Origin of the sequence: Pedobacter jamesrossensis, from assembly GCF_042650905.1 — a bacterium.
GTDB classification, from domain to species: domain Bacteria; phylum Bacteroidota; class Bacteroidia; order Sphingobacteriales; family Sphingobacteriaceae; genus Pedobacter; species Pedobacter jamesrossensis.
Map to the genome: position 1 here is coordinate 1 of NZ_JBHSBY010000142.1, position 57671 is coordinate 57671.

The window sequence follows — 57671 nt, forward strand, 5'->3', positions numbered from 1 at the left end:
CGATTGCTGAAACCGAAATAGCCAAGGGACAAAGACGTAAAATACAAAGCAAAAAAAAAGGGGGCCGTATCATAAAATTAAATTATGATACGGCCCCTTTTTTTTATCTATGCTTTGCATTTTGTAATGTTGAATAATTTTCCATGCTTTTTCTGCATATAAAAACTCTTTCTTCTGATGCAGTTTTTCCTCTAAAGGTTCTAAAATCCATTTACACAATTCTTCGATACCATCATTCTTATCGGCAATAGTTTTTAATATTGGAATTATTTTAGAGCCTTGATGAATAATTTTTTTCAGGTTATTGGCGAATGTTGCAGCGCCATCTCTATCTGCTTTATTTACCACGAAGCAATCCGCAATTTCCATCAATCCCGATTTAATATTCTGAATTTCATCACCAGATTCTGGAACCAAAACAACTATCGTTTTATCTGCCAAGCCAGCTATTTCAACTTCCGACTGCCCAACTCCAACTGTTTCCACTAAAATTAGATCAAAATTCGAAGCCTTTAAAACATCAACCATTTCTATTGTTTTGGCAGAAATACCTCCTAATGCGCCACGAGTAGCAAGCGAACGAATAAATACATTCGGATTATTAAATTGAGAGGCCATTCTTATTCTATCACCGAGCAAAGAGCCAAAGTTGAAAGGCGAAGTTGGATCTATCGCCAAGATAGCAATGCGTTTACCTTTAGCAGTAAAATGATTGGTTATTGCATTTACCAAAGTGCTTTTCCCCGCTCCGGGCGGGCCGGTTATACCTAAAACCGGCACTTCACTTTTACTATCCAAGTCTCTTAAAATTAAACCCGCAGGATTAATATCGTTTTCAACCAAAGTTAAAACTCTGGCCAAAATCTTGTAATTACCTTGTTTAATTTCGCTTAAAAGAGATAGATGGGTATTCATCAATAAAACTATATTTGTACAAATTAACAGAATTATTTTTAATCGCCATTGCAGAGCTTGGTATTGAGTGAGCTAAAACGCCCATCAATAATAAAACGAATGAGTTTAATGAAAGTTACCGGATTTACCTTTATCAGAAATGCCATTGCAAACGATTATCCGGTACGCGAGGCCATTCTTTCAATTTTACCGCTTTGCGATGATTTTGTTGTTGCCTTAGGTAACTCTGCGGATGAAACTGCCGAACTAATCAAAAGCATCGACCCAAATAAAATTAAAGTAATCGATACCGTTTGGAATGAAAGTTTAAAAGAAGGCGGGCATGTTTTCGCTGATGAAACGAATAAAGCTTTAGCTGCAATTTCAAAAGATACCGACTGGATGATTTACATTCAGGGAGATGAAGCCATTCACGAAGATTATCTGCCATTAATAAAGTTAGAAATGGAAGCTGAGCTTAAAAATGATAATGTTGAAGCACTACTTTTAAAATACAAACATTTTTATGCCTCTTATGATTATCTTGCAGAATCACGGCGCTGGTACAGAAGAGAGGTAAGAATTTTAAAAAATTTGCCTGGCATACATTCTTACAGGGATGCCCAGGGATTTCGAATTAACAACAGGAAGCTTAAAGTTAAACTTATCGATGCTTACATTTATCATTACGGTTGGGTAAAAGCACCAAAAGGCTTACAAGGCAAAGTGCGAAATTTTAATCAGTATTATCAAACTGAAGAATGGATAGAACAGAATTATCCAGTTCAAAATACGTTTGATATGCATAATGCAGATAGATTGGTTCATTTTAAAGGCGCCCATCCTAAGGTTTTAAAACCAAGAATTGAATCTGCAAACTGGAAATTTGAGCAAGATTTAACAAAACAAACGCCTAAAATGAATTTTCGTAGAAGGCTGCTTCAAAAAATTGAAGATTTAACAGGATTACGTCTTTTTGAATACCGTAATTACAAAATTGTAAAGTAAATGCAAAAAAGCGTTTCTATCGTTATACCTAATTATAATGGCAAACATTTGTTGGAGCAATATCTGCCTTCGGTATTTTTTGCTGCACAAAATGCAAATACAGAATTTGAAGTTATCGTAATTGACGATGGCTCTAAAGATGATAGCATCACTTTCATTAAGGAACATTACCAAAATATTAAACTTTTAATCAACGATAAAAACAGGGGTTTTTCTTACACCTGCAACCATGGCATTCGCGAAGCAAAATATGAACTGATTTTGCTTTTAAATTCTGATGTAAAACTTACCCCTGATTATTTTGAGCATCAATGGAAGTATTTCAGTAAAACAGATACATTTGGTGTTATGGCAAGAATTATGAGCTTCGACGAAACTAAAATTGAAGACGCAGCTCGCCTAGTTTATTATAGTGGTTGCAGAATTAAGGCCAATAAATTTTATTACAGCGAAAATCCACAGGATGAAAATGTTTATACCGCATATCTTTCTGGTGCTAACGCATTAGTTGACGCAAAAAAATTAAAAGAACTTGGTGGCTTTGATGAAATTTTCTCTCCCTTCTCATCAGAAGATTTCGATTTAAGTTTACGGGCATGGCAATTGGGCTGGAAATGTTATTACGAGCACCGATCTTTCTGCTTTCACCACATCAGCGGCAGTACAAAAACGCAAATCAAATCAGATTTTATTAAGAAGATATATTATAGAAACAGATTCTTTTTACAACGCATTCAGCTACAAGGATTGCGCTTAAAATTATTGCCAGTCCATTTATTGTTCGCCGAAATTATACCTAAACTTTTAACAGGCAAATTATGGATTTGGGGCGCTTATAAACAATATTTAGCATCATTTACAGCAGTTAATAGCAGTCGGCAAAAACTCGCTGCCTTAAAGAAAAAGTATAATTCTTCAATAAATGTTTCTGAGATTATGGAAATTATAAACAAATCGGTTTCAGAGAAAAACATAAAACGATTGTAATTTTATAGAGCTCCAAGCTTCAAAATATAAAGGTCTGTTTGAAAACCGTACATTTGCCAAGTTTTAATTAGATTTTTTTTGGAGGTGTTTTTAATGCATCATCCATCGTACATATTCCATTTTATATAAAATGAAGACTTATTTTCGTTTATTATCATTTGCCAAACCCATAGAAAAATTTGCAATACCCTATGTAATTGCAACATTGTTCGCAATTACATTCAACACCTTTCTATTTACATTACTTGGCCCACTGATGAGTGCCCTTTTTTTACGCAATGATGGACCTAAATCGATAACAGCTGTAGATAAAGGTTCTTTAATTGATCCTCGAGAAATTTTTCAAGCCTATATAGATAAGATAAGCTTGCTACACGGCGATGTTTATGCGTTGAAAATTATCTGTATTGTAATTGTTATTACGGTATTTCTTGCAAATTTCTTTCGTTATTTTTCACAACGATACATGGAAGATTTAAGAGTACATACCTTATTAAATCTGCGAAAAACCGTATTTGATAACGTAATGAACTTACATGTTGGGTACTTTAACAACGAAAGAAAGGGCGATATAATTTCTAAAGTAGCATCAGATGTTCAGGTTGTACAATTCACCGTAACAAATACTTTGCAAGTTGTATTTAAGGAACCTTTACAGTTAATCTTTTTCATTGGTGTGTTATTATCCATTTCTGTTAAATTAACTCTATTCTCTTTATTAGTTATTCCAATTTCTGGATTTATCATAAGTAAAATTGTTAAGAGATTAAAGCAGCAGGCTACTCAATCGCACGAATCTTTTGCAAAAATGATTGGCTTTTTAGATGAATCATTAAGCGGAATAAAAATCATTAAAGCTTTTAATGCTTCTGAGCGTATTAAAAATAAATTTGGAGAAGAGAATAAATTTTATTCTTTCTTAAACCGTAAAATGGCTAGAAGGCAACAGCTTGCGTCGCCTGTTTCTCAAACATTAGGTGTATTAGTTGTAGTTTTTATCCTTTTATATGGTGGTACCATGATTTTAACTGGTCAGGGAGATTTGAAGGGTGGAGATTTTGTAATTTATTTAGCAACATTTAGTCAGGTAATGCAACCTATAAAAGCATTAACTGATTCTTTTAGTGGCATCCATTCTGGTATTTCTGCTGGCGAGCGTGTTTTGGCTTTAATTGATACAAAGCCTGAACTTGTAAATAAAGAAAATGCAGAACGTTTAAATGAATTTAGCAATGCCCTGGTTTTTGAAAATGTTGCTTTTAGTTATGGCGAAAAAGAAGTATTAAAAAACATAAACCTGAATATTCAAAAAGGGCAAACCGTTGCTTTGGTTGGACCTTCTGGCGGCGGAAAAAGTACATTAATGGATTTAATTCCTCGCTTTCACGATCCAAAATCGGGTACAATTAAAATTGATGGGCACGATTATAAAGACTTAACTGTAGAAAGTCTCAGAAGTCAGATGGGAACCGTAAACCAAGAATCTTTCCTGTTTAACGATACCATTTTCAACAATATTGCCTTTGCTAAACCTGAGGCAACGGAGGCAGAGGTTATTGCGGCAGCAAAAATTGCCAATGCACACGAATTTATTCAGAATACAGAAGATGGCTATCAAACATTTGTTGGCGATAGAGGGAACAGGCTTTCTGGCGGGCAGAGACAACGTGTTTGTATCGCAAGAGCAGTTTTAGCCAACCCACCAATTATGCTATTAGATGAGGCAACTTCTGCTTTAGATACTGAATCTGAAAAACTGGTTCAGGATGCTTTAAACAATTTGATGAAAAACAGAACGTCTATCGTTATTGCGCATCGTTTAAGCACCATTCAACACGCAGATAAAATTATTGTAATTGATAAAGGCGAGGTTTTAGAAACTGGTAGTCACCAGGAGTTAATGTTGCAAAATGGCTTATACAAACGTTTAATAAATATGCAAGCCTTTAACGATTAGTATGAATAGTATTTTAGATATCGCGAACCCTATTAAAACTTCAGAATATCTTTTCGAGTTTTCGATATGTACACTTGTAACCCGAAAGCATGAATACAATGAAATGCTGCAGTCTTTTATCGATAAGGGTTTTTCTGATATAAATAGTGAATATCTTTTTGCCGACAACTCTACACAAAATCAATTTGACGCCTTTAGTGCAATAAATATCTTCCTAAAAGAGGCAAAAGGAAAATATATTATCATCTGCCATCAAGATGTTGTAGTTAATCACGATGGTTTTAATGAGTTAAAAAACTGCATTGATAAATTAGATAATTTAGACCCAAATTGGGGCGTATGCGGTAACGCAGGAGCAGCCGGCCCAAATCACATCGTTTATCATATTTCTTATCCCGACGGAACTTTTATGAATAAAGGCAAATTTCCTTTGAAAGTAACCGGGCTAGATGAGAATTTCTTACTAGTTAAAAACAGTGCAAACCTTAAAGTTTCGAATAATCTTAATGGCTTCCATTTATACGGCACCGATTTGGTTTTACAAGCAGAATTAAATGGCTATTCATCTTACGTTATTCCTTTCAATTTAACACATAAGAGCCGTGGAAACCGCGATGCCGATTTCTTTAAGATAAGAAAAGAATTGATTGAGAAATATAACAACTTTTTCAGAACAAGATGGATTCAAACCAACTCAACCGTATTTCATTTATCAGGTAGTTTTTTAGGCAAACTATCCGGAAACGGGCTTTTCTTATTTTTCGTAAGGATGTTTAACGGCTTAAAAAAGAGAAGAAAATAATGATGATGGATAAACCACTTGTTTCTATAGCCTTATGTACTTTCAATGGAGAAAAGTACATTTCAGAACAATTGGAATCTATATTAAATCAAGATTATCCAAACTTAGAAATTATTGTAGTTGATGACAATTCTACTGATAAAACTATAGATATTCTTAAATCATTCGCAGAAAAAAATCAGAATATCTCACTTATTTTAAATGAAACAAATATTGGTTTCAACAATAATTTCAACAAAGCATTAATGCTTTGCTCTGCTGAATATATTGCAATTGCAGATCAGGATGATATCTGGCTACCTAAAAAGATTAGTTGCTTAGTAAACAACATTAATGATAATCTTCTTATTTACCATGATTCTGAATATATAGATGATAGAGGTTTTTCATTAAACCTAAAGACGAGTACTCATCATCGTTTTGTATCAGGTAACTGTACCAAACAGTTACTTTATTATAACTGCATATCTGGCCACGCCTGTTTAATGCGAAAAGAGTTATTAGATCTAACGCCTGAGTTCAATAAAAATTTATATTACGATTGGTGGCTTGCTTATACAGCATCTTGTACCGGTAGATTGGATTTTATAAAAGACAAACTCGTTAAACACAGAAAACACATCGAAAGCTCTACCGGGAATGACAAAACTGATGCAAAATTATTAAGGGTTACCCATTTAAACCTTTTTTTAAACCATCCATTAACACCAAAGCCAATAGCACAACTTATTTCAAAGCTTTTATCTGGTTATAGCGAGCTAACCAATAAGAGTTTCTCAAAAAAACTATTTTCATTACTGATTAGCAATAGAATTGATTTACTTTTCATCAGGAAGAAGTCTTTCTACTCTCAGATTAAATTCCTGATTAAAGAAAGTTCAAAATAATTGAAGCGTTTTTTAAAGGATTAATATTATATTTTTGCCTATTCTTATTAAAAGTGAAACCTATATGTTGAACAAAATAAAGTCATGGTTTAGTGCAGTACAGAATGAAACTGCTACAACTTTTGATTTTTTAGATCCATCAAAAAAAACAATTCTTATTATTGATGATGATTTGCCTCAGCACGATAAATCTTCTGGTTCGAAAAGGCTTTTTGAGTTGCTTAAGCTATTTAAAAAGCTAAATCTGAACATTATTTTCTTGCCAAATAATGGCTTAAAATTAGAACCATACTATACGGAGTTAAAACAGTATGGTGTAGAAGTTTTACTAAACAATCCTGATAGAAAAGGATTGTTAAACACCTTAAATCAATTATTAAACAAGATTGATTATGCTTGGATTTCGCGACCGATGTTAAACATTGAGTTTCAAAAGCTAATTAAGAAAAACAAAAACACCAAGATAATTTTCGATACTGTTGATTTACATTTCGTACGTATGTTAAGGCAGGCAGAGAATGAAAATAGCGAAAAATTAAAGCGCAAGGCTATAAAATTTAAAAAGCTAGAACTCGAACTAGCCAACAAATCCGACGCAACAATTACAGTTACCGATACAGAAAAAGTATTGCTAGAAAATGAAAATATTAAGAACGTTTATGTTGTTCCAAATATTCACCAACTTCAAATGCCACTACAGGAAATTTCATTTAAAGATAGAAAAGGTATCGTTTTTATTGGGGGCTATAAACATGAGCCAAATATTGACGCCGTTAAGTGGTTTATGCATGAAATTTTACCAAAGATTTGGAATTCTTTAGGTAAAATTCCAGTGTACCTGTTAGGGAGCTTTCCTACTAATGAAATTAGCGCTTTTGCCAATGAAAATGTTTTTGTTCCTGGATATATAGAGGATGTAAGCGAATATTTTTTAAAATCAAAAGTATTTATTGCACCATTAAGATATGGAGCAGGAATGAAAGGAAAAATTGGACAAAGTTTAGAGTTTGGCTTACCAATTGTTTCTACTTCGATTGGTGCAGAAGGCATGAATTTAATTCATGAAAATAACGTGTTAATTGCTGATGAAGCAGATGATTTTGCAAATGAAGTTATCCGACTATATCAAAATGAAAATTTATGGAACGAAATTAAAGAAAATGCTTTCCAGGCAATAGTTGCATATACGCCTAAAGTTGTCGAATCAAAACTTGAAACCATATTTAAAAATTTAGGGGCTTAATCACATGAATAAAAAGCTTTCTATAATTACAGTAAACTATAATGATAAAGCTGGTTTGGAAAAAACCATTAATAGCGTTAAACAACAAACATGGCAAGATTTTGAATATTTGATTATTGATGGAGGAAGCACCGATGGAAGTGTGGATATTGTTAATAAATATAAAAATGAATTTGCGCATTGCATAAGCGAACCAGATAATGGTGTTTATAATGCAATGAATAAAGGAATACGCCTAGCAACTGGTGATTATTTATATTTTTTGAATAGTGGTGATGTTTTAAACGATAAAGATGTTCTTAAAAATGTAATCGTTCAGATAAATAATGATTTCGATATTTATTACGGAGATTTATTTTATAGAGAGGAAAATGAGCTTGTTTATTGGAAGCATCCTGAAAAACTTTCTTTTTTGTTTTTTCTCCGTGAAAACATCAATCATCAGGCATGCTTTATAAAAAGGAATCTTTTCGAAAAAATTTTCTTTTACAATGAAACCCATAAAATTATTTCTGATTGGGAATTTTTGATCTACGCAATTTGCAAGGAAAACGTACCATACAAACATCTTAAAATGATAATTAGTATTTACGATACAACAGGAATATCCTCTAGCCCTTATAACAGAGATGCTATACATGAGGATAAGACAAAAATTTTAAACAGGCTTTTCCCACTTTTTATTGAAGATTATAAAGGAATTAGCGAATTGCAATTAAAAAGAGTTAAACAGTTTTTATTTATTAAAGAGCATAAAATTGCTTTTAAATTATTGAAAGGCTTTATGAATTTAATCCTCTTGTTCTTACCCAAATTTAAAAATCACTAATGAGCAAAATCCTTTTCGACCATCAAATATTTTCGCTACAGGTATATGGAGGAATCTCGAGGTATTTTGCAAATATTCAGCAGGCTTTAGAGAAAGAGGACGATTGTTCAGGCCGTATTAGCGTGCTTTATAGCAAAAACTATTACATTAAAAACTATCAAGCACCATTTCAAAATTCGTTAGGGGAAAGGCTGTTTTCTTCGCAAGAGAAAGAATATAAATGGAATAAGAAATATTCAAAATATCTGATTGGCAAAAATAATTTTGACGTTCTTCACCCCACCTATTATGAACCATATTTTTTAAAAAAACTCAAAAAGCCATATATCATTACTGTTCATGATATGATACATGAACTAATGCCGGATTCCTTCTCTTCAAATGATATTACATCAGTTCAAAAAAAAGAGGTTATAGCAAATGCGGCAAAAATTATTACAATTTCTGAAACAACTAAAAACGATTTAAAAAATATATTTGATGTTGAAGACCATAGAATAGAAGTAATTTACCATGGATATCAACAAAAAGAGCAAAAATTTCATTCCTCGCAAGATAGTTTGCAAAAAGATAAATATTTATTGTTCGTAGGCGCTCGTTCTGGATACAAGAATTTCAACAGATTTGTAAATGCAATTGCTGCATTTTTAAAGCATAAAGGAAATATAAACCTTATCTGTGCAGGAGGTGGAACCTTTCAAAAAGAAGAAACCAAATTATTTAAAAAATTAGAAATTGAGAAATATGTCACTCAGCTCAGTGCTTCAGACCAACAATTAGACGCTCTTTACGCCAATGCATTAGCTTTCATCTTCCCTTCTATTTACGAAGGTTTTGGCTTACCTATCCTGGAAGCATTTCAAAATAGATGCCCGGTTGCATTAAGTAGTTCTGCTTGTTTTAAAGAAATTGCAGATGATGCTGCCGAGTATTTTGACCCAATGGACGAACATTCAATCTTGACCTCGGTTATGAAAATTATCGAAAGCCAAGAAAATACGAGTTCATTGGTAGAGAAAGGTATTAAAAGGCTTGAGAATTTTACTCCTCAAGCTTGTTTTGACAAAACAATTGCTTTATACAAAAAAATAAGTTAAGATAACCTTGTTTTTATAAAATTCCAGTCTTTTTGTAAAAAACTTTCTTTAACACCATTTTGTTTTCGGAAATAACGTTCTACCTTACGTTTCATTGTACGAATCATATAAGGAAGCTTGGTTGGTTTTAATATATTGGAATCAAACTTTCTATCCGTAAATAAGTGAACGCCTTCTCCATCTGTATAAAAATTAAGATTAAACTTCTGAGCTAAACAAGCAAGCGATTTTTCTGAGTATAAGGATACATGCTGACCAGTTTCAGGAATTAAATACCACCAATCTTTTAAGTTTTCTAATCCTGGATGAAGCACCGTTGTAAACAGCAAATTCTTACTGTATTTTAATATTTTTTCAATTTCTTGTAATGGATTTGGAAGATGCTCAAAAACCTCAAATGCCGTAACCATTTCAAATTTTGTGTCTTCACCTAAATTTGAGAGATCAAAAAATTCGGCAAACAAATTTTCGCAATAAACATCTGTATGATAAAAATTATATCCTTTATCACGCATCATTCTGGTAAAAATACCATATCCACCTGCATAATCTAAAAATATACTATCTGTATTAAAATGATTTGATAAAATTGGAATAATTTTATTCCTTAAAATTTCATTGCGCTCAACCAGCCCCACATCTAATTTGGTAATAGCAGAAGAATAAGATTCTGAAAGCCAATAAGGTTCTTCAGTTTGAATAAAATCGGTTTCCAAACATCTAAAGTAATCAACATCATATTTATTGAGAATCTTAATAGTTAAAACCTTTTCGGTTGGACCTCCTGTTATTTTACTTAGCATTTTTTATATAAGATTTAACTTTTTTCCAGGTAACCGAAAGTAAGTTTTTTTTGGGCAAATTGTTAGTGAACTCTTTATTTTGAGTGTATAAATCCGCCGCTACGTCCTGAACAAATAATTTTGGATGCTCTATTAAAGTTATACTTTCAATTGATTGCACCACTAAAGGATGATCAGCTGATGTGTGTGTTCCATTGCCATCAAAACCTATATTTTTAATAAGATTAACATTAGGCATAATTGTTTTATATCCCTTTATTAGATTGAGGTATGCATATTGATAATCCCAGGTATTAATTTTACCTTGAGCTACATTGGCAAATATATTTCTCCAGTTTGCTGCAAACGGAGCATGTGCAGGGAAAGCATCAAAACTTGTATCAAACATATTAAATGTCGAAATATTATAGTCATAATCTTTCCATACTCTTTTCCAGCTCGCCCAACCCCAAACATGGGTTAAAGAGGAATAGTAATAACTTCCATCTCCTCTTTTTTGTTTATCTTGAAAATTAGAGCCACTAATGTGTCCAATTCTATTATCGTTTTGGTAATAATTAAGCATTTCACTACAGAAGCCAAAAAAACTATTATCAGGCATGCAATCATCTTCCAAAACAATACCCTTATCTACGTCGTTAAAAAACCATTCGATACCCGTAGTAACTGCCATACCGCATCCCAAATTCTTCTCCCGAAATAGTGTTTTCAATTCGCAATCCCAGTCGATTTTATCAAAGATAGATCTTACTCTTTCACATGCCTTTTCTTCAATTTCATTTCTAGGACCATCTGCAGCAACATATAGATACTTTGGAGCTGCTTGCTTTACCTTGTTAAAAACTTGCATAGTTAATTCTGGTCTATTAAATACAAGCAGTAAAACAGGTGTGTTTTTATCAAATATGATCATTAAATACTATTAAATTTAAAAATCATAGTTCGCTGCGTTTTAGCAACCATTTTATAGTTCTTATCGATCAAGAAATTATAAACCTCAGATTTTTTAAGGTCAAAAAAGTCTATTATATCTTCAGCTAAAATAAATTCAGGTTTATACTTATCCCAATTATTTGATTTAAGTACTTGCAAATCTAAGCCTTCTACATCTACACTCATGAAATCTATGTGCTGTCCAGGCTCAATATGCTTATCTAATATTTCAGCTAATGGATAAACAAATATTTCCTTAGTTTCTTCTATTTTATATTTCGTAGTATTATTTCTTTCTTCAGAAAGTTCTTTTGAGAAACTGTTAAGCGCAGGTTCATCAAAGCAATAAAAGGTTAATTTATCATTTTTTTCACCTATACCTATATTTAGGTTGGTATCATGCTTCCGATATTTTTCAAAAAGGTCAATTGCATTTGGCATAGGCTCAATGTTAATTCCTCTCCAACCCATTTCGTAAAAGTGGGCGGTGTTTGAGTATTTAAATGGATGATGAGCACCAATATCAATATAAAAGCCTTTGCCCCTACCCCCCATATCGTCGAATAAAGAACTTAACAAAACATCCTCTCCATCTTGTGCATAGGATGTTTTAAAATACTTGATGGATTCTTTTTTATAATTGTTGAATAAATTTTTAAAAAACTTCATACCTCAAAGATATTCAATTTACAATGCTACAATCCATCTTAACTTTGTTTTATTTAAAAGCCAAATAGTTGCTAAACTTAAACCATAAACAATTATAAATCTGATAAAAATATACAATAGCATAAATGGAACAGACATTTCCTGAAAAGGAACTAGATGAAATGGTCTGAAAATTTCTGGTAGTAGAGATACTACAAAAATATAATGAATGAGATAAATACCAAAAGTTGTTTGTCTTGGCTTAATAATTTTTGTAAAGTTAAAATTCCTAATTTTTAGTAGCAATGCCAACGTCGCAAGGGAGTAAAAGATGTTACTTAACCTTAAGGTATTATAAGGGTCAACACTTCTGGCATTCATCAATCTGGCAATATCAAAAACAGCCCAAATGAAAGTTATTAAGAATAAACAAACAAAAATAAGGATATTAGTTTTTCTAAAAAATTGCTCCAACTGATTCCAATAATGATTACATATTGCACCCAACCACAGATAAAATATGAAGCCAAAAATAGCGATTGTGTGAGAAGGTATGAACCACTCAAAGTATACATTAATGCTATAAATGAGACTGAATACTAAAAGCGAAAAACCCAACCAAAAACTGTATAAGTACTTTTTAAAGCATAACAGAATGGCTATGCAAAACATAAAATTAATGATAAACCAATAATTTGTATATAAATAAACTAATTCTATTTTGGATATAAGTTCGGGCACGAAATGAAATTCATCACCAGATTTGTGTAAAGCTATGTAACGCTGAGCTAGTATAGCTACTAACAATACCAAAGACCAAATTAGCCAAGGCATAAATGTACTTGAAAGTCGTCTTTTAAAATATTGCCAAGAAGAATAACTGGTAAATTTATCCCCTAGTAAAAAGCCCGCTAAAACAAAAAATGCAATTGTGCCAAATTTTGATATTTGAATTAAACAGATATACAGCATGTGTTTTGGGGGAAAGCCCTCGAAAATATAGGTTCCATTATAAACTGAATGTTCCATAACAATACCAATCATTGCCAAGCACCTAATGGCGTCAATAAAATCGAAGTTTTTTTTATGTGCCGGGTCGATAAGATTTTGTTCTGCTGCTTTCTCCATACTTTATAAAGATCGAATATCCACAAAAAAAGAGCCTCAATTTTAAACTGAAGCTCTTTTAACATTTAGGTATGCAAAATATTACACAAATGAAGAATCTATATGAAAAACAAAAATACCGATATAATCGAGACCTTAATACCTATAATTGTAGTTTAATTAACAATTTTCTAGCTACTTCTAATTGCTTGTAGGTTCAACGAAATCTCCAATTAGATTCTTTCTTAAAAGCAAATCTACAGCCTTGTAGCAGCTAATGTCTCGCCTATTAAAACTTCTTTTCCAATACATTTTAAGACAAAATTAGGGTAAGCTTGTTCAAATTTTTTATACTTTGAGCGTTTAAACTGAATATCATTATACTTCACTTAGTAAGCTTTTCCACTTTCTAAAGTTTCTTCAATTATAAAATCTACTTCATTGCCATCTGCCGTGCGCCAAAAATGTAAATTATCTCCTCCGTATAAGCCATACAGTCTATTGTGCACATAATTTTCTAATAACTCACCTTTATCAGCCCTTATTGATAATTTGGTGAAATTATTTAACAAGGCATTTCGCAAATGCGATATTTTAAAGACAATAACTTATTATTATCCGATAATTTTAAGATACTAAAATAGTATTATCCGATAATTTTAAGGTTAAAATATTTATTGCATAAAAAAAGTGGCCTTGTGGAGCCACTTTTTTTAACATAATTTTATGTCAATTACAATTTTCTAGCTACTTCTACTTGTTCATAAGCTTCTACGATATCGCCAACTTCGATGTTGTTAAAGTTTTGGATGTTCAGACCACATTCGTAACCTTTTACAACCTCTTTAACATCATCTTTAAAGCGTTTTAATGATGCCAATTCACCTGTGTAAACTACAACACCATCTCTAACGATACGGATTTGGCTTTTACGGGTAATCTTACCATCTAATACCATACAACCTGCAATGGTACCCACTTTAGTAATTTTGAAAGTCTCACGAATTTCTACGTTAGCCACAATTTTCTCTTCAAATTCTGGGTCTAACATACCTTCCATTGCCGATTTAATCTCGTTGATTGCATCGTAAATGATAGAATATAGACGGATATCAATTTGTTCTTGCTCTGCCAATTTACGTGCACCTGTAGATGGACGAACCTGGAAACCAATAATAATCGCATCAGACGCCGAAGCTAACAATACATCAGATTCTGAAATCTGACCTACACCTTTACTAATGATGTTGATTTGGATTTGCTCAGTCGACAGTTTTAATAATGAATCGGCTAATGCTTCGATTGAACCATCCACATCACCTTTAACAATGATATTAAGTTCTTTGAAGTTACCAATGGCCAAACGACGACCAATCTCATCTAATGTAATATGTTTCTGAGTACGTAAACCTTGCTCACGTTGCAATTGCATACGTTTGTTTGCAATATCACGTGCCTCTGTTTCGCTTTCTAACGCATTAAATCTATCACCCGCTGTAGGTGCACCTTGCATACCTAAAACCTGTACTGGTTGCGAAGGGCCTGCAGATTCTACTTTTGCGCCTCGTTCGTTTGTTAATGCTTTAACACGTCCGCTAAAACTACCTGCCAAGATTGGATCTCCAACTCTTAGCGTACCAGCTTGAACCAATACTGTAGTTACAATTCCACGACCTTTATCTAATGCAGACTCAATTACCGAACCTGTTGCTCTCTTATTAGGATTAGCTTTAAGTTCTAATAACTCAGCCTCTAATAATACTTTATCTAAAAGTAAATCAACATTTAAGCCACTTTTGCTTGAGATTTCTTGTGATTGATATTTACCACCCCAATCTTCAACCAATATATTCATTACTGATAATTGCTCACGTACTTTATCTGCGTTAGCACCTGGTTTATCTACTTTAGTAAAAGCAAACACTAATGGTACGCCTGCTGCTTGTGCGTGGTTGATTGCCTCTTTTGTTTGAGGCATCACCGCATCATCCGCAGCAATTACAATAATTGCAATATCGGCAACTTTAGCACCACGGGCACGCATCGCTGTAAAGGCTTCGTGACCAGGAGTATCTAAGAAAGTTACTTTTTTACCAGTTGGTGTAGTTACCATGTATGCACCAATGTGCTGGGTAATACCACCCGCCTCTCCAGCAACCACATTTGCTTTACGGATATAATCCAGCAATGAAGTTTTACCGTGATCGACGTGACCCATAATCGTTACAACCGGAGCTCTTTCGATTAAATCTTCTTCGTTATCTTCTTCCTCAATTACATTTTCTTCATCTTCATCTGGTTTAACGAATTGAATTTCGTAACCAAACTCATCAGCAACAATGGTTAAGGTTTCAGCATCTAGACGCTGATTAATTGAAACAAACATTCCAAGGCTCATACATGTACCAATAATTTTGGTAACAGGTACATCCATCATGCTTGCAAGTTCGTTTGCCGTAACAAATTCTGTTACTTTTAATATTTTAGATTGAGATTCAAGCTCATTTGCTGCTTCTTCTGCATTATATGCAACATCATCACGTTTCTGACGACGCAATTTAGCACGTTGAGCAAATTTACCAGATTTACCTGCACCACTTAAACGAGCAAGTGTTGCTTTGATTTGATCTTGAATTTCTTTCTCAGTAGGTTCTTCTTTAGGTCCGCTTGGTGTAGCATTTCTATTCTGGAAACCTGGTCTGTTATTATTGTTATTTCTATTTCCTTGGTAAGGCGTTCCACCTTGGCCGGCAGGTCTGTTTCCTTGATATGGAGTTCCACCACCTGGTCTGTTGCCTTGATAAGGTGTACGTGGTTGACCAGGCGTACTCCCTTGCCCCTGACCCGCAGGATTTTGACCTTGCTGCCCTTGACCGCCGTGTTGACCAGGCTGGCCTGGTGCTCCAGGAGTTTTTTTACGTTTACGTTTACGTTTTGCTGCTTCGCTATCACTAGATGATGCAACTGGACCGTTTCTTCTATCCGGTGTTGTAGGTAACACAATTTTACCAATAATATTCGGACCAGTTAATTTAACCGTACGAGCTTTCATAACCTCTGGCTCATTACTAACCGGTGGTGCAGGTTTAACTTCTGCTGGTTTAACCTCTACAGGCTTAGCTTCAACCTTAGGCTGTTCTACAACTGGTTTTGGTGCTTCTTCAACTTTAGCTATAGGTGCGGGAGTTTCTTCCTTTTTTACCTCTACAGGTTTAACCTCAACTTTTGGTTGCTCTACAACTGGTTTTGGTGTTTCTTCAACTTTAGCAGCAGGTGCAGGCGTTTCTTCCTTTTTAACTGGTCTTGTTTTAGAATTAAGATCGTTTAAATCAATCTTACCAACAACTTTTACACCTGGCAAGTTTCCGTCATCAACAGGCTTAGCTTCTGCTTTAGTTTCCTTTACAGGCTCTACAACAGCTGGTGTTTCTGCTTGCGGTGCTTCAACTTTAGGTTTTTCTACCGGAGGTGTAAACGATTGAGTATTTTTTATCAAAATCTCTTCGTTTTTCTCAAAATCGGTATTTTTCTTCGGTGCTTCAGCTGGCTTTTCAGTCTCAGGCTCGTCACGACGTATCTTACCAATCACTATTTGTTTGGCTTCTTCTCTTACGATCTTATCTCCCTGATACTCTTTCAATAAGGCATTATACATATCGCCCGATAGTTTAAACATAGGGCTTTTCTCGGCTGAGAACCCTTTTTTGTTTAAAAACTCTACGGCCGTACCCATGCCAATATTAAGTTCTTTAATAGCTTTAATTAAAATGATTGGTTTGTCGTCTGACATTTAGCTCCTGTTATTTTTTTATTTTAATACAAAAGTAGTGTTTATTTGGCAATTACACCACTTATTCAAATTCTGACTTCAAAATTTGAACCACTTCTTTAATGGTTTCTTCTTCAAGGTCGGTGCGTTTTACCAAATCTTCTACTGTAAGTGCTAATACACTCTTAGCAGTATCGCAACCGATAGCCTTTAATTCATCGATGATCCAGCTATCAATCTCGTCTGAGAATTCTTCTAAATCAACGTCTTCATCTGTTTCTTCACCAGCTTCACGGTAAACATCAATTTCATAACCGGTTAATTTACCAGCAAGTTTAATGTTGTGGCCGCCACGGCCAATTGCCAATGAAACCTGATCTGGTTTTAAGTAAACTGATGCATGTTTAGTTTCATCATCTAATTTAATAGAGGTAATTTTTGCCGGACTTAAAGCACGGGTAATATATAATGAAACGTTATTTGTGAAATTAATCACATCAATATTTTCGTTTTTCAATTCGCGTACGATACCATGGATACGAGACCCTTTCATACCTACACACGCACCTACCGGATCAATACGATCATCGTAAGATTCTACAGCAACTTTAGCACGCTCTCCTGGTTCGCGAACAATTTTCTTAATGGTAATTAATCCATCAAAAATCTCTGGAACTTCCTGTTCAAACAAACGTTGTAAGAATTCTGGAGCAGTTCTAGAAATAATAATTTTAGGATTAGCATTAATCATTTCTACTTTAGAGATTACAGCTCTCACAGAATCGCCTTTTTTGAAATAATCTGCCGGAATTTGCTCTGTTTTAGGCATCAAAAGTTCGTTACCTTCATCATCTAAAACTAAAGTTTCTTTTTTCCAAACCTGGTAAACTTCACCTGTTACGATTTCGCCTACACGGTCTTTATATTTTTTGAAAATTTCGTCTTTCTCCAATTCTAATACTTTAGAAACCAATGTTTGGCGAGCTGCCAAAATCGCTCTACGACCGAAACTTTCTAAAGTAATCTGTTCAATATAATCATCACCAACTTCTAACGAACTATCTAATTTAGAAACTTCAGCAAGTTCAATTTCTAAATCATCATCTTCAGAAAATCCATCTTCCATTACTTTTCTTGTTCTCCAGATTTCCAAATCCCCGTTATCTGGATTCACAATCACGTCACAGTTCTCGTCTGTTCCGTATTTTTTACGCAACATGCTACGAAAAACTTCTTCCAACACACTAATCACCGTAGGGCGATCTATATTTTTGAAATCCTTAAACTCCTGGAAAGAGTCAATTAAATTAATTGTTGTAGTACTCATTTTTACTTAAATGAAATTAACACACTTGTTTCTATTATATCATTAAACGGTACAGATGTTTGTACTGCAACCGCCTTTTTACCTTTTTCTTTAACCGATTCTTCAATCAGTACGTTACCTTCTGTAACTTCTAAAAGTTTGCCTTCTTTTTTTTGCCCACCGGCAAGCTTAATACTTACCGTACGACCAATATTTTTATTATACTGGCGGATAAGTTTTAATGGCTCACCAACTCCAGGAGAAGAAACTTCTAAATTATAAGCCTGTTCTATTGCATTTTCTTCTTCTAAATGAAAACCAACATGCCTGCTTATTGCCACACAATCCTGTATGCTTATGCCTTCATCACCATCAACATGAATAATTAATTTGTTATTTGGCAACATTTTTACTTCGACCAAAAAAAGTTCTGGTCTATCCGCAATTTTTTCCTCAACGAGCGCTATAACTCTCTTTTCTACCTGCATATTTTAACCTGATTTCATAGAAAAAGGGGACATTGTCCCCTTCTCTTTTCTTCGATTACGATGCAAATGTACAAATAATTTGGAAATAACCAAACTCTGATACAGTAATTTACAGTTAAAACTATCTTTTGAGTATTTGTTGTTGCGGCTGGAGGCTGTGTTTTATAGTCCCTTTAAATAGCTTTCCACCATCGGCAAATTTAACGCCTACATAACTTTCTACTAAATAAGTTTTTCCCTTTAAAAATGGAGTTTCCGGTATAAACAGAACCGAATCGCCAATTAAATTTATCTTCCCTGAGACTTCTTTTTCAGTTTGCAAACTATCTGTTTCGTTAGGTGTTAATAAAACCGAAATAAAATTAACTGAATCAGAATTAGTGCGATATGCATTTTTAACCTGGAATAAACTGGCTTCATCAATATTTTTAATTACAATTGAGTTGCTGTCAGCAGAAAATTTTATAACTGGCGCATTGTTTTTATTCGAACAAGACACTAAATTTAATGAAACAACAAAACACAACAAACATTTAACAGATTTAAACATTTTACTAAATTAAACATTATGAGATTAATTATTGAAGTCCTTTTAATGGGACTAGCCGTTTTTATTGGCGCAAAGCTAGTTCCCGGCGTTACTGTTGATGGCTATGGAAGTGCAATTATCGCAGCTGTTTTAATCGCCCTGGCAAATGCAACAATTGGTTTCATTTTAAGATTATTAACGTTTCCGGTTAATTTTTTAACCTTAGGCTTAATGTCATTTATTATTACCGTACTAATGATTTTATTGGTAGATAGTATGATGACATCTTTCAACACCTCAGGTTTTCTTTCTGCAGCGTTTCTAGCAATTGTAGTGGCATTAGTTAAAGCCATTTTCGGAGCAATTGCAGGAGATAAAGAATAGTTCAATTATCAGTTGGCAATTTTCAATTTGAGAACTGCCAACTGATAACTATCAACCGGTAACTGATACCTATCTAATCACTTCTCTAGAAATAACCATTTTTTGAATCTCCGATGTTCCTTCGTAAATCTGGGTTATTTTAGCGTCACGCATTAATCTTTCTACGTGATATTCTTTTACAAAACCATAACCACCATGCACCTGAACGGCTTCAATAGTTACATCCATAGCCACTTTAGAGGCAAATAATTTAGCCATAGAACCAGCCTTAGTATAAGGTAGCCCTTGTTGTTTTAACCATGCGGCTTTATAAACCAATAATCTTGCGGCTTCAATTTGAGTTGCCATATCGGCAAGTTTAAATGCAATTGCCTGATGTTCTGCAATTGGCTTTCCGAACGATTTACGTTCTTTTGCATATTGCGTTGCCAGCTCGAAAGCACCTTGAGCAATACCTAAAGCTTGCGCAGCTATGCCAATTCTACCTCCTTCAAGCGTTTTCATTGCGAATTTGAAACCAAAACCATCCTCTCCAATCCTGTTTTCTTTTGGCACCTTAACGTCATTAAACATTAAAGAATGTGTATCAGAACCACGAATGCCCAATTTATTTTCTTTCGGACCAACAGTAAAACCTTCCATTCCCTTTTCTACAATAAAAGCATTAATGCCTTTATGTTTTAATTCAGGATGGGTTTGCGCTATAACTAAATAAGTCGATGCAGTACTGCCGTTTGTAATCCAGTTCTTAGTACCGTTTAATAGATAGTAATCGCCTTTATCTTCCGCTGTAGTATGCTGTGAAGTTGCATCAGAGCCAGCTTCGGGCTCTGATAAACAGAATGCACCAATTTTTTCTCCAGATGCTAATGGCTTAAGGTATTTTTCTTTTTGAGATTCGCTTCCGTAAGCCTCCAATCCATAACAAACTAAAGAATTGTTTACAGAAACAACAACCGAAGCAGAAGCATCAATTTTAGAAAGTTCTTCCATAACAAGCACATAAGATATTGCATCTAAACCGCTACCATTGTACTTCTCATCGACCATCATCCCTAAAAAACCTAGTTCACCAAGTTTTTTAACTTGTTCGGCAGGAAATTTTTGATGCTCATCTCTTTCGATTACGCCTGGCTTTAACTCTTGATTTGCAAAATCGCGGGCCGCCTGCTGAATCATTTTTTGTTCTTCACTTAATTCAAAATGCATAACAATTATGTATAAAAGGTTAGTAAATCAAATGTATGGTTTATAGATTGAAAATACTATGGCTGCATAGTATTTATTTTTGAGTAAAGTTAGTCCCGCTTTAAAATTAGGCAACAGAAAAATATATAAACGAGGCATTTCAACGTCCATCCTACGTCGGAAAAAGAACTAAGTTATTTTGGGTTGCTTCTTGGCTATAACAAATAACACACTTATCGACCCCAAAACTAAGGTTAATAAAATTTGAGAAGAGTGAATAATGGTTGCATAAGCTAAACCATCTTTAAAAGAAAGGGAGTATAAGACCAAAGCCTGCGCAACCATCCAATGAAAAACGCCAATTCCACCTTGCACGGGCGCCACCATAGCAAAGCTCGAGAAAACCAATGCGGTAAAAGCTGCACTGAAGCCTAAATTGTTGGTAATTTGTATTGATGAAAATGCCAGGTACATGGAGAGGCAATAGAAAATCCAGATTCCAAAGGTATAAATTACAAAAAGCAATTTATTTTTGAGTTTGCTATACGAATTAAAACCCTGCTTTAACCCAACCAGTATTCTTAAAAACTTATTACTTAATTTCTTTTTTAGAAAATAAATTGCCAGGATTAAAAGGAGAACAACTAGAATCCCAATTCCGATAAGCCAGAAATAATCAAGACTTTTAAATTTAATTATAAGACTTAAGTAAACGCTGTTATAAATGAAATCAGAAACCAGGCTGTATTGAAAAATCAACATCAGGATTGTGCATAAAAGCAAAACCAACACATCAATTAGCCGCTCCGTTATTACTGTACCGATAGACGAAAACATTGGAACTTTCTCCGTTTTTAACATTACAGAACAACGTCCGATTTCACCAAAACGCGGCAACGCCAAATTTGCCAAATAGCCAATAATTACAGCATGATAGGTATGCCAAAAACCAACTTTATAGTTTATTGATTGATAGAGCATACGCCATCGCAACGCTCTTAATACATGAGCAATCCATAATGCAATGGCAGAGACTACAACCCAAAGAAAGTTGGCATTTTTAATTTCAAGCCAAATTCCTGATAAATCCTGACCCTTAAATGCGAGGTATAAAATGCCTACTCCAATAAAAAAAAGGATGAGGTATTTTAGCGCTGATTTAAGGCTGAATGTCAAAACAATTATTTTAACAAGTGATTATTATCATCAGGAAAAACAAGTATCGGATTGTATTTTTTAGCTTCTTCAATCGGCAAAGAGCCGTAAGACATAATGATAAGTATATCGCCAAGTTGCGCAAGGCGAGCAGTTGCTCCATTTAAACAAATGGTTCCAGTACCACGTTCGCCTTTGATTACATAGGTTTCGAAACGAGCACCATTATTATTATTTACAATCTGCACCTTTTCATTAGCGATAATGTTAGCTGCATCCATTAAATCTTCATCAATCGTAATACTACCTACGTAATTCAACTCTGCTTGAGTTACTTTAACACGGTGTATTTTCGATTTTAATATTGTGATAACCATTTGGCAAAGTTAGTAATAAAAAGGTTGAAGGTAAAAAGCTTAAAGCACAAAGACTAAAGCAAAAGGATTAATGCCTAAAGTATACAAGCTGATAATTTCTAATTCACTTAAATATGATTAGGTTTTTGTCTTGATACTATTCACTTGATATTATTTAATAATCATATTATCTATAAGTCTGGTAGAGCCAACTTGTGCAGCAACTAAGGCAACCAAACTATTTTCATCTTTCGATTTTGCAGGTTCAAGTGTATTTCCATCTGCGATTGTAAAATAATCCAATTCAACGCCTTCTATAGTATTATAAAATGCTCTTGCCTTTTCTTCAAGTTCTTTTAGTGAAAACTGATCAAAATTATCCACAACAAATTGTAATGACTTACTTAAAACCAAAGCGTTTTTACGATCGGCTATAGAGAGATGAATATTTCGGCTACTCATTGCCAAGCCATCATCCTCTCGAATAATAGGACAAGTAATAATATTAATAGGGAGCTTAAAATGCGAAAGCATATTTTTAATCATCAGCACCTGCTGAAAATCTTTTTGCCCAAACATAGCAACATCCGGTTCAACGGCATCAAAAAGTTTTTTAACAATTTGAGTAACCCCTTGATAGTGCCCCTTTCTAAATTCGCCCTCTAATAAAAATTCAGCCTTACCTAAATCAATATGCCAGTTTTCATCGGAGCCCGATGGATACATCTCGGCAACATCTGGCATAAACACACCATTACAACCGGCATCTTTAAGCATGGCTAGATCATGTTCGATTGGTCGGGGGTATTTTTCCAAATCTTTTGGGTCGGTAAATTGGGTAGGATTAACGAAAATACTGCAAATAATAACATCTGCATTTTCTTTTGCCAACTTTATTAAAGAAATATGGCCATTGTGCAAAGCACCCATAGTAGGTACAAGTGCTATTTTTTTACCTGATGCCTTTAATGGTTTTAAATAAGCGTTAAGCGCTTCTTTAGTTTCGAATACTTCCAAATTGAACGATCTGAATTAAAGCCGTAAAGGTGTAAATTAATCTAAACGAAACCAAACAAATGCTTGCGATATTGATAAATAGTATTATTATTCGTATCTTTGCAGCTCATTATCTTTTATTTAACTTAATATTTTCTTAGAATATGGAGATGGCAAAAACGAAGCTGCTGATTGTTACACACGAGATGTCGCCTTTCCTCGAGCTTACTAAAATTTCTGAAATTACTCGCCAGTTACCGCAGGCAATGCAAGAGAAAGGATTCGAAATCCGCATCTTAATGCCAAAATTTGGTAACATCAACGAGAGAAGAAATCGCTTACACGAAGTAATACGCTTATCGGGAATGAACATCATCATCGATGATAACGACAACCCTTTAATTATTAAAGTGGCTTCCATTCCGGCTGCACGTATGCAGGTTTATTTCCTGGATAATGAAGAATATTTCCAACGCAAGCAAGTATTTGCTGATGCAAGTGGAAAATTCTTTGATGACAACGACGAGCGCACAATCTTTTTCTGTAAAGGTGCTTTAGAAACTGTTAAAAAATTAGGTTGGGCTCCTGATATTGTTCATTGCCACGGCTGGATGAGCTCTTTAGTTCCTGCTTATATTAAAACAACTTATAAAAACGATCCTACTTTTAAAAATTCTAAAGTAGTGTACTCTGTTTACGAAGGTGGTTTTACTGAAACTTTAAATCCGAATTTTTCTAAAAAAGCTGTAATGGCTAATATGACAGAGGAAGATACTAAAGCATTTGAACCAGCAGATTGTAACAGCTTACACATTGGTGCAATAACATACGCTGATGCAGTTGTTTTAGCAGATGAGAACCTTGACGCATCTATGTTAAAATTTGTTAAAGATTCAAATAAGCCAACTTTAGCTTATAACTTAACCGAAAATTTTGAAAACTTCTATACTTTTTACGAAGAAATTTCAAATGAAGAATTGGTTTCTGTTGCTTAATTAGGTATTATTATTTTTAAATATGAAATTTATAAAACAAGACTTATTAACCCTGTTGATAGGTCTTTTTCTTTTTGCATCTTGTAAAAACACAAGCAATGTTGGCTTAGATGTAGATCCAAATACAGCTATACAAGGTACGTTGGTTAACGATCAGCTTGTTACTTCTCAAACCTTGAAAGAGCCTGATTTTAATACCGCGATATTAAGCTCTCATCCAATTGGATACATTACAGATCCTACTTTTGGTAAAACTGAATCAAGCGTTGGAATGACTGTTTGGCCAACTTCTGTAAGTTATGATTTTGGAACTTCACCTGTTTTAGACTCTGCAGTTTTGGTATTAAATCTTGGAACTCAGTTTTACGGAGATACTACAACTTCTAAGTATAGCATAGATGTTTATCAACTAAGTAGCACTATTTCTAAATATAATGCTTCTGATGAAATTCCTCATAATAGCACATTATTAGGAAACTTTAACAGTAAGATTTTCCCTAATACTAAAATTAAAGTTACTGATATTGTAGTAGGTGGAAAAGATACTCTTAGAACTGTACCAGCTCAAATTAGAATCCCTCTTAACAAAGCTTTTATTCAAAGTACTATTTTAAGCTTACCAACAACAGGAACATCTACTACGGATAAATTTGTTCAGTATTTTAAAGGCTTATATGCTGAAGTAAATAAATCATCATCTACAGGAACTGGTGGTATTGCATTTTTAGATTTTGCAAGTACAAATTCATATTTACAGCTAGTTTATAAAAAAACTAATACAACAAACACTATTGATACTGTTTCAACTAATTTCCCGATAAACACAGCTAGCGGACAAATTGTTACAGCAAACATTAAACACGATTATACTGGAACAGCCGTCAAAACACAATTAGATAACCCAGGTCCTGCGGCAAGTCCTACTCAATATGGAGTAACTTATCTACAAGGATTAGGCGGCGTAAGAACGAAAATTTCTTTCCCGACGCTTAAAAATTTCACAACAACTTACGGGAAGGTTGTTGTAAATAAAGCAGAACTAGTTATTGATGCCAGTTCTGGAACTTATGCAAATCCATTCTTGCCATCGCAAAGATTGTCGCTTTACCGTTGGGATATTGCAAACCAAGAAGTAAACCTTCCTGATCATGATCAAGGCTCATCCACAACGGGTACCGCTGGAGATCCAAGAGCAAAATCTGATGCTGTTTTCGGTGGATACTATGACTCTTTAAAAAACAGGTATATTTTCAACGTTACAGCTTATGTTCAAGATATTATTGATGGAGTTATCGTTGATAATGGAACTTTTATAGCACCAACAACTCTTGCAGCGACATCAGCTGATTTGGGAACATCTAGAAGAGATTTGTCTGCATCAAGAACAGTCATTGGCACTTTTGGCAGCACAACAAACCGATTAAAACTTAATATTTATTATACAAAAATAAATTAGAGACACTCTAAATATTAGAGCCCTGCTTGGCAACAAGCGGGGCTTTTATTTTTACTGGTAAACCAAAAATTAAAAACGCATCAAAACAAACGTTTGTTTATTATATTTGATGCAAAAATCCTTATAATAATATGTGTGGAATAGTAGGTTATATAGGCTACAGAGAAGCTTGGCCAATTGTTTTAAAAGGCCTTAAAAGATTAGAATACAGAGGTTACGATAGTGCAGGAATTGCATTGATGAACAACAGCGGTGAACATATTTACAAGAAAGTTGGAAAAGTAGCTGCTTTAGAAGAATTTGCCGAAGATAAAGACAAATCAGGCACAATTGCTATGGGACATACCCGTTGGGCAACGCATGGTGTTCCCTCTGATAGAAATTCTCATCCTCATACCTCAAATGATGGGCAATTATCGATAATTCACAATGGCATTATCGAAAACTACGCTACTCTTAAAGAAGAGCTTTTGGGGAGGGGACATGAATTTAAAAGTGATACAGATACAGAAGTATTAATCCATTTAATAGAAGAAATTCAAAAAATTGAACAACTAGAATTATTGGAAGCCGTTCGTTTAGCCCTACACGAAGTAAATGGCGCTTACGCAATTGTGATTATGGACAAAGCGCACCCAGATCGCTTAATTGCAGCAAGAAAAGGTAGTCCGATGGTAATTGGGGTTGGCAAAGGTGAATATTTTATCGCTTCTGATGCAACACCAATAATAGAGTATACTAAAAATGTGATTTATCTTAACGACAATGAAATTGCCTTAATTACTAAAGACGATTTATTGGTTAAGCACCTTGATAACGTAGTTCAAACTCCTTTAATTCAAGAATTAGAATTAAAACTTGAAATGTTGGAAAAAGGTGGTTTTGAACATTTTATGTTAAAGGAAATTTACGAGCAGCCTAGATCCATCAGAGACTGTATGCGGGGTCGTATCTATCCTGAAGAAGGAAAAGTACAATTAGGCGGTATTAAAGAGTTTGTGGAAAAACTTAAAAATATCGACCGTATAATTATTGTTGCTTGTGGTACCTCATGGCATGCAGGTTTAGTTGGCGAATACCTGATAGAGGAATATGCCCGTATTCCGGTTGAAGTAGAGTATGCTTCAGAATTTAGATACCGCAACCCGATTATTACCGAAAAAGATGTTGTAATTGCAATTTCCCAATCGGGAGAAACTGCCGATACAATGGCAGCAATAGAAATGGCTAAAGAACGTGGTGCAACAATTTTCGGAATCTGTAATGTTGCCGGGGCTTCAATCCCAAGGTTAAGCCATGCCGGTGTTTACACACATGCAGGCCCTGAGATCGGCGTAGCATCTACCAAAGCATTTACCGCACAGGTTACAGTTTTAACGCTGATGGCTTTTTACATGGCGCAACAAAAAGGGACCATTACTCAATCTAAACTAATTAGTTTATTGACAGAACTAGATAGCATTCCTGATAAAATTCAAATTGCACTAGAATCTAATGACATCATAAAAGAAGTTGCAGCGCAAATTAAAGATTCGAGAAACTGTCTGTTTTTAGGCAGAGGAAGTGGTTTCCCGGTAGCTTTAGAAGGCGCTTTAAAACTCAAAGAGATATCATACATTCACGCCGAAGGTTATCCTGCAGCAGAGATGAAACACGGCCCTATCGCTCTAATTGACGAAGAAATGCCTGTTGTATTTATTGCAACTCAAAATTCATCTTACGAAAAAGTAATCAGCAACATACAGGAAGTAAAAGCCCGTAAAGGAAAAGTTATTGCAATTGTAACGCAAGGCGATACTGAAGTTAAAAAGATGGCCGATTATTGCATCGAAATTCCGGATTCTGACGAAGCATTCTTGCCTCTTTTGGCTACAATTCCATTACAGCTTTTATCTTATCACATTGCTGTAATGCGTGGTTGTAATGTAGATCAGCCAAGAAATTTGGCTAAATCAGTTACAGTAGAATAGTTAAAGCTTTGCAAACTAAAAAAGGTTGCCAAAATTGGCAACCTTTTTTAGTTTATAGGTCTCGGTGATTTTTAAAACGGCAAATCGCCGTTTTCATCATTTGGCTGTATTGTAAATTCGTCTTCTATTTTAGTTTCATTATTATTTTGAACGTGATTTACTGTCTGTCCTGGTTCAAAATCACTCTTTCTACCCAGCATAGTAAAATTTTCAGCAACAATTTCTGTCACGTATTTTTTCACTTTCTCTTTATCCTCAAAAGATCTCGTTCTTAACTTTCCTTCTATATAAACAAGCTTACCCTTTTGAAGATACTTTGATGCTACCTCTGCCAAACCCCTCCATAAAACTATATTATGCCACTCTGTTTGCTCTACTCTTTTTCCATCCTTGTTATACGTTTCTGATGTAGCCAACGGAAAGCTTGCAACCGTAACGCCTCCATCTAAGTGCCGCACTTCTGGATCTTTGCCCAAGTGCCCTACTAAAATAACTTTGTTAATCCCAGACATAAAATATTTTTTTTGGTTAGTTTTATCTTAAAATTACTGTTAAACCAATAATGAAGGGTTAGTTATTCCATTCATCTATCAAAAATTCTCTTCTATAAAATTTTTGATAACGTTAGGTTGCGGCAGTTCATCTAGCACATTTAAAGAAACCCAATTAAGTTCCTTTTGTTTACTAAAGTTAAATATATAATTTTTTAAACCAAAAAATTGAACATGGATTATTTGGTGAGTTAAAACATGTTTTTTATAGCTAATTAGATTAAAATTTACATCAACGCCAAACATTAACTTTATTTGATTAACAAAATCGAAATCCTCTATTTCTGCCGTATCGCTAGTTTCAATACATGGAAAATCGTAAAGGTGCTGCCAAATATCACCAGCTTGCCTCTCTCTCATCAACAATTCTGTTCCATTGTTACATATAAAATAATTAAAAAACCGATGCTTTTTGTCCGCTTTAGCTATTTTAACTGGCAATTGATTTACCATTTTGTTTTTAAACGCGAAGCAATCAATGCTTAAAGGACAAACACTGCAGTTGGGCGATTTAGGCTTGCATTGTATGGCGCCAAACTCCATAATTGCCTGATTGTATAAAGCAGGATCATCAATATATAGTAATTCGTTAGCGAGTTTAAAAAACTCCTTTTTACCCGCCGGGCTGTTAATAGCTGTACTAATTCCAAAATATCTAGCTAAAACCCGAAACACATTTCCATCAACAACAGCTCTTGCCTCGCCAGATGAGAAAGAAGATATTGCAGCAGCCGTATATTCGCCAACCCCCTTAAGTTTAATTAAATCATCATGCAGCGTTGGAAAAACCCCATTATAATTATTTACTACTATTTGTGCAGTAGCATGCATATTTCTTCCGCGAGAATAATAGCCTAATCCTTGCCAAAGCATTAACACTTTAGCCTCTGTAGCCGAAGCAAAATCAGCAACAGTAGGAAAGTTTGCTAAAAACTTATTAAAATACGGAAGGCCTTGCTCAACTCGGGTTTGCTGTAAAATAATTTCAGAAAGCCAGATGGTGTAAGCATCGTTTGTATGGCGCCAAGGCAAATCTCTTTTATTTATCAGGTACCAATTTATAAGCTCATTTTGGAATGTCATTGCTGCAAATTACGGTGTAATTATTTGTTTTTAAAAAAACTTGCATTACTCTGATAAGAACAGTGATAAAAAAATCATCTTTTATTTCCCTATCTCATTAAAAAGCAATACTTTTGCAACCCCAAATCAGTGATAATATTAAAATACACAATACATAATAATTAATAAAATATGACTAAGGCAGATATTATTTCAGAAATATCAACAAAAACCGGAATTGAGAAGGTTGATGTGCAGGAAACGGTTGAGGCGTTCTTTAAGGTTATCAAAACCAGTATGATTGGCGGTGAAAATGTTTACGTTAGAGGCTTCGGTAGCTTTGTTGTTAAAAAGAGAGCACAAAAAACAGCCAGAAATATCTCTAAAAACACTGCAATAATTATCCCAGAACACTTCGTTCCGAGCTTTAAACCAGCAAAAGTATTTGTTGATAAAGTAAAAAATAACTCTAAAAAAATTCAAGTAGAAGCTTAAATCTAATAATATGAATAGCAGCATAAGATTAAAACAAACCATTATTATTGGAGCGATTTTATTGCTTGTTGCATTTTTATTTACTAGAGATATTAAGGGTTTAGTAAAACCTACGGAAGAAAATGGCAAAATGCCAGCATCAGGTCAATTAGCCGAAGCAGCACCACCTTCAACTTCCGGATTAAGCATTCAACAAACATCTGAAGCTGCTAAAAATGTAATTAATAAAAGTTTAGCGACTGATATTACAGCCTTAGAAAACAGTTATAAAGGTGCAACTGGCGCAGAGAAAGTACAACTGGCTCAACAATTAGCTCAGAAATGGGATGATGTTGAACAATTAACTCCTTCTGCACTTTATTTAGAAGTTGTTGCCGAAGCAAAACCAACAGCAACGAGTTGGTTAGCATCTGGTAATAAATTTTTAAAAGCTTTTGAGAGTACACAAGATAGTTTAGCACAACCTGCTTTATTGCAGAAAGCAAATACATCTTTTACAAAAGCGCTTGAATTAGACAAAGAAAACATAGATGCCAAAACAGGATTAGGCGTAACCATAGTAAACGGCTTAGGTGCACCAATGCAAGGTATTGCAATGTTGTTAGAAGTTGTTGCTAAAGACCCTAAAAATCTTAAAGCAAATATGAATCTTGGCCTATTCTCAATTAAATCAGGTCAGTTCGACAAAGCAATTCCTCGTTTTAATACAGTTATTGCAACAGCACCAACACCTGAAGCCTATTTTTATTTAGCTACGGCTTTAGAAAACTTAGACAAAAACAAAGAAGCTGTAGAGGCTTATTTAAAAAGCAAAAAATTAGCTGCAAATCCAACTTTATCATCATTTATTGATAAGAAGGTTGCTGAACTAAAGAATAAAAGTTAATTAACGGATTAATAAAAACATTTAAAACTTAAAACTATGCCAAGCGGTAAAAAAAGAAAAAGACATAAAATGGCTACTCACAAACGTAAAAAACGTTTAAGAAAAAACAGACATAAGAAAAAATAAATTCTTATTTTGATTTAGCCTTTAAACCTCATAGCTTACTATGAGGTTTAAACACTTATATATGATTTTTATTATATAAATTATTTAGGCTACATCATTATTTTCTTATTTACTATCCATTTGTTAATAGGCGAAAGCCTTAAATCTGTAGCTGTTGGTAAAAGAATTAATTATCAATTCGACTCCTGCCGGAGTTACCATAGCTTTGATTGAAGACAAACAACTTGTTGAGCTTCATAAAGAACAAATCAATAATAACTACGCCGTAGGCGATATTTATTTGGGCCGCATTAAAAAAATTATGCCTGGTCTGAATGCTGCTTTCGTGGATGTTGGTTATGAAAAAGATGCTTTTTTGCATTATTTTGATTTGGGCCCTCAAGTACAATCTTTAATTAAGCTAACTAAGATCAAGCGTAATGGCTCGGTTACAGGCACATTATTAGATAATTTAAAGCTAGAGGCCGATATTAATAAGGCAGGCAAAATTTCTGATGTGCTAAGTAAAAACATGATCCTACCTGTACAAATTGCCAAAGAGCCAATTTCTACAAAAGGACCGCGTTTAAGTTCCGACCTATCTATTGCCGGCAGGTATGTGGTACTGGTGCCATTCTCCAATACCATATCCATATCAAAAAAAATAAAAAGTAATACAGAACGTAATCGCCTTAAAAAGATTATCGAAAGTATTAAGCCTCAAAATTTTGGGGTAATTATCAGAACCGTTTCCGAAGGAAGGGGTGTTGCGGAGATGCAAAAAGATCTTTTAGATTTAGTTGCAAAATGGGAAATCTTTATAAAAAAACTTCCTACCGCCGAACCTTCAAAAAGAGTTTGGGGCGAAATGGACAGATCATCTACGTTAATTCGTGATATTCTGAATCCTGATTTTACAAACGTTTACGTGAGCACGCCTGAGTTGTTCGATGATATACGTTCTTATGTGCATGATATTTCTCCAGAAATGGAAAAAATTGTAAAGCTATACAAGCAGAAGGAACCTATTTTCGATCATTTCGGTATCGAAAAGCAAATTAAAAATGCTTTTGGCAAAACAGTAAACCTACCGGGCGGTGCCTATTTGGTTGTAGAACATACCGAAGCATTACACGTAATCGATGTTAATAGCGGTAACCGTACTGCCAGTAAAGAAAATCAAGAAGAGAATGCTTTACAGGTAAATAAAGAGGCGGCGAAAGAAATTGCCCGTCAATTGCGTTTACGCGATATGGGCGGTATTGTGGTAATCGATTTTATCGATATGCACAAACCAACAAACCGTAAAATTTTATTCGATTACTTACGCGAATTAATGTTATTGGATCGTGCTAAACATACTATTTTGCCTCCAAGCAAATTTGGTTTAGTACAAATTACCAGACAACGTGTTCGTCCGGAAATGAATATAGTTACCGTAGAAAAATGCCCTGCATGTGATGGGACAGGTGAAATAAAAGCAAGTATTGTTCTTATGGATGATATTGAAAATAACCTGAACTATATATTAAGAGAACAAAATGAAAAGGGTATTACACTTTGTGTTCATCCATACATAGAAGCCTACATCACAAAAGGGATATTGAATTTACAACGCCGCTGGTTCTTTAAATATGGCCAATGGATAAAAGTAAAATCACAACCTGCATATCATTTAACGGAGTTTCATTTTATTTCATCAAAAGATGAAGAAATAAAACTTTAAGAAAAAAATTTTATAGGAAACGCCTAATACCTCATTGGAATTAGGCGTTTTTTTGTGCAAAAATGATTTAGTTTTTGCGCCTCATAAAATCTAAATTCGTAAATCTAAAATCATAATTAAAATTGGCAAAAACTAAAACGGCATATTTCTGTCAGAGTTGTGGATATGAATCAGCTAAATGGTTAGGCAAATGCCCATCATGCAACCAGTGGAATACTTTTGTAGAAGAAATAGTCGAAAAAAATTCGGCGGCTATACCTAGTTGGAAGAACGATACAAGTGCCAGAAAGCTTAGCAAACCAAGTAAGGTAGATGAAATACAAAACTCTACTGAAAGAAGAATGCCAACTGGTGATAAAGAACTTGACAGAGTTTTAGGCGGAGGATTAGTAGAAGGTTCATTAATTTTAATTGGAGGCGAACCCGGCATTGGCAAATCGACATTAATGCTTCAACTAGCCTTAAACCTAAAAGGTAAAAAACTATTATATGTTTCTGGTGAAGAAAGCGAACAGCAAATAAAAATGCGTGCCGAGAGAATAACAGAATCTCCATCTGCCGATTGCTATATTCTTACCGAAACCTCAACACAGAATATATTTAAGCAGATTGAAATACTTCAGCCACAAATCGTTGTTGTAGATTCTATTCAAACTTTACATTCTGCACATATAGATTCTACTCCAGGCAGTGTTTCACAGGTTCGGGAATGTACCGCTGAATTATTAAGATTTGCAAAAGAAACCGGAACACCAGTATTTTTAATCGGTCATATTACAAAAGATGGCGCCATTGCCGGCCCTAAAATATTGGAGCACATGGTTGATACCGTTTTGCAGTTTGAAGGCGACAGGCATCATGTTTATCGTATTTTACGCTCAATTAAAAATAGATTTGGGGCTGCCGCAGAATTGGGTATTTACGAAATGCAAGGCAGTGGATTAAGAGAGGTTTCTAATCCTTCAGAAATTTTATTATCGCAACGCGATGAAGAGTTAAGCGGAATTGCAATTGCAGCGATGCTAGAAGGCGCAAGACCAATGCTTATAGAAACACAAGCACTTGTTAGTTCTGCAGCTTACGGAACACCACAAAGGTCGGCTACTGGTTTTGATACTAAAAGGTTGAACATGCTTTTAGCTGTACTAGAAAAACGATGTGGTTTCAGATTAAGTGCTCAGGATGTATTTCTAAACATTGCAGGAGGTATTAGAGTTGAAGACCCTGCAATTGATTTAGCTGTTTTAATTGCAATTATTTCATCACATCAGGATATTGCGGTTTCTTCTAAAAACTGTTTTGCGGCCGAAGTTGGCTTATCCGGAGAAATTAGGGCGGTAAATAGAATTGAACAGCGAATTGCAGAAGCCGATAAATTAGGCTTTGAAAGCATCTACATTTCGAAGTATAACTTAAAAGGAATAGATATAAAAAAATACAACATAGAAATTAAAGCAGTAAGTAAAATCGAAGAAGTTTTTGGCCTTATTTTCGGCTAAAAAAATATAATAAATCGGGGAAACACATCAACACAATTCCACAGTTAGAAGATAATATTCCCCAATTCCCCAGCGAAAAAATTATTGGCACAGCTTAAACAAACTCACAAATACCTGTTAATCAAACTATTAAAAATAAATTATAAGTTAAGTTAATTTTGGATTAACATTTGTCTAACATATTGTGTTGTACATCATGGGATGTGATCTATAACAATAGGGATGATTTTCCTCGTTAGTGAGAGCTAGCGAGGATTTTTTTTGTTTTTCATAATTTACAGAAATTTTAAATAACTTTGAGACAGATAATTACCGGGATAATTAATTATAGTCTCTTAAAAAAAATCATCATGAAAAAAATTATTTTAAGCTTAGGATTTTGTTTAATTGCAACCTTAACCTTTGCTCAAGCAGAACTCACTGGTCAAAAATTTGGCGATGCCGTTACACCAGGAAATATTAAACCTGTTGCAAAAATGGAAGCAGCAATGGGCGATAAAACAGCTACCGATATGAAAATTGAAGGTAAAGTTGTTGATGTTTGTAAGAAAAAAGGGTGCTGGATGACTTTAGAAATGGCTAATGGAGAGCCAATGAGAGTTACTTTTAAAGACTACGCTTTCTTTATGCCAATGGATATTGTAGGTAAAAAAGTAGTTTTAGATGGGGTAGCTAAAAAGCAAACCATATCGGCAGAAACTTTACGTCACTATGCAGAAGATGCAAAAAAAACTCCTGAAGAGGTAGCTAAAATAACCGACCCCAAAAAGGAATTGGCTTTCGAAGCTAAAGGTGTTGTTATCCTTGATAAATAGCAAATAAGGAACAAAGATTAAAGCAAAAAAAAGCCCGATGTAGAGTAAATCTGCATCGGGTTTATTTTTTAAATTGATTCTAGTATCATTATAGAACCCAATTCCACCCGAATTCATCGGCAGTTAAACCGTAACGAATATCGTTTAGTTTTTTGGCAATTCCGTTAGAAACTGTTCTTGTAGCTGAATCTGTTAATTTATATTTTTTACCTAGATAACCAATTTCACCGATTTGTGTTACGGTTGCAGCGGTTCCTGCAGCAAAAGCTTCAGTTAAACTTCCGTCTTCAATACCCTCAATTACTTCCTTAACAGAAACCCTGCGCTCTTCAACCTCTATCCCCGCAGCTTTTGCAAGTTTAATAATTGTATCACGAGTAACACCATCTAATACGGTACTACGAACCGAAGGCGTAACCAACTTACCATTAATTACGAAAATAAGGTTAGCTGTGCCTGCTTCCTCGATATATTCATGATTAATCGAATCGGTCCAGATTAGTTGATCATAGCCTTCTTTTTTAGCTTGTTCGAAAGGATATAAAGAACGGGCATAATTTCCTGCTGTTTTAGCAAAACCAACACCACCTTCATCTGCTCTGGTAAACTCAGTTTCGATTTTAACATTTAATGCGCTGCTGTAATAAGGACCAGTCGGCGTAGTAAGCAATGCGAACTTATAACTATCTGATGCTTTAACACCTAAATAAGGGTCTGTAGCAAACATTACAGGGCGAATATACAATGCGTAGTCATCTTGCGAAGGCACCCACTTTTCATCAATATTAATTAAAGCAGCTAAACCCTGCATAAAAATTTCTTCAGGGATAGTTGGCATCGACATTCTTGATGCCGACTTGTTGAAACGCTCAAAGTTCTTATCCGCACGAAAGACACTAATACGACCATCTGGCTGACGATAAGCTTTTAAGCCTTCGAAAATTGCTTGCCCGTAATGAAGAGCTGAAATTGCCGGACTCATTGGAATTGGCCCGTAAGGTAAAATCTGCAGGTTTTTCCATTCGCCGTCTTCATAATCAGCTGTAAACATGTGGTCGGTAAAAACTTTACCGAAAGGTAATTGCGAAAAATCAGTTACTGATAGTCTGGTTTTATCAGCCTTCGCAATTTTAATATCTAAGGTCTCGGTCATCTTGTTAAATTTTGAATTAACGAATTTTGGATTAGCGAATTAATGCAACATGCAAACTCGCTCATTCTTTCATTCGCTCAATCTATCCTTTTTAATTTTCGCAAATTACAAAAAAAGAGGCTTTTATAATAGCTTTTTCTAATATTAATCTTTGTTCTTTAGTGTTTTAAGCACACTAAGCACCCATCCCTTACCCCATTCTTCCATCTGTTCATCACTCCAAAGAAATGGGTAAAAGATTCTTTTCTGAAAACGAGGAGGCAAATATTTTTGCCAATTTGTTCCACCAGTTGCAGCAACATCAACCGGGTCTTTTTCCAAATAACGAACCGCCGATTTATAATGCGAAAGCGGCCATTCTACGTTTACATATAAATCAAGCTTCCGAAGCTCTTCAGCTAATGCAGAAACATTATTTCCATCAGATTGTAATTGATGATATAACGCTGAAAAATTAGTTAGCCTTCTATCTTTTGCCAACTGCAAAAATTGAGCTGAATATTTCTTAATGAACTGCTTTAAAGTTAAAGTTTGCTTACCGGAGGCTAGTTCTGTTGCTCCAAATTTCCAATAAATATTTTCAAACTGTTCATCAGTAGTTGCAGTGCTTAACTCCTCACGTTTACTTTTATCGACCAAACGAATAAAATCAGTTGCACAAATCTCTATCATACGATATTGTCCTGATTGAAAACCACTCGCTGGCAATAACGACATTCGAAACTTTAAAAACTGTTCTTTCTCCATGCCATCAACCATAACTTCGAAAGATGTGGTTAGCGCATTGAAGTAAGCATTTATTCTTTTAACTCGAGCAGTAAAAAATTCTACAGTTAAGTTTTTGTGTTCTGCAATCTGTCTACATTCATGTAATGCCAGCTTAAAATAGAGTTCTGTAATCTGATGATACATGATAAAAATCTCTTCATCAGGAAATGGCGTTTTTGGACTTTGTAAACTTAGCAAGGTATCCAAATGGATATAATCCCAATAGGTTAAAAAATCAGCGTACAACAATCCATCTAAATATGAGGCCATATCCTGCCCCATGGCAGTATATTTTTCTTGTAATTGATTAAGTTTATCTTTTATTTCTGGTGTAAAATCCATTGTTTTGGTTTATCTCTACAAAGGTGTTAAAGATTTTGGAACAAATAACTAAAATTTATACATTTGAACCGATGGCGATGGGGTACCGCCAAAACCGCCCAAACAGGCTGATGACTCCTACGATTTTTAATTTAAAATTGATTTCGAATGCCTGTTAAAAAATTAACAGAAGGCTTCCTTCTGTCTTTCCGTTGCTTTACCCAAATAGATTTTGGTGCCTTATTCATTAATAGCTTAAAATGGCTTTTATTGTCTGCTTTACTCGGTGCAGTTGTTGGCTCCGCATCTGCGTTGTTTTTAGCAACCCTTAATTGGGCAACAAATTATCGTGAGCAAAACTTATGGATAATTGGGATGTTACCAATGGCTGGTTTAATTATTGGCCTAACCTATCATTACTGGGGTAAGGAAGTAGTTAAAGGGAATAACTTACTCATTGAAGAGTTACAAAGCCCAAAGAAAGTTATTCCCTTTATAATGGCGCCGTTAATATTTGCAGGAACCATTATTACGCATTTATTTGGTGGTTCTGCAGGTAGAGAAGGAACTGCAGTTCAAATTGGCGGAGCCTTTGCCGATCAGTTTACGAAGTGGTTTAAGCTTAACCCCAGAGATAGGAAGATGATTTTAATTTGTGGTATTAGCGCTGGTTTTTCTTCGGTATTTGGAACACCATTGGCTGGTGCGGTTTTTGGCCTGGAAGTTTTTATTATTGGAAGCCTTTTTTACAGTGCAGTATTACCCTCGCTAATCACAGCCGTTATAGCAGATTATGCTTGCAAAGCCTGGGGTGTTGGCCATACACACTATTCTGTTGGTTTAGTTCCTGATATGAATACAGTAAATTTATTGATCTCTTTATTTGTCGGGATTATTTTTGGCTTAGCAGCAAGAAGCTTTTCTGCATTAAATCATGGTTTATCTAGCATCTTTGCTAAGATTAAATATCCTCCTTTAAGACCAGTAATTGGAGGTTTAATATTAATTGCAATTATCTATCTATCAAAAACAACAAGATATATCGGCTTAGGCATTCCCGTAATTTCCGAATCGTTCACTACTCAGGAACCCTATTACACATTTGCTATAAAGCTATTTTTAACTGCATTAACTTTAAGCGCAGGCTTTAAGGGTGGCGAAGTTACACCATTATTTTTCATCGGTGCAACACTGGGCAGTTTTCTCAGCTTTTTCTTGCCTTTACCTGTTGGTTTATTAGCGGGAATGGGTTTTGTAGCTGTATTTTCTGGTGCTGCGAATACTCCTATAGCCTGCATTTTTATGGGGATGGAATTATTCGGAACGACATCAGGAATATATGTCGCCTTGGCCTGTATTATGGCTTATTTATTTTCTGGCCATAGTGGGATTTATCGTTCTCAAGCTATTGAAAGTCCGAAACATTTTTTTCTAAAAAGGCATCAGTTTTTCGGCAAACAAAATGTTGCTAAACTCTGAGAACCTTCTCCTGGGTCTGTGTCCTTAAAGACCGAAACAAAAACTTTTCTTACATGGTCTGTGAGAACGCAGACCATATAGGAAATGACAATGTGGAATTATACTAATACAATACTCTAAACTTTATGGTATGTTCTATTTTCTTTAATGCTTTAAAGAGTTGTTTATCATATTCGGTATTAATATCGGTAATCGCGTAGCCAATTTCAGGATTTGTCATTAAGAACTGGCCAACAATATTAATATTATGTTTTGCGAAAACGGTATTTATTTGCGCCATAATTCCCGGCACGTTTTTATGAATATGAATTAAACGATGAGATTTATCAATTTTAGGCAGCTGCAAATTCGGATAATTACTACTTAAATAAGTTGCACCGGTATTCATAAAATCGGCAACACGCTTAGGTATAAAATCAATATTACGCGGATTATTCTTCGGGTCATCGAAAACTACAATCCCTTGTTTGGTACACAAATCAAAATCAAACTTATTTCTTGCGCTACCTAAATAGCCTATCGTTTTAAGTTTAACCGCATTTTTTAATTGTTCTTTAGTCAATTTTTCACCATCAGCTAGAATAATTATGCCAACGTCCTTAACGTACTTTTCTTCGAAAGATGTTTTTTGTCTAATCGAAAGACCATCATTTTTTAAAATAGATATAGTAGTTGGACTTACATCACCAATAACCAAGCACAGAATTCTGTTTTTAGGATAAGAAATTGCACGAGGCAAATCGTTAACATATAAAAACTCATCAAAACTTGGCGTTACATGGTCGGCTTTAGCAACAATACTTTCGCGAGCAATATTTTCTGTAAAGGCAAAAAACTTGTTAATTAAACCGCTTTCACGCAATTGGAAATCAGAATAACCATCGCCAATACCAAATAATTCGCCTTCTAGTTTTAAATGCTGCAAGAGCTTCACTTTTCCGCCTTCTTCACTTAATGGATTTGCGTGGTCGTAATCTATAATCTTACCATCGCCTGTGGTTACAAAGGTGTTAGCATAAATGTTTTCTTTTTTGATATGATACTGACTTACAACTGGTGTTATAAACTCTTTAAACCCACCAGAAACGATTAAAACATCATCAGCATGTTTCTTGAAAAACTCTGCATTACGAGAAAATGATGTAGAAACCTTTTTCTTTAAGTGTTTTATCAATAGCTTTAAATGGTCTTCATTTGCCTCTAAGAGCTTAACTCTTTGAGCCAAACTTTCGGAGAATGACATTTTCCCCTCCATTGCAAAATTGGTATAATCTTCTATTTTTTGAAAAATAGCCTCTTTATCCGGGTGGTTTTTTAAAGAGATTCGGGCTAGTTCATCAAGCGCTTCTACTTGTGTAAAAGTGCTATCAAAATCGATTATGTAGTAAGCTTTTTGTTTCGGCATTATTTTAAATATTGGGTAATCTCTTGTATACTTTGGTTAACAGGTTTAAATTTAATTCCTATTTCGTTAATCACTTTTTCATTACTATAATAACTTAACGATAAGCTGCTTTTTGCTGCATCTTTAGTAATTGATGGCTGTTTGCGCGTAAAAATAGAAAAGAATTTTAAAGCTCTCCAGGCAATGCCCAACATCCATGGTTTAGCTTCTGTTTTTGGGGCTTTAACTTTAAATCCATCTGCAATTGCAGCAAATAAATCTTTATAATGATAGTTTTCTGATGAGATAATATATCGCTCTGCAGTAGTAGGATTTTCCATTAATAAGATCATCGCTTTGGCAACGTCTTGTACATCAACCAAACCAGAAGCACCATTAGTATAAAATGGAAAACCACCTTTTACCAATCTAAAAATTGCACCACTACCCTCAAAACCTGCATTTTTACCGATAATTATAGATGGATTTACGATTACTGCATCTAAACCTTCGGTTATTCCACGCCAAACCTCCATTTCTGCTTCATATTTAGATAAGCCATAAGCATGAGCCTTTGCATCGTATTCCCAAAAATCCTTTTCCGTAATCTGTTTTCCTTTTTTAGCATCGCCTAAGGCCGCAACCGAACTCACATGTAATAACCTGCAATTATTTTCAGCGCAAAGGTTTACAATGTTAGAAGTTCCATCTATATTAACATGAAAAAGTTGTTTTTTATCTTTAGGATTGAAAGAAACAAATGCTGCACAGTGATAAACTTTAGTTATTCCAACAAAAATTTCTTCTAAAGTTGCAGGTTCATTAATATCGCCCAAAACCCAATCAACTAAAGAATTATTATCTATAATTTTAGGGATTATGGAAGCATTTCGCTTTAAAGCCCGAACGGCTAAACCGCTATCTGTTAGCTGTTTTATTAATTCAGAACCTAAAAATCCCGTTCCGCCGGTTACGAGTATCATTATATTTTTTTTGGGCTATAGGTGAAAATACGCATTCAAAAATAGATATTTGAGGCGATAGTTTTAAATATATGTCATTAACCGATTTCTTTTCCCCCTTAAATACTGAACAGTTTACACCAAAAGAAGGTTTTTTCTCCAGTCAGCTTGGTTTAAAAACGCAATTTTACACCGAATCTTTTCCCGATATGGAAGAGAACAAATTCGATATAGCCATTTTTGGCGTGCTTGATGGTAGAAGTGCAATTAATAATGAAGGCTGTGGTATTGGCCCGGATTATTTTAGGGAGAAATTTTATAAACTTAACGAAGGTGCATTTACAAGCAGATTAGTTGATTTAGGGAATATAAGACCTGGCGCTACTATTGCAGATACGTATATTGCAATAAAAATGGCTGTTTCAGAGCTAATAAAAAACAATATTATTCCGATAATTATAGGTGGTGGCCAAGATTTAACCTACGCTCAATACTTAGGTTATGAAAATTTAGAGCAAAAAGTAGATTTAGTTATTGTCGATAATCAATTTGATATAGATGATGATAACAATGATGGAATTGAAACGAGATCTGATTGCTACCTGAATAAAATTTTTCTTCACCAACCAAACTATCTTTTCAATTTCAGCAATATTGGCTACCAAACGTATTTCGTAAACCAGGAAAGTTTAAGCGTAATGGATAAGCTTTATTTTGATGTTCATCGTTTAGGTGAGTTTGCTCAAGATATTACATTAACTGAGCCGATTATTCGCAATGCCAACATGATTAGCTTTGATATGGGTTCCATTCGCTCTGCAGATGCCGCAGCAAATGGAAACGCTACACCAAATGGTTTTGATGGTGAAGAAGCTTGCAGAATAGCCCGTTATGCAGGAATGAATGATAAATTAACCTCTATTGGTTTTTACGAATTTAATCCCGCTTACGATAATAACGGCCAAACAGCGTTCTTATTAGCAGAGATGGTTTGGTATTTTATTGATGGATTTTACGCCCGCAAAAGGGATTTCCCTTTAACGCCAAAATCGCAGTTTATAATTTACAGAACCAGCTTAAAGGATGGCTCTGGCGAAATGACTTTTGTGAAAAGTAAAAAATCAGATCGCTGGTGGATGCAGGTTCCTTATCCTTCTGGTCAATCTAAAAATGAGCGTTATCACTTAGTTCCTTGCCGCTATGACGATTATCAAACTGCAGTAAATGGCGATATGCCAGATTTATGGTGGAGAACTTATCAAAAGCTATCATAATTTTACACAAGTAGTTACATTAAAAAATTACAAATATTTACCTTTACAAAGACGATTAAATTAATACCATGAAAAAAATAATATTATCTGCTATGGCCCTATTGCCATTAGCAGCATTAGCTCAAAAACCCTTCACTATAAAAGGTGATGCAAAAGCATTAAAAACAGGCGATAAAATCTATTTAGTTTACACCGAGAATAGCCAAAGAATAACAGACTCGGCTACTGTAGCAAATGGAAAGTTTGAATTTAAAGGAACAGCAACCGACCCTAAAAGTGCAAACATCTTTAAAAACATAAATCCTTATGTTGCGAAAGAGGTTAACAACCGAACGCTGGATTATGCGTCTTTATACCTAGAACCAGGAAATATAGTGTTTACCTCTGTTGATTCAATTAAATCAATGAAAGTTTCCGGAACGCCTGCGAATGATGACAATGCCAAATTAAACGCAAGTTTAAAACCAGCAATGGATAAATTAAATGCGATTAATGAGGAGTATGCAAAACTATCGCCAGAACAACAGAAAGATAAATCTGTGGTTGCGGGAATTAGAGAAAAATATTCTAAAGCATCCGAAGAAATGACACCTCTTCAATTGGCCTTTGCAAAAAGCAACCCTAAATCTTATGTAAGTTTAGTTTCTTTGGCTCAGTTAGCTAGCGACCCAGATGCTGTAGCACAGGTTGAACTTGCGTATGCTGGTTTAAGCCCAGAATTGAAGGCAACAAAAACTGGAACTACTTTAGCTAGTACATTAGAGGCAGCTAAAAAAACCGCAGTTGGTACAATGGCTATGGATTTTACTCAAAATGATGTAAATGATAAGCCTGTTAAATTATCAGATTTTAAAGGCAAATATGTGCTGGTTGATTTCTGGGCCTCATGGTGCGGGCCATGCAGAGCAGAAAACCCAAATGTTGTTGTTGCTTACAATAAATTTAAAGACAAAGGTTTTACTGTTTTAGGCGTTTCATTAGACCAGCCAGGTAAAAAAGATGCCTGGTTAAAAGCAATTGCTGATGATAAATTAACCTGGACGCATGTATCGGATTTGAAATATTGGAACAATGAGGTTGCTGTAATGTATGGAATCCGTTCTATTCCGGCTAACTTCTTAATTGACCCAACTGGCAAAATCATTGCTAAAGGATTAAGAGAAGAGGCTTTACAAAGCAAATTGGAAGAATTATTAGGAAGTAAATCGAAATAGAGTTTATACAAAAAAGCCACAGATTCGCAGATTATAAATCAGGTGAATCTGTGGCTTTATATTTAGCAGATATTTTATATCAAATCAAATCCAATATCTTCTCTGAAATATTTTCCATCGAAATAAATCCGACCAGCATCGGCGGTAGCAGATTGCAAAGCTGTAAATAAATCTTTCTGCAAACTTGTTATCGCGATAACTCGACCGCCATTTGTTTTAACCACATCGTTTTCTAAAAGCGTACCTGCATGAAAAGCATTAGAGTGACGGAGATTTTCGATACCCGAAATCGCTTTTCCTTTTAAGTAGTCGCCAGGATAACCACCCGCTACAATCATTACTGTTGCTGCAGTTTGCTCGCTGATTTCTAAGTTAACCTGATTTAAGGTTTTACTAGCTGTAGCCATAAAAAGTTCAACCAAATCGTTTTCAATTCTTGGAATAACACTTTCTGTTTCAGGGTCGCCCATACGAGCATTGTACTCAATTACGAAAGGTTCCTCTCCAACTTTAATTAAACCGAAAAATATAAAACCTGTATAATCGATATTATCTTTCTTTAAACCTTCAACCGTAGGTTTAATAATTCTTTCTTCTACTTTTTGTAAAAATTCTGGCGTTGCAAAAGGAACTGGAGAAACGGAGCCCATACCGCCAGTATTTAAGCCAGTATCATTTTGCCCAATTCTCTTATAATCTTTAGCCGATGGAAGTGTTAGGTAGTTTTCGCCATCAGTTAAAATAAAAACAGAAAGTTCAATTCCACTTAAAAACTCTTCTATAACAACAGTAGCTCCGGCTGCGCCGAATTTGCCACCTAGCATTAACTTAAGTTCTTCTTGTGCTTCGATAGTTTCGGTACATATTAGAACACCTTTACCAGCAGCCAAACCATCGGCCTTTAAAACTACGGGAAGCGCATGATTTTGAAGATAAGCCAAACCATCTTCAAGCGTTTCTGGGGTAAAAGACTTTGAAGCAGCCGTTGGAATGCCATGGCGCACCATAAATTGTTTTGAAAAATCTTTACTACCTTCTAAAATTGCACCTTCTTTTTTAGGCCCAATAACCGGAATGTGTGCAATTGTTTTATCAGCTAAAAAAAAATCGTGAATACCATTTACTAAAGGCTCTTCGGGACCAACAATTACCATTTCAATTTGCTCAGAAAGAACAATCTTCTTGATAGAATCAAAGTCGTTTACGCTGATGTTGATATTTGTGCCAAAAGCACCCGTGCCACCGTTTCCGGGTGCAATAATTAATTTATCACAATGTGAAGACTGGCTGATTTTCCAGGCGAATGCACTTTCTCTGCCTCCTGAACCTAATAGTAAGATATTCATATCGGCAAAGATAAATAAAAATGTAAGATGGAAAAGGGATGATGAAAGATGGGTTATGGTAAGGAATTCCCTTATCCATCTGCCATCTTACATCATTTAGCGCTTCTTGTCATTTGCTCTAACATATCCCACATTTCGTTAGGAATTGCTTCCAGGCCGTTCATTTGTCCTGCACCTTGTAGCCATTCTCCTCCATCAATGGTAATGACTTCACCATTTATATAACCAGAAAAATCACTAATTAAAAATGCGGCTAGATTAGCCAACTCCTGATGTTCGCCTACTCTTTTTAAAGGCACACGGTTTTTAAAATCGAATTTTTTAGCCAAATCTCCAGGCAATAACCTTTCCCAGGCACCTTTTGTAGGAAAAGGACCAGGCGCTATTGCATTTGTTCGAATACCGTATTTACCCCATTCTACTGCAAGTGAACGCGTTAAAGCTAAAACACCTCCTTTTGCACAAGCCGAAGGCACAACGTATGCAGAACCAGTAAAAGCGTAAGTAGTTATAATATTTAAAACAGCAGCCTGTTGCTTTTCTTTTATCCAATGTTTACCAAAAGTTAGCGTACAATTTACCGTTCCTTTTAAAACGATATCAATTATTGATGAAAACGCATTGGCTGATAACCGTTCGGTTGGAGAAATGAAATTCCCCGCAGCGTTATTTACTAATCCATCAACCTGCCCAAATCTTTCGATAGTTTTCGCCAAAACATTTTCTACTTGCTCTATTTCGCGGACATCACAAGCCAAAGCTAAAACCTTTCCGCCAGTTTTTTCTTCCATTTCATCGGCGGTTTTTTGTAAAACATCTTGTTTACGGCTCGTTATTACAAGATTTGCGCCTAACTTTAAGAAGTAAAGTCCCATGGCTTTACCCAAGCCTGTACCGCCTCCGGTAATTACAATTGTTTTGCCTTCAAGAGAACCATCTCTGAGCATCGGTGAATTATAACTAAACATATCTGGTTAATTGTTTAAACTGGTTAACTACTAAGCTGAAATCTTTCGAAGATTTAAAGTAATCATGTAAAATTCGATTACTTTCTTTGAAGGTTTTCTAAAATGGTTTTAAGAATATGGCGTGTTGCAGGCGACCACCACTGGGCCAACATTTTTTCTAATGTTGCAGATTGGTCCGAATTTACAGATTCAATTAATTTCTCTCGAATGTTCAATTTACTTTGCGACCAGGTATTACTCTCCTGCTCCATAAATTTCTTTATTTTTCTTTCGGCAGCTGTAAGTAAACTTTCGTTTTTAACAATTTCATCAATCAAACCAACTTTTAAAGCTTCATCAGGATTGTACAGTTTACCAGTTAGCAAGCTACGTGAAGCCTCTGCCTGGCCAATCCAAAAGGCGTATAATTGAAAAATGCTATTTGGCACAATAATGCCAACCGGAACTTCATTTAAACCGATAATATATTGCCCTTCGGCCATTACACGATAGTCACAAGCCAAAGCAATTACACAACCACCAGCCGGGCTATGCCCACTAATTGCAGAAACGATTGGTTTTTTAAAAGAAACCAGATTTGCAGTGAAACTGAAGAATAAATTAAAGAAAGATTTTGCTTCCTCTTGGTTATAATTATAAAGTTCTACCAAATCTAAACCCGCAGAAAAGAATGGGGCAGTTCCGGTTAGAATCACACCACCAATATTATCATCAGCGGAAATATTTTTAAGCATATCATCCAGTTCGGTAATCAACTCGCGGTTTAAAGCGTTAGATTTTCCTCTACTTAATGTTATTGTTGCTAAACGGTTTTGTACACTTACTTTAATCGTATTCATGTTAAATAATATCAAGATTTGAAAATCAGGTAGCAGGCTTATTAATAATTGTATTATGCATGCATACTAATTCAAATTTATTTATTTTTTCCTATTTAACATCATAAGTGTAAACCTTTCTTCCTAAATGCCCCGAAGCATCTATTCCTTCTATTACAACACGATAAGTTCCGGCTTCATCAGCATTATAGAAATCGAATTTGGCTGTACCATCCTTTTCTGTTACAACCTGTGGCGACCAAAACACGGTACTTCTAAAATCGACTTTACTACCAGAGGTATTTAAATCATATTTTGGAGAGTAAAAATCTCTTGAGGCAGAAAATCCTTTTTTATTAACAACCACAATACCAGGAGCATAATTATTGTATGATACCTCGCCACCACCTCGCTTAGTGGTAATGATTAAAACACCACCACCACCTCTGCTACCGTAAATTGATGTGGTAGCGGCGCTTCTTAAAACTTCAATAGTTTCTACATCGTTAGGGCTCATCATATCCAGAAAATCTGCTTCAACTGGCATTCCATCAACGATTATTTGCATTGGTGTATTTTGACTTCTGGTAGAATAAGGTATTCCGTTTCTGAAAATAACAAAAGGTATACGCCCGTTTAAACATTGAGATAATGTTACGCAACTTTGCAAATCTTTAGAACTGAGCACAAAATCGGCATTACCTGCCCCATTTAAATTAGAAGAATTTTTTGCAATTATTCTCTTTTCCGTTACCACAACTTCATCCAGCTTTATTGTTCTTTCGAGTAAGCCCAAGCGTGCCATTTCGTTAAAATAATTATCGCTTTCTTTGATGTACTTCATCAAAGTATTGTTCACATTTATATCAATATCTGCACTATTTTTGTTTTTCGTAACAATTTGATAAGGAACTGCATCAACACTAATATCTACAAACTTTCTATCTGCTTTTGTCCTCGCTTGCACGATAAATTTGGTACTGTCGTTAAAAACCAGGTTATCAAAACTAAACTTACCTTCGGCATTAGTTACGGTATCTAAAACCAAAAACCCACCTTTAGTAGCCATGAGCATAACTTTTCCATTCGGTACGGGCTTACCGCCTTTAGTAACTGTTCCACTTATATTTGTTGATTGCTCAGGTTTATAGGTAATAGCCGGACCAACATCATTAATTACATTTCGCCATAAAAAACGTCTCCAACCTTGGATAAGCATTAAATTATCAAGCTCTCGGGCAGTTTTTAAATCATCATTTAAAAAATAATGATTCGGTTTTTCAACATGCCCGGCTAAATCAGAAGTTAGCCAAAGCGTTGCAAAAATATTGCTTTCATTGTCTTCATCGGGTACAACCTTACTAGCATTTGTTACCGAAACAGAAAAACTACCCAAAACAGGTTTTTGGTCATTTGATGCATCAAAGCTAAAACTCGATTTACCTTTTTTTGCAGCCGATGCATCCAAAGCATTCAATTTTAAATCTATAATATCGATTTTATTTTTATTAAAAATTAAACGCTCTGCAATTGGTTGATTGTTTGCAGAGAACAGGGTAAACTGAATAATACCTGATGGCAACTTACTTTTTGGTATGTTAGCTGTCATAACCTGTTTATCTACTTTAGCTTTTGATACATAATAAACATTTCCACCTTGCTGGGCAACAATTTTTAGTTCATCACTGTTAGTAAGGCTTACGCTAGCCATTATCTTTATAGAAACTTTCCCTGTATCTAAATTATTTACCATTAATGCATAACCTGTTTTTTGTGCTACAGGCAATTTAAAATCTTTCTCCGAGCCATCTTTAAAATTAATTTTTGCAGTATAGGTTTTACCAGGTTGCACATTTAGGGTAAAGTTTCCCATGCCTAGATATGATGTTTCTATTTTTGTTACTATTTCTCCAGTTTCATCAACAATTTTACCTTTTACATCTTCGCCATTACCCGAACCATTTAAAGCTTTTATGGCTATTTTTTGGGGCAACTCTTCAATAAGTGTTCCACCCTCTGGTAAAAACTGTACATCAACATCATTGCTTGTTGATGTTATAGGAATAGACTTAATCACTTTTTGTTTATTATCAAGGGTTATTGTAGCCAAAATTTTACCCTTCTTATTTAAGAAACTTTGGTTGTTAGAAAAGTTAATTATTGCATCACCTTTAAGGTCTGTTTTAGTTTTACCTTTTGCAACTGTCCGGTAATCGAGCTGCACTTCATAGCTTACATCATTTTCTTTATACGCAACGCCATTTTTATCTTCAAAACGAATGGTTGCAGCCACTTTTTCTGCGTTATTCTCTTTGCTGTATTTATAATCTGTGTAGGTAAAAACTTTATTTGCCCAGCTATTGCCAATTTTAATCGTTTTATCGAAAAAGAAATCAGTACCAAAATTTCTCATGTAATTCGTGTAGGCTCTAATTCTGTAATTACCTTCTCCTAACGAATCAGTTAGTTTAAAATCGCCCCAGGTTACCCCACCCATTATTGGCAACTTAACTAATCTTTTTATAGAGTCTTTTTCATTAATTAATTCTACATATAAAATTTTGCTAATATCGGTTGGGGCTTGGGTTTTTGTATTTAATATATAAGCCTTAAACCAAATGTCATCGCCTATGGCGTAGTATGGCTTATCTAAATGGAGGTAAACTTTTTCTTGCTGATACTTGGCGGTGTACTCATCAAGTTTTTTAACAATCGCCGAGAAAGGATCATCATCAATTCTAAAAGCGGCAAAAACGATAAGCACAGCAAGAAAGCTCAGAGCTAGCGTAATTTTGAATTTCATTTGGCGTGTTATAAAAGTAAATATGCCTCAAGGTACAAAACCCGAGGCATATTTTTATGAAGATAAAATGAATTATTTCTGTTAGAAACTGTTCTTCCACATCATACTTTCTACAGGTTTTGTGGTTTTATTATTGTACTTGGCATTGCCCTTTGTGTTGTACATTGTTTCGATATTACCTTCTACAACAAAATATATTAACTGGCCAATTGGCATACCGGCGTAAATTTTTACAGGTTGTGCCACCGAAATTTCAAGTGTCCAGGTATTACAGAAACCCACATCGCCTTTTCCTGCAGTAGCGTGAATATCTATACCTAAACGACCAGTGCTGCTCTTACCTTCTAAAAATGGAACATGACCATGAGTTTCGGTATATTCTAAGGTGACGCCTAAATATAGTGTCCCAGGATGAAGCACAAAGCCATCTTTAGGAATTTCAAAATGCTCTATTTCATTGTGTTTTTTTGCATCGAGTACTCTACTTTTATAGGTAGCAAGATATTTACCCAAATGTACATCGTACGAATTTGTACCCAAACAACCCCTATCAAAAGGTTCTATAATAATTGTTCCTTTCTCTATTTCTTCCAGAATCCTTTTATCTGATAATATCATTTTTATGCGTATTTTTGGCCTAAATTATCATTTATTTAAGATAATATTGCATGCTAATCCCAAATTTATAAATGCCCATAGTTTATAATAAAAATATTGATGAGCATTCGGTTCTGGCAATTTGGAAAATTGAAGAAACTGAAGAAGAGATGTTGGCAGGCTTACAGCTTAAGCAACATGAATGGGATATTATCTCTTCATTTAATAATGGCAAAAGGTTGCTTCATTGGCTTAGCACGCGTCTTTTACTTAGAAAGCTTTTAAAAACTGAAGAATATATCGATTGCCAGTTTGACGAAGATGGCAAACCTTACCTTACCAATTTCGATTATAAAATTTCTTTAAGTCATTCTTATGATTATGCTGCGGTAATGATTAGTAAAGATTATGCTGTTGGTGTAGATATAGAATTAATTAAACATAAGATAAAAAGCATTAAGCATAAGTTTTTGAGTGATGTTGAGCTTGCTCAAAAGCAAATTGGCGATAATACAGAAGGGCTTTACATTTGTTGGTGCGCTAAAGAGGCGATTTATAAATGGCATGGTAAAAAAGGGTTGGAGTTTAAGCAACACATCCATATCAAACCTTTCAAGTTAAAAACCGAAGGCGGCAGCTTAAGTGCCTTGGTAGAATTACCAACCGGAACACGCGAACTTACCGTGCATTATTTTAAAACAAAAGATGGGTATATGCTGGGGTATGTTCAAGCACCTCAAGATTAAAAACTGTTTCCAGATTACAATTAACAAAACATGAGTAAAGATATTGCTTTAAAAAATTCTGCTGAAATTCCTTCTGTTGAAGAAAAAGGTGTACCAACTCAATTTATTGATTGGGGTTTGACCGATTATCAGGAAGCCTGGGATAAACAGGAAGATTTATTAAACAAAACTGTAGCCATTAAATCAGAAAATAGAGTTAATGGAACTCATTTAACTACCCCAAATTATCTTATTTTTAATGAACATCCACACGTTTATACTTTAGGCAAAAGTGGTCATCAAGAGAATTTATTGTTAGATGAACAAGGCCTTAAAGATAAGCAGGCCACTTATTACAAAATAAACCGCGGCGGAGATATTACCTACCATGGTCCGGGTCAAATTGTTGGCTATCCAATTTTAGATTTGGATAATTTTTTTACAGATATACACTTATATCTGCGCACTTTAGAAGAAGCTGTAATTCTAACCTTAAAAGAGTACGGCATAGAATCTGGTCGTTATCCTGGTTATACAGGGGTTTGGTTAGATGCTGATAACGATAAGGCTCGCAAAATATGCGCAATGGGCGTTCGATGCAGCCGCTGGGTAACTATGCATGGTTTTGCCTTTAATGTAAATGTAGATTTAGATTATTTTAAAAACATTGTGCCTTGTGGTATTGATGATAAAGCAGTTACTTCTCTTGAAAAAGAATTAGGCTATAAACCCGATATTGAAGAAGTTAAAGTCAAGCTAAAAAATCATATTGCTCAGTTATTTAAAATGAAGCTAATCTAATCGCTGGGAATTTAAAGAATGATTTAGGCGTTTTAACATGCTTTCCGCTATATCCCCAATGGAAAATCGGGAGATGCCGCCTCAATCGTTAAGGCTAGAAAAGCACCAAAAAGGAAATTTCATAGGCTTAGATCTAACCGCAACGGTTTTGCGTAAATTAAGTTATGAAAACTTTAAATGGCATCATTTTATTTTCTTTATTATCTTCGGCCTGCACTAAAGAAAAACCCATGCCAATTGCTGAACCTGCTGCTAATGTTTTCGTAACCACAAATACTACTGGTAGCTTTACTTATCTAGCATTGGGCGATTCTTATACCATTGGCGAATCCGTTAAGCAATCAGAATCTTTTCCATATCAATTAAAAGATGTGCTAAAGACAGAAGGCTTAACTATTGAAATACCAAAAATTATTGCCGTAACCGGATGGACAACCGACGAATTACAAGGTGCTATTAAGCAAGCAAAAATTACCCAGAAATATGACATCGTAACTTTACTAATTGGTGTTAACAATCAATACAGAGGTTACGCTATCGAAACTTACAAAAAAGAGTTTTCGGAACTTTTGCAAACTGCTATTGATTTTTCTGGTGGCAGAAAGACCAGGGTTTTTGTAATCTCTATCCCCGATTGGGGCGTAACACCTTTTGCAAAAAACGGCCCTAAATCTGCTCAAACTATAGCAACTGAAATTGATGCCTTTAATACCGCAGCTGAAAAAATTACAAGTGATGCAGGCGTGAGTTTCACAAACATCACTACCGACTCTAGAATGGCGGCAAATGATACTTCTTTAATTGCTGAAGATGGCTTACACCCTAGCGGAAAAATGTATCGCAATTGGGTTAATGCATTAACACCAAAAATTTCAGCAGCACTTAAATAATTTAATATCAGCTTATTCTGTTTTTAGTTTAAAAATTCTAATTTAGGTTAACTATTTAAATTAAACTAAAACTTAGAACCTATGAATGAGTACGAATCTTACGAAAGTAGCGGAATAGCCGCGGGAATTGGTGCAGGAGTAATTATTATCTATCTGGCAATTATTGTTGTTCTAATTGTTGGAATGTGGAAAGTTTTCGAAAAAGCAGGGAAACCTGGCTGGGCAGCAATAATCCCTATCTATAATTTAATTATTTTATTAGAAATTGTTGGCAAACCAATGATTTGGATACTCTGGCTGCTTATTCCTTGCGTAAACATTGTATTTATGGTATGGCTTTACAACTTAGTAAGTAAAAGCTTTGGTAAATCAGAAGGTTTTACAGTAGGAATGGTAATATTCCCATTTATCTTTTGGCCACTTTTAGGTTTTGGGAGTGCTAAATACTTAGGGCCATCTGCCGCTGAAGCTCAAAATGGTGGTTTTGGCAATAATCCATTCAACAATCCGAATAATCCATTTGGAAATCAAAATAACCCATTCAATAATCCTAACGACACGCCACCAACTCCGCCTGTAGTTTAATGTTGTCAGTAATATTTTTACCTTTTTTTTGCAGCCTAATCAATTCTTTTGATTGGCTGCAAAATCATTTAATACCTTGCCCTTTTAAATATTTAACAGGAATAGATTGCCCGGGATGTGGTTTTCAGAGATCTTTTATTGAACTTATTCAGGGAAATTTTGAAAAAAGCTGGTCGATATATCCACCAACAACTCCATTGATATTTCTTTTTATTACAGCTGCAATTCTCTATAAATTCAAAATAAAAAGTAAGGCTATAGTATTTAAGATACTTGTAATTCTAGTTGGCAATTTCGTGGTTCTCGTTTATCTACATAAAACGGTTATTCGTTAAATACCCATACTTGCTGTTAAATGGTTATAATCTTTCATCACGGTTTCCAAAAACTGTAATTCGTTCATCCCGGCTGGTATAGTAACTGCAATATGCTCTTTAGTTTTGGCTGCCATCGCATAAATTAATTCGGTGTTTCCAGTTTTATAGAAGCCATTTAAAACCTCGAAAATTAATTCTGCTTCTCTATCGTTTAGATGCAATACTTCTTTAAAAATTGGCTGGTAATCTCCCGGCAAGGTGAATCCGAAAGCAACATTATCAATTTTTGTTCTTGGAACTGTTTTAATTAATGTTGTTTTAGCCAGCATATCGCCAACCCTTTGATGATTTTTAGATACCGCAACACAAACCAGCGCTACAAGTCCCCAGCCAAACATAAACCCAAAATCTACAATTCTAAAAATCCATCGCATTAAGTATTGTCCGAATGTTGGCTGACCGCCATCAAGACTAATTACCTTTATTTTCATAATCTTTTTGCCAAAGGTTTGTCCATCCATTGCAACTTCGCAAACCAAATCATAAAAGATAAAAATCACCAGGAAAATTATAAGCAATACAATGCCCAAAGTGCCTGAAGTTCGGAAAGAAACGATCATTAAAATAAACACAACTATGTATAATATTGCAAAACCTGCCAAATCGATTAATCGAGCTACAATTCGCTCACCTAAACCGGCAACTTCATAATCGATATCTACGTTTTGAGCGGTGCTAATCCTGATGGTTTCCATATTTCAAACATAATTTTTTTTATGCAGAAAGATGTTATTCAAATTTTAAAAAATAACCGATGAAGCTTTATCAGCTTAAGCAATAAAATCGTTCTGCTATAATTTTATCTTTTGTTACCTATTTTTTGTAACCATAAAAAATTAAACTATTTTAACCCAAGATTTGAGTAATCACTAATGAGAGAAGCTTTATTTGTAAAACAGAATACTGAAAAGTGGAAACACTTTGACGGGATGCAAGAGGCAAATCCTGATGAATTAGCCGATAGATTTTTAGAAATAACAAACGACCTCGCTTATTCAAAAACTTTTTATCCAAATTCTAAAACTACAGCTTACCTAAACGGCTTAGCATCTAAACTTCACCGCTCTGTATATAAAAACAAGAAAGAAAAATCGAACAGATTTGTTAATTTTTGGAGAACGGAATTACCCTTAATTTTCCTTGAGCATAAAAAGCAGATTATTTACGCCCTTGTTTTTTTCTTAGTTTCTTGCGCAATTGGTGCCATATCTGCTAAGTACGATGATACATTTATAAGATTAATTTTGGGCGATGGTTATGTAAACATGACGAATGACAACATTTCTAAAGGCGATCCGTTTGGCGTTTACAAGCAAGAAAATCCGCTTTTAATGTTCATTCAAATTGGTTCGAATAATATTTTTGTTGCCATTTACACCTTTGTTTTGGGCGTTATTTTTTCCTTCGGTTCCATCGTTTCGCTTTTCCGAAATGGTGTAATGCTTGGCTCTTTTCAATATTTCTTTTTTAGCAAAGGCTTAGGCTTCGAGTCTGTTTTGGTTATTTGGATACATGGAACTTTAGAAATATCGGCAATTGTTTTAGCCGGAGCAGCAGGTTTAGTTTTAGGAAACAGTATGTTATTCCCTAAAACTTATACTCGAAAAGCTTCGATTTTAAAAGGCGCAAAAGATGGTTTAAAAATCGTATTGGGTTTGGTGCCAATTTTTATTGTTGCTGCATTTTTCGAAAGTTTTATTACTCGACACACTGAAATGCCAATGTGGCTAAGTGGTCTTATTTTACTTGTATCTGCAGCATTTATTATCTGGTATGTTTTTATTTACCCTACTAAAATTTACAAGAAAACCCTCATCTAAAATATTATGCTTTTAAAAATAGAATTTAAAAAAATCAGAGATTTCGGCCAAATAATAAATGATACCTTTACTTTCATTCGCCAGAATTTTAAGCCACTAGTAAAAAATTATTTTATTTTTTGTGGTCTTTTTGTATTAGGAGGAATGCTTTCTATGCTAATGCAGCAATACAAAACCGTTAACATGATTAACAATATTAATATTGCAAGCGGTAGAAATCCATTTGGATTCGGGAGCCTTTATGGCTTTGAATATTTTCTTGCCATTCTTTTCTCGATTGCTGGTTATGCAAGTACAACTGTTTTCGCCTTATCATACATTGCCATTTATGTACAGAAAGGAAATCAAACGCCAACAACTGATGAGGTTTGGGGATATTTTAAACATTACTTTTTCAGGGTGTTTGGAAGCTCCCTTTTGCTAATGCTATTGCTCGGTGTTGCATTCTTATTTTGTCTTATACCAGGTTTCTGGTTATTTCCATTCATAGCCATTACCTTTCCAATTATGGTTATCGAAAACGGAAGTCTATCCTATTCATTTAGCCGAAGTTTTAAAATTGTTAAAGACAATTTCTGGTTAACCTTTGGTACATTATTTATCATCTGGATTATTGTTTACGCCTGTATGTCACTGGTTGTATTGCCAACAACATTATTCAGTATGATTGGATTATTCTCGCATGGCGGAAAACCTCAAATGTCGCTATTCTTTACAATGCTAAGTACAGTGCTTCAATACCTTTGTCAGGTTTGCACAATTATCCCAATTGTAACCATTACACTATCATATTTCAGCTTGGTAGAGCAAAAAGAAAGTGCCGGTTTAATGGAACGTATTTCTAATTTCGGTACGACAGAAAAACCGACTGATACCAGACCAGAAGAATATTAGAATGCCAAAACTTATCTTTAAATTTTCGGTCGTTTTAGGGTTGCTTTTTGCTTCATTAAATAACTATGCTCAAAATTTAGAGACGAAAACAAAATATCCGCTTAAGATAGATAGCAGCAAAATAACAGCAGCAAAATTTAATAAAGAGGCATTATTAGCGTATTCTAAACAAAGTGCTTTTAAATATGATGTTGCACAAATAAGAGATTTGTCACTTTGGGATAGGTTTTGGATGTGGTTTTGGCAAATGATTGGCGACTTATTTCAAGGTGCAGCTTCAAATCCAGTATCAAAATATTTCTTTATTGGTTTGGGCGTAGCCATATTGGTTTATATTGTAATAAAGATAATTGGCGCAGAAAATATCTTCAGTAAAAAATCTAAAGAAATTACTTTGCCTTACGATATTTTAAATGAAAACATCCACGAAATAGATTACGAAAGCGAAATTAGAAATTTGGTTGAACAAGGAAAATATCGCCTTGCGGTTCGCTTACTATACTTGCGTACATTGAAAAAATTAACAGATGCAGAAATTATTCAATGGCAGCCAGAAAAAACGAATTACAACTATTTAACAGAAATTAGTAAACCAGAAATTAAAAGCGAATTTAGTCAGTTAACGCATCAATTTGATTACATCTGGTATGGCGATTTCCCTGTAGATGCAGAAACTTTCGAGCCAATAAATAAATCCTTTAACCATTTTAATTCGCAGATTAAATGAGAGGATATAAAATATATTTTGCCATCGGTATTATACTAATATTGGTTTATCTCGTTGCTCAATTTAACAAACCAACACCAACAGATTGGTCGCCATCTTACCTAAAGAAAGATAAAATTCCTTACGGAACTTTCATCTTGTATGACCGGATAAAAGATATTTGTCCGAAAGCAAAACTTATAAATTCCAACCAGCCATTTTACAATACACTCAAAGGGAAAGGATTTAAGAATAGTGCATACCTAGTTGTTGCACCACAGGTTAACATCACTAAAACTGATTTCGAGCAACTTAAAAAATATATGTTCGAGGGAAACAGTGTTTTCATCGCAAGCTATGATTTAGGGAAATATGCCAGAAAAATTTTAAAACTCGATTTATCGATGCAATTTACAAGCGATGGTAGTTCGATTAATTTTACCAATCCAAACCTTAAAACCGTTGTAAATTACGGTTTTGAAAAAGGGATTGGCAATAATTATTTCAGCAAAATAGATACCAGCAAGTCAACCATTTTAGGTGTTAACTCAACTAACAACCCAAATTTTGTCAAATATAGTTACGGCAAAGGTTCTCTTTACTTAATTGCAGGACCTGGTTTCTACAGTAATTTTAATTTGCTTGATAAATATGGGGCAGAATATGCAGCCAAATCATTAAGCTATTTACAAGGCTCGGAAACAATAATTTTCGATGAATATTCGACCATTGTAAAAACTGGCGAAAAGGATATGTTAAGGGTTTTCTTTGAACATCCTGAATTAGAATATGCTTATTACCTCTGTATTTTCAGTTTGTTGCTTTTTGTTTTTTATGATATAAAACGCAGGCAGCGCATT

The 57671-nt window shown here is 34.7% G+C and carries 55 protein-coding genes and 1 riboswitch (1 of these 56 running past the window's edge); of the genes, 29 read left to right on the forward strand and 26 right to left on the reverse strand.

Going from position 1 to position 57671, the window contains the following annotated elements; all coding sequences use genetic code 11:
* Window positions 1-69 precede the first annotated feature (69 nt).
* Complete coding sequence (meaB, locus tag ACFOUY_RS18310; protein ID WP_378962692.1) at window positions 70-915, reverse strand: methylmalonyl Co-A mutase-associated GTPase MeaB; 846 nt, start codon at window positions 913-915, stop codon at window positions 70-72.
* Window positions 916-1023: 108 nt separating this feature from the next.
* Here meaB and ACFOUY_RS18315 point away from each other — a divergent pair, with 108 nt between their 5' ends.
* From ACFOUY_RS18315 to ACFOUY_RS18350, 8 genes are all read left to right on the forward strand, one after another.
* Window positions 1024-1902: a glycosyltransferase family 2 protein gene (locus ACFOUY_RS18315; RefSeq protein ID WP_378962693.1), complete on the forward strand. Its 879-nt coding sequence runs from the start codon at window positions 1024-1026 to the stop codon at window positions 1900-1902.
* A complete protein-coding gene (locus ACFOUY_RS18320) occupies window positions 1903-2889 on the forward strand; it encodes a glycosyltransferase family 2 protein (protein ID WP_378962694.1) in 987 nt (328 codons plus the stop codon).
* Between the two features lie 130 nt (window positions 2890-3019).
* Window positions 3020-4846, forward strand: a complete 1827-nt coding sequence (locus ACFOUY_RS18325) for an ABC transporter ATP-binding protein (protein ID WP_378962696.1) — start codon at window positions 3020-3022, stop codon at window positions 4844-4846.
* A 1-nt stretch (window position 4847) separates the two neighbouring features.
* The gene (locus ACFOUY_RS18330) at window positions 4848-5648 is read left to right on the forward strand and encodes a hypothetical protein (protein WP_378962697.1); all 801 of its coding nucleotides are present in this window, start codon (window positions 4848-4850) and stop codon (window positions 5646-5648) included.
* Window positions 5649-5653: 5 nt separating this feature from the next.
* Window positions 5654-6535 carry a glycosyltransferase gene (locus ACFOUY_RS18335; protein WP_378962698.1) on the forward strand — a complete coding sequence of 294 codons (882 nt, stop codon included), beginning with the start codon at window positions 5654-5656 and terminating at the stop codon, window positions 6533-6535.
* A gap of 64 nt (window positions 6536-6599) precedes the next feature.
* Window positions 6600-7778 carry a glycosyltransferase family 4 protein gene (locus ACFOUY_RS18340; RefSeq protein WP_378962699.1) on the forward strand — a complete coding sequence of 393 codons (1179 nt, stop codon included), beginning with the start codon at window positions 6600-6602 and terminating at the stop codon, window positions 7776-7778.
* A 4-nt stretch (window positions 7779-7782) separates the two neighbouring features.
* Complete coding sequence (locus ACFOUY_RS18345) at window positions 7783-8607, forward strand: glycosyltransferase family 2 protein (RefSeq protein WP_378962700.1); 825 nt, start codon at window positions 7783-7785, stop codon at window positions 8605-8607.
* Window positions 8607-9704: a glycosyltransferase family 4 protein gene (locus tag ACFOUY_RS18350; RefSeq protein WP_378962701.1), complete on the forward strand. Its 1098-nt coding sequence runs from the start codon at window positions 8607-8609 to the stop codon at window positions 9702-9704. Before ACFOUY_RS18345 ends, ACFOUY_RS18350 begins: the two co-directional genes overlap by 1 nt.
* Here the strand turns inward: ACFOUY_RS18350 and ACFOUY_RS18355 are convergent.
* The 9 genes from ACFOUY_RS18355 to ACFOUY_RS18395 form a co-directional block, all read right to left on the reverse strand.
* Entirely contained in the window at window positions 9701-10507 is an 807-nt protein-coding gene (locus tag ACFOUY_RS18355; protein ID WP_378962703.1) for a class I SAM-dependent methyltransferase, read from the reverse strand. The genes ACFOUY_RS18350 and ACFOUY_RS18355 overlap by 4 nt on opposite strands.
* Window positions 10497-11420 (reverse strand): nucleotide-diphospho-sugar transferase, encoded by a 924-nt coding sequence (locus tag ACFOUY_RS18360; protein ID WP_378962704.1) that lies wholly within the window; start codon window positions 11418-11420, stop codon window positions 10497-10499. The genes ACFOUY_RS18355 and ACFOUY_RS18360 overlap by 11 nt, the downstream gene beginning before the upstream one ends.
* A complete protein-coding gene (locus ACFOUY_RS18365) occupies window positions 11420-12109 on the reverse strand; it encodes an FkbM family methyltransferase (RefSeq protein ID WP_378962705.1) in 690 nt (229 codons plus the stop codon). The genes ACFOUY_RS18360 and ACFOUY_RS18365 overlap by 1 nt, the downstream gene beginning before the upstream one ends.
* 18 nt (window positions 12110-12127) lie before the next feature.
* Window positions 12128-13216, reverse strand: a complete 1089-nt coding sequence (locus ACFOUY_RS18370; RefSeq protein WP_378962706.1) for an acyltransferase — start codon at window positions 13214-13216, stop codon at window positions 12128-12130.
* A gap of 368 nt (window positions 13217-13584) precedes the next feature.
* Window positions 13585-13767 carry a DUF4143 domain-containing protein gene (locus tag ACFOUY_RS18375; RefSeq protein WP_378962707.1) on the reverse strand — a complete coding sequence of 61 codons (183 nt, stop codon included), beginning with the start codon at window positions 13765-13767 and terminating at the stop codon, window positions 13585-13587.
* A 161-nt stretch (window positions 13768-13928) separates the two neighbouring features.
* Window positions 13929-16985: a translation initiation factor IF-2 gene (gene infB, locus ACFOUY_RS18380; protein WP_378962708.1), complete on the reverse strand. Its 3057-nt coding sequence runs from the start codon at window positions 16983-16985 to the stop codon at window positions 13929-13931.
* 61 nt (window positions 16986-17046) lie between these two features.
* Window positions 17047-18291, reverse strand: coding sequence for a transcription termination factor NusA (gene nusA, locus ACFOUY_RS18385; RefSeq protein WP_378962709.1), 1245 nt, complete (start codon window positions 18289-18291; stop codon window positions 17047-17049).
* Between the two features lie 2 nt (window positions 18292-18293).
* Entirely contained in the window at window positions 18294-18758 is a 465-nt protein-coding gene (rimP, locus tag ACFOUY_RS18390; RefSeq protein ID WP_378962710.1) for a ribosome assembly cofactor RimP, read from the reverse strand.
* Between the two features lie 121 nt (window positions 18759-18879).
* Window positions 18880-19257, reverse strand: a complete 378-nt coding sequence (locus ACFOUY_RS18395; RefSeq protein ID WP_378962711.1) for a hypothetical protein — start codon at window positions 19255-19257, stop codon at window positions 18880-18882.
* A 69-nt stretch (window positions 19258-19326) separates the two neighbouring features.
* Here ACFOUY_RS18395 and ACFOUY_RS18400 point away from each other — a divergent pair, with 69 nt between their 5' ends.
* The gene (locus ACFOUY_RS18400) at window positions 19327-19671 is read left to right on the forward strand and encodes a phage holin family protein (RefSeq protein WP_378962712.1); all 345 of its coding nucleotides are present in this window, start codon (window positions 19327-19329) and stop codon (window positions 19669-19671) included.
* A 69-nt stretch (window positions 19672-19740) separates the two neighbouring features.
* Here the strand turns inward: ACFOUY_RS18400 and ACFOUY_RS18405 are convergent, their stop codons facing one another.
* The 4 genes from ACFOUY_RS18405 to panC all read right to left on the reverse strand — a co-directional run bounded on the left by ACFOUY_RS18405 (window position 19741) and on the right by panC (window position 23387).
* Window positions 19741-20880: an acyl-CoA dehydrogenase gene (locus tag ACFOUY_RS18405; RefSeq protein WP_378962713.1), complete on the reverse strand. Its 1140-nt coding sequence runs from the start codon at window positions 20878-20880 to the stop codon at window positions 19741-19743.
* Between the two features lie 168 nt (window positions 20881-21048).
* Window positions 21049-22035 carry a lysylphosphatidylglycerol synthase transmembrane domain-containing protein gene (locus tag ACFOUY_RS18410; RefSeq protein WP_378962715.1) on the reverse strand — a complete coding sequence of 329 codons (987 nt, stop codon included), beginning with the start codon at window positions 22033-22035 and terminating at the stop codon, window positions 21049-21051.
* A gap of 5 nt (window positions 22036-22040) precedes the next feature.
* Window positions 22041-22391 (reverse strand): aspartate 1-decarboxylase, encoded by a 351-nt coding sequence (gene panD, locus ACFOUY_RS18415; RefSeq protein WP_055909206.1) that lies wholly within the window; start codon window positions 22389-22391, stop codon window positions 22041-22043.
* Window positions 22392-22541: 150 nt separating this feature from the next.
* Window positions 22542-23387 (reverse strand): pantoate--beta-alanine ligase, encoded by an 846-nt coding sequence (panC, locus tag ACFOUY_RS18420; protein ID WP_378962716.1) that lies wholly within the window; start codon window positions 23385-23387, stop codon window positions 22542-22544.
* A gap of 149 nt (window positions 23388-23536) precedes the next feature.
* Between panC and ACFOUY_RS18425 the strand changes: the two genes are divergently transcribed.
* The 3 genes from ACFOUY_RS18425 to glmS all read left to right on the forward strand — a co-directional run bounded on the left by ACFOUY_RS18425 (window position 23537) and on the right by glmS (window position 27787).
* On the forward strand, window positions 23537-24361 hold the full coding sequence (locus ACFOUY_RS18425; protein WP_378962717.1) for a glycogen/starch synthase: 825 nt from the start codon (window positions 23537-23539) through the stop codon (window positions 24359-24361).
* A gap of 22 nt (window positions 24362-24383) precedes the next feature.
* Window positions 24384-25817 carry a DUF4270 family protein gene (locus ACFOUY_RS18430; RefSeq protein ID WP_378962719.1) on the forward strand — a complete coding sequence of 478 codons (1434 nt, stop codon included), beginning with the start codon at window positions 24384-24386 and terminating at the stop codon, window positions 25815-25817.
* 131 nt (window positions 25818-25948) lie between these two features.
* Window positions 25949-27787, forward strand: coding sequence for a glutamine--fructose-6-phosphate transaminase (isomerizing) (gene glmS / locus ACFOUY_RS18435; RefSeq protein ID WP_378962720.1), 1839 nt, complete (start codon window positions 25949-25951; stop codon window positions 27785-27787).
* Window positions 27788-27858: 71 nt separating this feature from the next.
* Here the strand turns inward: glmS and ACFOUY_RS18440 are convergent, their stop codons facing one another.
* The gene (locus tag ACFOUY_RS18440) at window positions 27859-28299 is read right to left on the reverse strand and encodes a single-stranded DNA-binding protein (protein ID WP_378962721.1); all 441 of its coding nucleotides are present in this window, start codon (window positions 28297-28299) and stop codon (window positions 27859-27861) included.
* Between the two features lie 78 nt (window positions 28300-28377).
* The gene (gene mutY, locus ACFOUY_RS18445; RefSeq protein WP_378962722.1) at window positions 28378-29421 is read right to left on the reverse strand and encodes an A/G-specific adenine glycosylase; all 1044 of its coding nucleotides are present in this window, start codon (window positions 29419-29421) and stop codon (window positions 28378-28380) included.
* A 171-nt stretch (window positions 29422-29592) separates the two neighbouring features.
* On the opposite strand from mutY, the gene ACFOUY_RS18450 reads away from it, so the two are divergent.
* The 5 genes from ACFOUY_RS18450 to ACFOUY_RS18470 all read left to right on the forward strand — a co-directional run bounded on the left by ACFOUY_RS18450 (window position 29593) and on the right by ACFOUY_RS18470 (window position 34926).
* Window positions 29593-29895 (forward strand): HU family DNA-binding protein, encoded by a 303-nt coding sequence (locus ACFOUY_RS18450; protein ID WP_056093708.1) that lies wholly within the window; start codon window positions 29593-29595, stop codon window positions 29893-29895.
* A 10-nt stretch (window positions 29896-29905) separates the two neighbouring features.
* Window positions 29906-30781 (forward strand): tetratricopeptide repeat protein, encoded by an 876-nt coding sequence (locus ACFOUY_RS18455; RefSeq protein ID WP_378962723.1) that lies wholly within the window; start codon window positions 29906-29908, stop codon window positions 30779-30781.
* Between the two features lie 280 nt (window positions 30782-31061).
* Window positions 31062-32612 carry an Rne/Rng family ribonuclease gene (locus tag ACFOUY_RS18460; protein ID WP_378962724.1) on the forward strand — a complete coding sequence of 517 codons (1551 nt, stop codon included), beginning with the start codon at window positions 31062-31064 and terminating at the stop codon, window positions 32610-32612.
* Between the two features lie 122 nt (window positions 32613-32734).
* The gene (radA, locus tag ACFOUY_RS18465) at window positions 32735-34111 is read left to right on the forward strand and encodes a DNA repair protein RadA (protein ID WP_378962726.1); all 1377 of its coding nucleotides are present in this window, start codon (window positions 32735-32737) and stop codon (window positions 34109-34111) included.
* A 350-nt stretch (window positions 34112-34461) separates the two neighbouring features.
* Entirely contained in the window at window positions 34462-34926 is a 465-nt protein-coding gene (locus tag ACFOUY_RS18470; RefSeq protein ID WP_378962727.1) for a DUF4920 domain-containing protein, read from the forward strand.
* An 88-nt stretch (window positions 34927-35014) separates the two neighbouring features.
* On the opposite strand, the gene ACFOUY_RS18475 is transcribed toward ACFOUY_RS18470, so the two are convergent.
* Together ACFOUY_RS18475 and ACFOUY_RS18480 are read right to left on the reverse strand one after the other, a co-directional pair.
* Window positions 35015-36079 (reverse strand): branched-chain amino acid aminotransferase, encoded by a 1065-nt coding sequence (locus ACFOUY_RS18475; protein WP_378962728.1) that lies wholly within the window; start codon window positions 36077-36079, stop codon window positions 35015-35017.
* Between the two features lie 144 nt (window positions 36080-36223).
* Window positions 36224-37189: a tryptophan 2,3-dioxygenase family protein gene (locus ACFOUY_RS18480; RefSeq protein ID WP_378962729.1), complete on the reverse strand. Its 966-nt coding sequence runs from the start codon at window positions 37187-37189 to the stop codon at window positions 36224-36226.
* A 64-nt stretch (window positions 37190-37253) separates the two neighbouring features.
* A riboswitch (Fluoride riboswitch) is annotated at window positions 37254-37316 on the forward strand.
* Window positions 37317-37336: 20 nt separating this feature from the next.
* Between ACFOUY_RS18480 and ACFOUY_RS18485 the strand changes: the two genes are divergently transcribed.
* The gene (locus tag ACFOUY_RS18485) at window positions 37337-38647 is read left to right on the forward strand and encodes a voltage-gated chloride channel family protein (RefSeq protein WP_378962730.1); all 1311 of its coding nucleotides are present in this window, start codon (window positions 37337-37339) and stop codon (window positions 38645-38647) included.
* Window positions 38648-38750: 103 nt separating this feature from the next.
* On the opposite strand, the gene ACFOUY_RS18490 is transcribed toward ACFOUY_RS18485, so the two are convergent.
* Window positions 38751-40052: an HAD-IB family phosphatase gene (locus tag ACFOUY_RS18490; RefSeq protein ID WP_378962731.1), complete on the reverse strand. Its 1302-nt coding sequence runs from the start codon at window positions 40050-40052 to the stop codon at window positions 38751-38753.
* On the reverse strand, window positions 40052-41014 hold the full coding sequence (locus tag ACFOUY_RS18495; protein WP_378962732.1) for an NAD-dependent epimerase/dehydratase family protein: 963 nt from the start codon (window positions 41012-41014) through the stop codon (window positions 40052-40054). Before ACFOUY_RS18495 ends, ACFOUY_RS18490 begins: the two co-directional genes overlap by 1 nt.
* 71 nt (window positions 41015-41085) lie before the next feature.
* Between ACFOUY_RS18495 and ACFOUY_RS18500 the strand changes: the two genes are divergently transcribed.
* Both ACFOUY_RS18500 and ACFOUY_RS18505 read left to right on the forward strand, forming a co-directional pair.
* Window positions 41086-42267, forward strand: a complete 1182-nt coding sequence (locus tag ACFOUY_RS18500; RefSeq protein ID WP_378962734.1) for a formimidoylglutamase — start codon at window positions 41086-41088, stop codon at window positions 42265-42267.
* A 68-nt stretch (window positions 42268-42335) separates the two neighbouring features.
* A complete protein-coding gene (locus ACFOUY_RS18505; protein ID WP_378962735.1) occupies window positions 42336-43481 on the forward strand; it encodes a redoxin domain-containing protein in 1146 nt (381 codons plus the stop codon).
* 74 nt (window positions 43482-43555) lie between these two features.
* On the opposite strand, the gene purD is transcribed toward ACFOUY_RS18505, so the two are convergent.
* From purD to dcd, 5 genes are all read right to left on the reverse strand, one after another.
* Window positions 43556-44827: a phosphoribosylamine--glycine ligase gene (purD, locus tag ACFOUY_RS18510; protein ID WP_378962736.1), complete on the reverse strand. Its 1272-nt coding sequence runs from the start codon at window positions 44825-44827 to the stop codon at window positions 43556-43558.
* Window positions 44828-44919: 92 nt separating this feature from the next.
* Window positions 44920-45795, reverse strand: a complete 876-nt coding sequence (locus ACFOUY_RS18515) for an SDR family oxidoreductase (protein WP_378962737.1) — start codon at window positions 45793-45795, stop codon at window positions 44920-44922.
* A gap of 77 nt (window positions 45796-45872) precedes the next feature.
* Window positions 45873-46634: an enoyl-CoA hydratase/isomerase family protein gene (locus ACFOUY_RS18520; protein ID WP_378962739.1), complete on the reverse strand. Its 762-nt coding sequence runs from the start codon at window positions 46632-46634 to the stop codon at window positions 45873-45875.
* 91 nt (window positions 46635-46725) lie between these two features.
* On the reverse strand, window positions 46726-49416 hold the full coding sequence (locus ACFOUY_RS18525) for a carboxypeptidase-like regulatory domain-containing protein (RefSeq protein WP_378962740.1): 2691 nt from the start codon (window positions 49414-49416) through the stop codon (window positions 46726-46728).
* A gap of 81 nt (window positions 49417-49497) precedes the next feature.
* Window positions 49498-50034: a dCTP deaminase gene (gene dcd, locus ACFOUY_RS18530; protein WP_378962742.1), complete on the reverse strand. Its 537-nt coding sequence runs from the start codon at window positions 50032-50034 to the stop codon at window positions 49498-49500.
* Window positions 50035-50105: 71 nt separating this feature from the next.
* On the opposite strand from dcd, the gene ACFOUY_RS18535 reads away from it, so the two are divergent.
* The 5 genes from ACFOUY_RS18535 (at window position 50106) to ACFOUY_RS18555 (ending at window position 53349) form a co-directional block, all read left to right on the forward strand.
* Window positions 50106-50759 (forward strand): 4'-phosphopantetheinyl transferase family protein, encoded by a 654-nt coding sequence (locus ACFOUY_RS18535; RefSeq protein WP_378962743.1) that lies wholly within the window; start codon window positions 50106-50108, stop codon window positions 50757-50759.
* A gap of 30 nt (window positions 50760-50789) precedes the next feature.
* Complete coding sequence (lipB, locus tag ACFOUY_RS18540) at window positions 50790-51539, forward strand: lipoyl(octanoyl) transferase LipB (RefSeq protein WP_378962745.1); 750 nt, start codon at window positions 50790-50792, stop codon at window positions 51537-51539.
* 164 nt (window positions 51540-51703) lie between these two features.
* Window positions 51704-52429: an SGNH/GDSL hydrolase family protein gene (locus tag ACFOUY_RS18545; protein ID WP_378962746.1), complete on the forward strand. Its 726-nt coding sequence runs from the start codon at window positions 51704-51706 to the stop codon at window positions 52427-52429.
* A gap of 81 nt (window positions 52430-52510) precedes the next feature.
* Complete coding sequence (locus ACFOUY_RS18550; RefSeq protein WP_378962747.1) at window positions 52511-53014, forward strand: DUF5684 domain-containing protein; 504 nt, start codon at window positions 52511-52513, stop codon at window positions 53012-53014.
* Window positions 53014-53349, forward strand: a complete 336-nt coding sequence (locus ACFOUY_RS18555; RefSeq protein ID WP_378962748.1) for a DUF2752 domain-containing protein — start codon at window positions 53014-53016, stop codon at window positions 53347-53349. The genes ACFOUY_RS18550 and ACFOUY_RS18555 overlap by 1 nt, the downstream gene beginning before the upstream one ends.
* On the opposite strand, the gene ACFOUY_RS18560 is transcribed toward ACFOUY_RS18555, so the two are convergent.
* Window positions 53346-54086, reverse strand: a complete 741-nt coding sequence (locus ACFOUY_RS18560) for an RDD family protein (RefSeq protein WP_378962750.1) — start codon at window positions 54084-54086, stop codon at window positions 53346-53348. The genes ACFOUY_RS18555 and ACFOUY_RS18560 overlap by 4 nt on opposite strands.
* A gap of 177 nt (window positions 54087-54263) precedes the next feature.
* Between ACFOUY_RS18560 and ACFOUY_RS18565 the strand changes: the two genes are divergently transcribed.
* The 4 genes in view from ACFOUY_RS18565 to ACFOUY_RS18580 are tightly spaced (at most 6 nt apart) and all read left to right on the forward strand, a layout consistent with a single transcriptional unit that may run on beyond the window.
* Window positions 54264-55211 carry a stage II sporulation protein M gene (locus tag ACFOUY_RS18565; protein WP_378962751.1) on the forward strand — a complete coding sequence of 316 codons (948 nt, stop codon included), beginning with the start codon at window positions 54264-54266 and terminating at the stop codon, window positions 55209-55211.
* A gap of 6 nt (window positions 55212-55217) precedes the next feature.
* Complete coding sequence (locus ACFOUY_RS18570; protein ID WP_378962752.1) at window positions 55218-56105, forward strand: hypothetical protein; 888 nt, start codon at window positions 55218-55220, stop codon at window positions 56103-56105.
* Window position 56106: 1 nt separating this feature from the next.
* Window positions 56107-56832, forward strand: coding sequence for a DUF4129 domain-containing protein (locus tag ACFOUY_RS18575; protein ID WP_378962753.1), 726 nt, complete (start codon window positions 56107-56109; stop codon window positions 56830-56832).
* Window positions 56829-57671 carry the 5' portion of a DUF4350 domain-containing protein gene (locus tag ACFOUY_RS18580; protein WP_378962755.1) on the forward strand. It continues 351 nt past the right edge of the window, so the window shows 843 of its 1194 coding nt (coding positions 1-843); the start codon lies at window positions 56829-56831; its stop codon lies beyond the right edge, outside the window. The genes ACFOUY_RS18575 and ACFOUY_RS18580 overlap by 4 nt, the downstream gene beginning before the upstream one ends.

What these genes read in the sequence shown, in the direction of transcription:
- ACFOUY_RS18350 (WP_378962701.1), top strand. Translation starts at nt 8,607, where the DNA reads ATGAGCAAAATCCTTTTCGACCATCAAATATTTTCGCTACAGGTATAT.
- panD (WP_055909206.1), bottom strand. Translation starts at nt 22,391, where the DNA reads ATGGTTATCACAATATTAAAATCGAAAATACACCGTGTTAAAGTAACT.
- ACFOUY_RS18330 (WP_378962697.1), top strand. Translation starts at nt 4,848, where the DNA reads ATGAATAGTATTTTAGATATCGCGAACCCTATTAAAACTTCAGAATAT.
- ACFOUY_RS18355 (WP_378962703.1), bottom strand. Translation starts at nt 10,507, where the DNA reads ATGCTAAGTAAAATAACAGGAGGTCCAACCGAAAAGGTTTTAACTATT.
- ACFOUY_RS18430 (WP_378962719.1), top strand. Translation starts at nt 24,384, where the DNA reads ATGAAATTTATAAAACAAGACTTATTAACCCTGTTGATAGGTCTTTTT.
- ACFOUY_RS18365 (WP_378962705.1), bottom strand. Translation starts at nt 12,109, where the DNA reads ATGAAGTTTTTTAAAAATTTATTCAACAATTATAAAAAAGAATCCATC.
- ACFOUY_RS18560 (WP_378962750.1), bottom strand. Translation starts at nt 54,086, where the DNA reads ATGGAAACCATCAGGATTAGCACCGCTCAAAACGTAGATATCGATTAT.
- ACFOUY_RS18525 (WP_378962740.1), bottom strand. Translation starts at nt 49,416, where the DNA reads ATGAAATTCAAAATTACGCTAGCTCTGAGCTTTCTTGCTGTGCTTATC.
- ACFOUY_RS18320 (WP_378962694.1), top strand. Translation starts at nt 1,903, where the DNA reads ATGCAAAAAAGCGTTTCTATCGTTATACCTAATTATAATGGCAAACAT.
- ACFOUY_RS18455 (WP_378962723.1), top strand. Translation starts at nt 29,906, where the DNA reads ATGAATAGCAGCATAAGATTAAAACAAACCATTATTATTGGAGCGATT.
- ACFOUY_RS18565 (WP_378962751.1), top strand. Translation starts at nt 54,264, where the DNA reads ATGAGAGAAGCTTTATTTGTAAAACAGAATACTGAAAAGTGGAAACAC.
- ACFOUY_RS18550 (WP_378962747.1), top strand. Translation starts at nt 52,511, where the DNA reads ATGAATGAGTACGAATCTTACGAAAGTAGCGGAATAGCCGCGGGAATT.
- ACFOUY_RS18555 (WP_378962748.1), top strand. Translation starts at nt 53,014, where the DNA reads ATGTTGTCAGTAATATTTTTACCTTTTTTTTGCAGCCTAATCAATTCT.
- mutY (WP_378962722.1), bottom strand. Translation starts at nt 29,421, where the DNA reads ATGACATTCCAAAATGAGCTTATAAATTGGTACCTGATAAATAAAAGA.
- ACFOUY_RS18475 (WP_378962728.1), bottom strand. Translation starts at nt 36,079, where the DNA reads ATGACCGAGACCTTAGATATTAAAATTGCGAAGGCTGATAAAACCAGA.
- ACFOUY_RS18480 (WP_378962729.1), bottom strand. Translation starts at nt 37,189, where the DNA reads ATGGATTTTACACCAGAAATAAAAGATAAACTTAATCAATTACAAGAA.
- ACFOUY_RS18470 (WP_378962727.1), top strand. Translation starts at nt 34,462, where the DNA reads ATGAAAAAAATTATTTTAAGCTTAGGATTTTGTTTAATTGCAACCTTA.
- dcd (WP_378962742.1), bottom strand. Translation starts at nt 50,034, where the DNA reads ATGATATTATCAGATAAAAGGATTCTGGAAGAAATAGAGAAAGGAACA.
- ACFOUY_RS18545 (WP_378962746.1), top strand. Translation starts at nt 51,704, where the DNA reads ATGAAAACTTTAAATGGCATCATTTTATTTTCTTTATTATCTTCGGCC.
- meaB (WP_378962692.1), bottom strand. Translation starts at nt 915, where the DNA reads ATGAATACCCATCTATCTCTTTTAAGCGAAATTAAACAAGGTAATTAC.
- ACFOUY_RS18535 (WP_378962743.1), top strand. Translation starts at nt 50,106, where the DNA reads ATGCCCATAGTTTATAATAAAAATATTGATGAGCATTCGGTTCTGGCA.
- ACFOUY_RS18360 (WP_378962704.1), bottom strand. Translation starts at nt 11,420, where the DNA reads ATGATCATATTTGATAAAAACACACCTGTTTTACTGCTTGTATTTAAT.
- ACFOUY_RS18370 (WP_378962706.1), bottom strand. Translation starts at nt 13,216, where the DNA reads ATGGAGAAAGCAGCAGAACAAAATCTTATCGACCCGGCACATAAAAAA.
- ACFOUY_RS18490 (WP_378962731.1), bottom strand. Translation starts at nt 40,052, where the DNA reads ATGCCGAAACAAAAAGCTTACTACATAATCGATTTTGATAGCACTTTT.
- ACFOUY_RS18495 (WP_378962732.1), bottom strand. Translation starts at nt 41,014, where the DNA reads ATGATACTCGTAACCGGCGGAACGGGATTTTTAGGTTCTGAATTAATA.
- ACFOUY_RS18340 (WP_378962699.1), top strand. Translation starts at nt 6,600, where the DNA reads ATGTTGAACAAAATAAAGTCATGGTTTAGTGCAGTACAGAATGAAACT.
- rimP (WP_378962710.1), bottom strand. Translation starts at nt 18,758, where the DNA reads ATGCAGGTAGAAAAGAGAGTTATAGCGCTCGTTGAGGAAAAAATTGCG.
- ACFOUY_RS18315 (WP_378962693.1), top strand. Translation starts at nt 1,024, where the DNA reads ATGAAAGTTACCGGATTTACCTTTATCAGAAATGCCATTGCAAACGAT.
- ACFOUY_RS18440 (WP_378962721.1), bottom strand. Translation starts at nt 28,299, where the DNA reads ATGTCTGGGATTAACAAAGTTATTTTAGTAGGGCACTTGGGCAAAGAT.
- ACFOUY_RS18325 (WP_378962696.1), top strand. Translation starts at nt 3,020, where the DNA reads ATGAAGACTTATTTTCGTTTATTATCATTTGCCAAACCCATAGAAAAA.
- ACFOUY_RS18335 (WP_378962698.1), top strand. Translation starts at nt 5,654, where the DNA reads ATGGATAAACCACTTGTTTCTATAGCCTTATGTACTTTCAATGGAGAA.
- ACFOUY_RS18345 (WP_378962700.1), top strand. Translation starts at nt 7,783, where the DNA reads ATGAATAAAAAGCTTTCTATAATTACAGTAAACTATAATGATAAAGCT.
- ACFOUY_RS18405 (WP_378962713.1), bottom strand. Translation starts at nt 20,880, where the DNA reads ATGCATTTTGAATTAAGTGAAGAACAAAAAATGATTCAGCAGGCGGCC.
- ACFOUY_RS18505 (WP_378962735.1), top strand. Translation starts at nt 42,336, where the DNA reads ATGAAAAAAATAATATTATCTGCTATGGCCCTATTGCCATTAGCAGCA.
- ACFOUY_RS18425 (WP_378962717.1), top strand. Translation starts at nt 23,537, where the DNA reads ATGGCAAAAACGAAGCTGCTGATTGTTACACACGAGATGTCGCCTTTC.
- ACFOUY_RS18500 (WP_378962734.1), top strand. Translation starts at nt 41,086, where the DNA reads ATGTCATTAACCGATTTCTTTTCCCCCTTAAATACTGAACAGTTTACA.
- ACFOUY_RS18400 (WP_378962712.1), top strand. Translation starts at nt 19,327, where the DNA reads ATGAGATTAATTATTGAAGTCCTTTTAATGGGACTAGCCGTTTTTATT.
- ACFOUY_RS18520 (WP_378962739.1), bottom strand. Translation starts at nt 46,634, where the DNA reads ATGAATACGATTAAAGTAAGTGTACAAAACCGTTTAGCAACAATAACA.
- glmS (WP_378962720.1), top strand. Translation starts at nt 25,949, where the DNA reads ATGTGTGGAATAGTAGGTTATATAGGCTACAGAGAAGCTTGGCCAATT.
- nusA (WP_378962709.1), bottom strand. Translation starts at nt 18,291, where the DNA reads ATGAGTACTACAACAATTAATTTAATTGACTCTTTCCAGGAGTTTAAG.
- lipB (WP_378962745.1), top strand. Translation starts at nt 50,790, where the DNA reads ATGAGTAAAGATATTGCTTTAAAAAATTCTGCTGAAATTCCTTCTGTT.
- ACFOUY_RS18450 (WP_056093708.1), top strand. Translation starts at nt 29,593, where the DNA reads ATGACTAAGGCAGATATTATTTCAGAAATATCAACAAAAACCGGAATT.
- ACFOUY_RS18575 (WP_378962753.1), top strand. Translation starts at nt 56,107, where the DNA reads ATGCCAAAACTTATCTTTAAATTTTCGGTCGTTTTAGGGTTGCTTTTT.
- ACFOUY_RS18570 (WP_378962752.1), top strand. Translation starts at nt 55,218, where the DNA reads ATGCTTTTAAAAATAGAATTTAAAAAAATCAGAGATTTCGGCCAAATA.
- ACFOUY_RS18485 (WP_378962730.1), top strand. Translation starts at nt 37,337, where the DNA reads ATGCCTGTTAAAAAATTAACAGAAGGCTTCCTTCTGTCTTTCCGTTGC.
- ACFOUY_RS18515 (WP_378962737.1), bottom strand. Translation starts at nt 45,795, where the DNA reads ATGTTTAGTTATAATTCACCGATGCTCAGAGATGGTTCTCTTGAAGGC.
- purD (WP_378962736.1), bottom strand. Translation starts at nt 44,827, where the DNA reads ATGAATATCTTACTATTAGGTTCAGGAGGCAGAGAAAGTGCATTCGCC.
- infB (WP_378962708.1), bottom strand. Translation starts at nt 16,985, where the DNA reads ATGTCAGACGACAAACCAATCATTTTAATTAAAGCTATTAAAGAACTT.